The organism is Streptomyces humi (assembly GCF_001005085.2).
In the GTDB taxonomy this organism is placed as follows: Bacteria; Actinomycetota; Actinomycetes; order Streptomycetales; family Streptomycetaceae; genus Streptomyces; species Streptomyces humi.
The window spans coordinates 1-49,120 of record NZ_LBMU02000051.1; the positions used below are offsets into that span (position 1 = coordinate 1).

General features: G+C 73.0%; 27 protein-coding genes and 1 pseudogene. 13 read left to right on the plus strand and 15 right to left on the minus strand.

Annotated elements, in window-relative coordinates; translation table 11 throughout:
* Positions 1-12: 12 nt before the first annotated feature.
* The 8 genes and pseudogenes from AAW13_RS23550 to AAW13_RS23585 all read left to right on the plus strand — a co-directional run bounded on the left by AAW13_RS23550 (position 13) and on the right by AAW13_RS23585 (position 23,230).
* A complete protein-coding gene (locus tag AAW13_RS23550; protein WP_276207599.1) occupies positions 13-3,270 on the plus strand; it encodes a type I polyketide synthase in 3,258 nt (1,085 codons plus the stop codon).
* A gap of 65 nt (positions 3,271-3,335) precedes the next feature.
* Positions 3,336-12,764: a type I polyketide synthase gene (locus AAW13_RS46005; RefSeq protein ID WP_167391730.1), complete on the plus strand. Its 9,429-nt coding sequence runs from the start codon at positions 3,336-3,338 to the stop codon at positions 12,762-12,764.
* Positions 12,761-17,011 (plus strand): annotated as a pseudogene (locus AAW13_RS23560) (type I polyketide synthase); the annotation flags it as partial. The gene AAW13_RS46005 and the pseudogene AAW13_RS23560, both read left to right, overlap by 4 nt.
* 35 nt (positions 17,012-17,046) lie before the next feature.
* Positions 17,047-17,808 carry a thioesterase II family protein gene (locus AAW13_RS23565; protein WP_046727500.1) on the plus strand — a complete coding sequence of 254 codons (762 nt, stop codon included), beginning with the start codon at positions 17,047-17,049 and terminating at the stop codon, positions 17,806-17,808.
* Positions 17,809-17,869: 61 nt separating this feature from the next.
* A complete protein-coding gene (locus AAW13_RS23570; RefSeq protein WP_046727499.1) occupies positions 17,870-19,303 on the plus strand; it encodes an MFS transporter in 1,434 nt (477 codons plus the stop codon).
* Positions 19,304-19,330: 27 nt separating this feature from the next.
* Entirely contained in the window at positions 19,331-20,524 is a 1,194-nt protein-coding gene (locus tag AAW13_RS23575; RefSeq protein WP_063777042.1) for a cytochrome P450 family protein, read from the plus strand.
* A gap of 148 nt (positions 20,525-20,672) precedes the next feature.
* Positions 20,673-21,950, plus strand: coding sequence for a crotonyl-CoA carboxylase/reductase (gene ccrA / locus AAW13_RS23580; protein ID WP_046727507.1), 1,278 nt, complete (start codon positions 20,673-20,675; stop codon positions 21,948-21,950).
* Between the two features lie 68 nt (positions 21,951-22,018).
* Positions 22,019-23,230, plus strand: a complete 1,212-nt coding sequence (locus AAW13_RS23585; RefSeq protein WP_046727498.1) for a cytochrome P450 — start codon at positions 22,019-22,021, stop codon at positions 23,228-23,230.
* 87 nt (positions 23,231-23,317) lie between these two features.
* On the opposite strand, the gene AAW13_RS23590 is transcribed toward AAW13_RS23585, so the two are convergent.
* The 4 genes from AAW13_RS23590 to AAW13_RS23610 form a co-directional block, all read right to left on the minus strand.
* A complete protein-coding gene (locus AAW13_RS23590; RefSeq protein ID WP_052768467.1) occupies positions 23,318-25,768 on the minus strand; it encodes a DUF7779 domain-containing protein in 2,451 nt (816 codons plus the stop codon).
* A 150-nt stretch (positions 25,769-25,918) separates the two neighbouring features.
* Positions 25,919-27,076 (minus strand): hypothetical protein, encoded by a 1,158-nt coding sequence (locus AAW13_RS23595; protein ID WP_046727497.1) that lies wholly within the window; start codon positions 27,074-27,076, stop codon positions 25,919-25,921.
* A gap of 796 nt (positions 27,077-27,872) precedes the next feature.
* Positions 27,873-30,686 carry a tetratricopeptide repeat protein gene (locus AAW13_RS23605; RefSeq protein ID WP_052768466.1) on the minus strand — a complete coding sequence of 938 codons (2,814 nt, stop codon included), beginning with the start codon at positions 30,684-30,686 and terminating at the stop codon, positions 27,873-27,875.
* Entirely contained in the window at positions 30,683-31,135 is a 453-nt protein-coding gene (locus AAW13_RS23610; RefSeq protein ID WP_046727496.1) for a hypothetical protein, read from the minus strand. Before AAW13_RS23610 ends, AAW13_RS23605 begins: the two co-directional genes overlap by 4 nt.
* A 142-nt stretch (positions 31,136-31,277) precedes the next feature.
* Between AAW13_RS23610 and AAW13_RS23615 the strand changes: the two genes are divergently transcribed.
* A complete protein-coding gene (locus AAW13_RS23615; RefSeq protein WP_046727495.1) occupies positions 31,278-32,174 on the plus strand; it encodes an arginase family protein in 897 nt (298 codons plus the stop codon).
* A gap of 66 nt (positions 32,175-32,240) precedes the next feature.
* On the opposite strand, the gene AAW13_RS23620 is transcribed toward AAW13_RS23615, so the two are convergent.
* Positions 32,241-32,765, minus strand: coding sequence for a MarR family winged helix-turn-helix transcriptional regulator (locus AAW13_RS23620; protein WP_046727494.1), 525 nt, complete (start codon positions 32,763-32,765; stop codon positions 32,241-32,243).
* A 40-nt stretch (positions 32,766-32,805) separates the two neighbouring features.
* On the opposite strand from AAW13_RS23620, the gene AAW13_RS23625 reads away from it, so the two are divergent.
* Positions 32,806-33,738, plus strand: a complete 933-nt coding sequence (locus AAW13_RS23625) for a DMT family transporter (RefSeq protein WP_240528707.1) — start codon at positions 32,806-32,808, stop codon at positions 33,736-33,738.
* Positions 33,739-33,979: 241 nt separating this feature from the next.
* A complete protein-coding gene (locus AAW13_RS23630) occupies positions 33,980-36,457 on the plus strand; it encodes an Orn/Lys/Arg family decarboxylase (protein WP_046727493.1) in 2,478 nt (825 codons plus the stop codon).
* 77 nt (positions 36,458-36,534) lie between these two features.
* On the opposite strand, the gene AAW13_RS23635 is transcribed toward AAW13_RS23630, so the two are convergent.
* The 10 genes from AAW13_RS23635 to epsC form a co-directional block, all read right to left on the minus strand.
* The gene (locus AAW13_RS23635) at positions 36,535-37,062 is read right to left on the minus strand and encodes a flavin reductase family protein (RefSeq protein WP_240528708.1); all 528 of its coding nucleotides are present in this window, start codon (positions 37,060-37,062) and stop codon (positions 36,535-36,537) included.
* On the minus strand, positions 37,059-38,462 hold the full coding sequence (locus tag AAW13_RS23640) for a dihydroorotase (protein WP_046727492.1): 1,404 nt from the start codon (positions 38,460-38,462) through the stop codon (positions 37,059-37,061). The genes AAW13_RS23635 and AAW13_RS23640 overlap by 4 nt, the downstream gene beginning before the upstream one ends.
* Complete coding sequence (locus AAW13_RS23645) at positions 38,450-39,625, minus strand: acyl-CoA dehydrogenase family protein (protein WP_079178932.1); 1,176 nt, start codon at positions 39,623-39,625, stop codon at positions 38,450-38,452. Before AAW13_RS23645 ends, AAW13_RS23640 begins: the two co-directional genes overlap by 13 nt.
* Entirely contained in the window at positions 39,604-40,638 is a 1,035-nt protein-coding gene (locus AAW13_RS23650; RefSeq protein ID WP_046727491.1) for a PrpF domain-containing protein, read from the minus strand. The genes AAW13_RS23645 and AAW13_RS23650 overlap by 22 nt, the downstream gene beginning before the upstream one ends.
* Positions 40,635-42,503, minus strand: coding sequence for an asparagine synthase (glutamine-hydrolyzing) (gene asnB / locus AAW13_RS23655; RefSeq protein ID WP_046727490.1), 1,869 nt, complete (start codon positions 42,501-42,503; stop codon positions 40,635-40,637). Before asnB ends, AAW13_RS23650 begins: the two co-directional genes overlap by 4 nt.
* Positions 42,504-42,510: 7 nt before the next feature.
* Positions 42,511-43,329, minus strand: a complete 819-nt coding sequence (locus AAW13_RS23660; protein WP_046727489.1) for a cupin domain-containing protein — start codon at positions 43,327-43,329, stop codon at positions 42,511-42,513.
* A 433-nt stretch (positions 43,330-43,762) separates the two neighbouring features.
* The gene (locus AAW13_RS23665; RefSeq protein WP_046727488.1) at positions 43,763-44,731 is read right to left on the minus strand and encodes a DMT family transporter; all 969 of its coding nucleotides are present in this window, start codon (positions 44,729-44,731) and stop codon (positions 43,763-43,765) included.
* A gap of 91 nt (positions 44,732-44,822) precedes the next feature.
* The gene (locus AAW13_RS23670) at positions 44,823-45,290 is read right to left on the minus strand and encodes a cupin domain-containing protein (RefSeq protein WP_046727487.1); all 468 of its coding nucleotides are present in this window, start codon (positions 45,288-45,290) and stop codon (positions 44,823-44,825) included.
* Positions 45,287-46,273 (minus strand): PLP-dependent cysteine synthase family protein, encoded by a 987-nt coding sequence (locus AAW13_RS23675; RefSeq protein ID WP_046727486.1) that lies wholly within the window; start codon positions 46,271-46,273, stop codon positions 45,287-45,289. Before AAW13_RS23675 ends, AAW13_RS23670 begins: the two co-directional genes overlap by 4 nt.
* 152 nt (positions 46,274-46,425) lie before the next feature.
* Positions 46,426-46,995 (minus strand): serine O-acetyltransferase EpsC, encoded by a 570-nt coding sequence (gene epsC, locus AAW13_RS23680; protein WP_046727501.1) that lies wholly within the window; start codon positions 46,993-46,995, stop codon positions 46,426-46,428.
* Between the two features lie 568 nt (positions 46,996-47,563).
* Between epsC and AAW13_RS23685 the strand changes: the two genes are divergently transcribed.
* Entirely contained in the window at positions 47,564-48,754 is a 1,191-nt protein-coding gene (locus AAW13_RS23685) for a hypothetical protein (RefSeq protein WP_046727485.1), read from the plus strand.
* 164 nt (positions 48,755-48,918) lie between these two features.
* Positions 48,919-49,120 (plus strand): hypothetical protein (locus tag AAW13_RS23690; RefSeq protein ID WP_143145038.1); only part of this gene is annotated, 202 nt, incomplete at its 3' end.

Genomic DNA, 49,120 nt, shown 5'->3' on the forward strand with positions numbered 1-49,120 from the left:
GTGTCGGGTGATGTGGGGGCGTTGGAGGAACTGCTTGCGGCTTGTGAGGCGGAGGGGGTGCGGGCGCGGCGGATTCCGGTGGACTATGCGTCGCATTCGGCGCATGTGGAGGAGATCCGGGGTGAGTTGCTGGGGTTGCTGGAGCCGGTGCGTCCCCGCTCTGGTGGGGTGCCGTTCTATTCGGCGGTGACCGGCACCGTGGTGGACGGTGCTGTTCTGGACGCGGAGTACTGGTTCAGGAATCTGCGGCAGACTGTCGATTTCCGTGGTGCGACGAGGGCGTTGCTTGAGGACGGCTTCGACGCTTTTGTCGAGGCCAGTGCGCATCCGGTGCTGACCGCGGCTGTCGAGGAGACGGTCGAGGAGATGGACGCGGACGCGGTGGCGCTGGGCACCCTGCGCCGTAACGAAGACGAACAGCGGCGCATGCTGCTCTCCCTCGGCGAGGCCTTCACGGCCGGACTCCCCGTCCAGTGGACCGTGCTCGCGGAGAGTTCGGGCCGTCGGGTGGAGCTGCCGACGTATGCGTTCCAGCGCGAGCGCTACTGGCTGGAGCCGGTGCGGACAGAGGTGACCGATGCGGCGGGCCTGGGCCTGGAGGGGCTTGGGCACGGGCTGCTCGGCGCCATGGTGCCGGTGCCGGACTCCGACGGCGTGGTGCTGACAGGGTCGCTGTCGTTGCGGTCGCATCCCTGGCTCGCCGAACACGCGGTCTTCGGCACCGCACTCCTGCCCGGGACGGCGTTCGTGGAGATGGCGCTGCGGGCCGGGGCCGAAGCCGGTGCGGGCGAACTGGAAGAACTGGTGTTGGAGACACCTCTGTTGCTGCCGGGTGAGGACGACGTACAGCTGCACGTGAGTGTGGGCGGTGCGGACGAGTCCGGGCACCGCGCGGTGGTGGTGCGCTCCCGTGCTGGTGAGGACTGGACCGTCCATGCGCGCGGAGTGGTGACGCCGCCCGTCGGTGACCGGCCCGTCGCGGCCGTGGACGTCTGGCCGCCGACGGGTGCGAAGCAGCTGGATGTCTCGGCGCTGTACGACGAGTTCGCCGCGGCCGGCTACGACTACGGGCCACTGTTCCAGGGCGTCCGGGCCGTCTGGCGCGGGGACCGGGAGGTCTTCGCGGAGGTCGAGTTGCCGCAGGACGCCGGTCACGGATTCGCCGTGCATCCCGCGCTGCTGGACGCCGCACTGCACGCACTGGTGCTGATCGATCCGGACGCGGACGGGGTCGGTGAACCCCGGCTGCCGTTCTCCTGGACCGGCGTGTCCCTCGCATACACCGGCGTCACCTCACTGCGCGTGCGGCTGACCGCCACCGATGACGGAGGCGTGTCGGTGTCGGCCGTCGACACCTCGGGGCGCCCCGCTGTATCGGTGGAGTCGCTGGTGCTGCGCGAGGTGAGCGCGGACCAGTTGCGGGTCGACCGGCAGGAGGGCCTCTACCGTCTGGAATGGCAGCCGGTGCCCGGTGAACCGGTGCGGGCGACCAGCGAACGCTCCGTGATCCTGGGCGCCGACGGCGACCTCGCAGTCCTCGGAGAACGCGTCCCTGATGTCGTCGTTGCCCCCTTCGCACCTGGTGGCACGGCTCCGGAGGGGGTGGCGGAGCAGGCGCGGTCGGCGACTCAGCGGGCCCTGACGCTGATACAGGGTTTCCTCGCCGAGGAGCGTCTGGCCTCGACTCGGCTGGTGTTCCTCACGCACGGCGCGGTGGCGACGCGGCCGGGTGATGACGTCGGCGATCTGGTCAACGCACCCGTGTGGGGCCTGGTCCGCTCGGCGCAGCGCGAGCATCCCGATCGTCTGTGGCTGGTGGACGGCGCCGACGAGGCACTGGCCGCACACCTGGCCATGGGCGAGGAACCGCAGTCGGCGGTGCGCGACGGCGCGGTTCTCGTCCCGCGGCTCGTACGGCACGCCGCACCTTCCGCCGGCACAGCTGTGGGCTTCGGCGGGGATGTCGGCACCGTCCTGGTGACCGGTGGCACCGGCACGGTGGGTGCTCTGGTGGCCCGGCATCTGGTCACCGAACACGGCGTACGCCACCTGCTCCTGACCAGTCGGCGTGGACAAGAAGCACCGGGCGCAGCGCAGTTGGCGGCCGAGTTGGAAGCCGTCGGGGCCCAGGTCACCGTGGCCGCATGCGACGCGGCCGACCGCGAGGCGCTGGCCGCCGTGCTCGCCGCCGTCCCGGCGGAGCGGCCGCTGACCGGCGTCATCCACGCGGCCGGCGTCCTCGACGACGCCACGGTCACCGGGCTGACGCCGGACCGACTCGACCGTGTCCTGCGGCCGAAGATCGACGCCGCGCTCAACCTGCACCACCTCACCAGGCACCACCACCTCGACGCCTTCGTCCTCTTCTCCTCGGCGGCCGGCGTGCTCGGCAGCCCCGGACAGGGCAACTACGCGGCCGCCAACGTGTTCCTTGACGCTCTCGCGGCGCACCGGGCCGCGGGCGGGCTGCCGGCGCAGTCGCTGCCGTGGGGGCTGTGGAGCGAGCGGAGCGAGCTGACGGCGTCGCTCTCGGACGTGGAGCGCGAGGGCACGGGACGCTCCGGTGTGCTCGGCCTGTCGTCCGGAGAGGCACTGGCCCTCTTCGACGCCGCACGGAGTTCCGGCGAGCCCGTCCTCGTGCCGATCCGTCTCGACCACGCGGCGCTCACCCGGCAGGACGTACCGCCGGTGCTGTGGCACGAGGTGCGCCGTCCGGGGCGCCGCGGTCCGGGGTCCGCGCGGCCGGTGGCCGTATCCGCTCGGGAGCGTCTGCTGCGGCTGCCCGAGGAGGAGCGCAGGGCAGGTCTGCTGGACCTCGTCCGCACCCATGTCGCCGCGGTGCTGGGCCACTCCGACACCGGTTCGGTGACGGCGGAGCGCGCGTTCAAGGATCTGGGCTTCGACTCGCTCACCGCCGTCCAGCTGCGCAACCAGCTGGCCTCGGCGACCGGGGTCAAGCTCCCGCCGACCGTGGTGTTCGACCACCCCACGCCGGCGGCGCTGGCCGAACGCCTCGGCGGTGAACTCTTCGACGCGGGACCGGACGCGGACTCGGCCGTCGTACTCCAGGAACTCGACCGCCTGGAGTCGGCCCTGCTCTCCTCCCTGTCCCGGCTCCCGGACCCGGAGCACGTGTCGTCCCGGCTGCGCGCCCTCGCCGCGAAGATCGCGGTGACCGACGGCGGCGGCAATGACATCGACCAGGAAATCGCCTCGGCCACAGCTGACGAGCTGCTCGGCCTCATCGACAAGGAATTCGGCTCCGTGTGACGCGGACGGGCTCCGAACGATGAGTGGCACTTCCCACGTGATCTTGAAAGGCGATGGACAACGCGATGGCAGAGCAGGAAAAACTCCTCGAGTACCTGAAGCGGATGACGGCCGATCTGCGGCAGGCGAACCAGCGGCTCAGCGACGTCGACGCGAAGGCGCACGAGCCGGTGGCCATCGTGGGCATGGGCTGCCGCTTTCCCGGTGGGGTGGGTTCGCCGGAGGAGTTGTGGCGGTTGGTGGCCACGGGTTCGGACGCGGTGTCGGGTTTCCCGGAGGACCGGGGCTGGGATCTGGAGGGTCTGTACGACGCGGATCCGGGTGTGCGGGGGAAGGTGTACACCCGCGAGGGCGGGTTTCTGCACGACGCGGCGGAGTTCGACGCGGGGTTCTTCGGGATCTCGCCGCGTGAGGCGTTGGCGATGGATCCGCAGCAGCGGTTGCTGTTGGAGACGTCGTGGGAGGCGATGGAGCGTGCGGGGATCGATCCGGCGTCCCTGCGCGGCAGTCGCACCGGCGTCTACATGGGCCTGATGTACCACGACTACGCCGTGCACACCTCCGGAGTCCCCGAGGACCTCGAGGGGCACCTCGGCACCGGCACGGCGGGCAGCATCGCGGCCGGGCGCATCGCCTACACGTTCGGCCTGGAGGGGCCCACGCTGACGGTCGACACGGCGTGTTCGTCGTCGTTGGTGACGCTGCACCTGGCGGTGCAGGCGCTGCGGCGCGGCGAGTGCTCGATGGCGCTGGCCGGCGGTGTGACGGTGATGTCCTCCCCGGCCGCCTTCCTCGACTTCAGCCGACAGCGCGGACTCTCCTCCGACGGCCGGTGCAAGGCGTTCGACGAGCAGGCGGACGGCACCGGCTTCGGCGAGGGTGTGGGTGTGCTGGTCGTGGAGCGTCTGTCGGACGCGCTGCGGCTGGGGCATCCGGTGCTGGCGGTGGTGCGGGGGAGTGCGGTCAACCAGGACGGTGCGAGCAATGGTCTGACGGCGCCGAACGGTCCGTCGCAGCAGCGGGTGATCCGGCAGGCGCTGGCGGATGCTCGGCTGGGTGCGGCTGATGTGGATGTGGTGGAGGCGCACGGGACGGGTACGCGGCTGGGTGACCCGATCGAGGCGCAGGCACTGATCGCGACCTACGGCCAGGAGCGCACGGGTGAACTACCGCTGTTCCTAGGTTCGTTGAAGTCGAACATCGGGCATGCGCAGGCGGCTGCCGGTGTGGGTGGGGTCATCAAGATGGTGATGGCTCTGAGGCACGGCGTGCTCCCCAAGACCTTGCATGTGGATGCGCCAACCTCGCATGTGGACTGGTCGGCGGGTGCGGTGGAGTTGCTGACCGAGCAGCGGGTGTGGCCGGAGCTGGAGCGACCGCGGCGGGCCGCCGTCTCCTCCTTCGGGCTGAGCGGCACCAACGCCCACGTCATTCTGGAAGAGGTCACCGCACCGGAGCCGGAAGCCGTGCCCCGCAAGCCGCACGGCCTGCTCCCCTGGGTGCTGTCGGCCAGGACGGAGACCGCCTTGCGGGCGCAGGCCGGGCGCCTGCACGCCTTCGTCACCGAGCGCCCCGACCTCGACCCGGTCGACGCCGCGTACTCCCTTCTGCGCCGCCGCACGGGGTTCGAGCGCCGGGCCGTCGTACTGGCCCAGGACCGCGCCGAACTGCTGGCCGGTCTCGCCGCGTTGGCGACCGGAGAACCCGCGGCATCGGTGGTGCGAGGCGCGCACGACGACGGTGGGCTGGCCTACCTGTTCACCTTCCAGGGCAGCCAGCGGCTGGGCATGGGACGGGAGTTGCACGACACGTTCCCGGTGTTCGCGGCGGCCTTCGACGAGGTCTGCGCCGAACTGGACCGGCACCTCGGCCGACCGCTCAAGGAGATCGTCCTCGCGCCCGAGGACAGCCCCGAGGCCGCGTTGCTGGCCCAGGCCGAATACGGCCACCCGGCGGTGTTCGCCCTGGAGGTCGCCCTCTACCGGCTGATCGAGCACTGGGGGATCCGCCCCGACGTGGTCTTCGGCGGCTCCAACGGCGACTCCGCCGTCCTCCACGTGACCGGCATGCTCTCCCTGGCGGACGCGGCCGCCTTCGTCACCACGCGGGGTCGACTGCTCCAGCAGACGCCTCAGGGCGGCACCATGGTCGCGATCGAGGCGTCCGAGGACGAGGTCCGCGCCTCCCTGCGGGGCCGTACCGGCACCGTCGACGTCGCGCTGGTCAACGGCCCCCGGCAGGTCGTCATCTCCGGCGACGAGGACCTTGTCGCACGGATCGGCGACGAGTGGCAGGCCGCCGGCCGGCGTACCCACCGGATGTCCTTCGGCCGGGCGTTCCACTCCGCGCACATGGAGCCGATCGTGGACCGGTTCGTGACGGCGGTCCGGGAGCTGGATTTCCACCCGCCGCGCATCCCGGTGATCAACTGCCTGGACGGCCGGCCCGCCGATCCCGCCGAACTCCGCTCACCGGAGTACTGGGGACGGCACGTCCGCGGCGCCGTCCGCTTCCTGGACGGCATGCGCACCCTGGAGGCCGACGGCGTCCGTACCTACCTGGAACTCGGCCCGGTCGCCATGCAGTCCCTGATGGGCCGCGAGTGTCTGGCCGAGGACAGCGACGCGGCGCTGCTCCCCACCCTGCGCGAAGGGCGCCCGGAGCCCGTCAGCCTGCTGACCGCCCTCGCCCACCTGTACGTCCGCGGCAGGGACTTCGACGCCGACGCCTTCTTCGGCCACCTCGGTCCGCGCCGCATCGAGCTGCCGACCTACGCCTTCGAGCGCGCGCACTACTGGCTCGCCGACTCCCCTTCCGCCGCCGGGGCCGCCCGGCCGGCCGACCTGGGTCTCGGGGCGGCCGACCACCGGTTGCTGGGTGCGGCGGTGTCGGTGGCCGGTGCCGACGAACTGCTGCTCACCGGCCGCCTGTCGCTGCGCACCCACCCATGGCTCGCGGACCACGCGGTCGCGGGCACGGTGCTGCTGCCCGGCACCGCCTTCGTCGACCTGGCGCTTCACGCGGCCGACCTGTCCGGCTGCCGGCTGATCGAGGAGCTGACCCTTCAGACTCCGCTCGTCCTGCCCGAACAGGGCGGTGTTCAGGTTCAGTTGGCGATCGGCGCCGCGGACGCGGCGGGCCGGCGCGGCCTGACGGTCTTCGCCCGGCCCGACGGATCCGCCGACCGGCCGTGGACCCGGCACGCCACCGGCACCCTGGCCGCCGATGCCGATGCCGATGCCGATGCCGATGCCGATGCCGATGCCGGTGCCGGTGCCGACGCCCACGCCGCCGGACCCGACTTCGAGCTGGCCCAGTGGCCTCCGCAGGGCGCCCGCCCGGTCCCGGTGGACACGCTCTACGACGGCCTCGCCGCCGCCGGACTCGACTACGGGCCGGTCTTCCGGGGCGTACGCGCGGCCTGGCGGCGCGGGACCGAGGTCTTCGCGGAGGTCACCCTGGCCGAGGAGACGGCCGACGGGTACGGCGTGCACCCCGCGCTCCTCGACAGCGCCCTGCACGCCTGGAGCCTGGCCGGGCCGGAGGCGTCCGACGGGCCGCGGCTGCCGTTCCACTGGTCGGGTGTGCGGCTCTTCGCGACCGGCGCGGACACCCTGCGGGTACGGCTGAGCCCGGCCGGCAAGGACGGGATGACGCTGGCGGTGGCCGATCCGACAGGGCTTCCGGTGGCGTCCGTGGAGTCGCTGACCGTACGGCCGGTCACCGCCGAGGCGCTGCGCGCGTCGTCCACGGCGGACGCGCTGTACCGCCTCGACTGGATCCCGGCGGACACCGCGGAGCCGCTGGCACCGGGCAGCTGGGCCCACGTCGGCTCCGCCGAGGACGACCATCACCCCTCCCTGGCGGCCCTGGCCGCCGCCGTCGACGCCGGTGCGGCCGTACCGGACGTGGTGGTCGTACGCGAACAGCCGGCGCTCGACGCCTCGCGCGACGCCGTCCACCGCACGCTGCACCTGCTGCGGGCGTGGCTGGCCGACGAACGGTTCGCCGCCGCCCGGCTGGTCCTCGTCACCACCGGTGCGACCGGCGAGCGGGTCAGCAGCCCGTCCGGTGCCGCGCTGCACGGCCTGGTGCGCTCCGCGCAGACCGAGCACCCGGGGCGGTTCGTCCTGGTCGACACCGACCGGCCGGGGGAGCCGCTCACGGCCGCGGTGCTCGGCACCGAGCCGCAGTTCCTCGTCCGCGACGGCGTCTGGTCGGTGGCGCGGCTGGCGCACGCCCAGCCGAACGCCGACGCGGCCGCCTTCCGGCCCGAGGGGACCGTGCTGGTCACCGGCGGCACCGGCACCCTCGGCGCGGCCGTCGCCCGGCACCTCGTGGTGGCCCACGGCGTCCGCCACCTGCTGCTGACCAGCCGTAGCGGACCGGCCGCCGAGGGCGCCGGGGCGCTGGCGGCCGAACTCGGCGAGCTGGGCGCCACCGTCTCGGTCGTCGCCTGCGACGCGGCCGACCGGTCGGCCCTCGCCGACCTGCTGTCCCGGATCCCGGCCGAGCACCCCCTGACCGGCGTGGTGCACGCGGCCGGGGTCGTGGCCGACGGACTCGTGGAGTCCCTCACCCCGGAGCAGACCGACGCGGTGCTGCGGCCCAAGGCCGACGCCGCGCTCCACCTCCACGAACTCACCCGGGAACTGGACCTGGCGCACTTCGTCCTGTTCTCCTCCGCCGCCGGGGTGTTCGGCGGCGCGGGCCAGGGCGCCTACGCGGCGGCCAACGCCTTCCTGGACGGCCTGGCCGCCCACCGCCGGGCGACCGGGCGGCCGGCGCTCTCGCTCGCCTGGGGCCTGTGGGCCGAACGCAGCGGCATCACCGGCCACCTGGCCGAGACGGACCTCGCCCGCATCGAGCGGGCCGGCTTCGCCCCGCTCACCGTCGAGGAGGGGCTGGCGCTCTTCGACGCCTGCCTCGCCGCCGACCGCGCGGTCCTGCTGCCGATGCGCCTCGACACCGCGCCCCGGTCCGGGAGGGAGGTGCCGCCGCTGCTCAGCGGTCTGGTGCGCACACCCCGCCCGGCCGCCCGTACGACCGCCGCGCTCGCCGCGACGCTTCGCGACCGGCTGCTCGCGCTGCCCGCCGCCGACCGCGACGGGATGCTGCTCGACGTCGTCCGCTCGCACGCCGCCACTGTCCTCGGCCACGCGTCGGCCGACGCCGTCGGGGCCCAGCACACCTTCCGCGACCTCGGCGTGGACTCGCTGAGCGCCGTCGAACTGCGCAACGCGCTCGGCCCCCTCACCGGCCTGGCGCTGCCTCCGACCCTGGTCTTCGACTACCCGACACCGGCAGCGCTGGCCGCCCATCTGCGCCGTGAACTCCTCGCGGAGGGCACGGACACCGCCGAGACCGTAGCCGCCACGGTCGACGAGCCGGTGGCCATCGTGGGCATGGGCTGTCGTTTCCCCGGTGGGGTGGGTTCGCCGGAGGAGTTGTGGCGGTTGGTGGCCACGGGTTCGGACGCGGTGTCGGGTTTCCCGGAGGACCGGGGCTGGGATCTGGAGGGTCTCTACGACGCGGATCCGGGTGTGCGGGGGAAGGTGTACACCCGCGAGGGCGGGTTCCTGTACGACGCGGCGGAGTTCGACGCGGGGTTCTTCGGGATCTCGCCGCGTGAGGCGTTGGCGATGGATCCGCAGCAGCGGTTGTTGTTGGAGACGTCGTGGGAGGCGATGGAGCGGGCGGGGATCGATCCGGCGTCCCTGCGCGGCAGCCGCACCGGCGTCTACATGGGCCTGATGAACCGCGACTACCTGACCAGGCTGCGCGCCATCCCCGAGGAACTGGAGGCGTTCCGTGGCACCGGCACGGCGGGCAGCGTGGCGGCCGGGCGGCTGTCGTACACCTACGGCCTGGAGGGTCCTGCCGTCACCGTCGACACGGCGTGTTCGTCGTCGTTGGTGACGCTGCACCTGGCGGTGCAGGCGCTGCGGCGCGGCGAGTGCTCGATGGCGCTGGCCGGCGGTGTGACGGTGATGTCCTCCCCGGCCGCCTTCCTCGACTTCAGCCGACAGCGCGGACTGTCCCCGGACGGCCGGTGCAAGGCGTTCGCGGAGGGTGCGGACGGTACGGGGTGGGCTGAGGGTGTGGGTGTGCTGGTGGTGGAGCGTCTGTCGGACGCGCTGCGGCTGGGGCATCCGGTGCTGGCGGTGGTGCGGGGGAGTGCGGTCAACCAGGACGGTGCGAGCAATGGTCTGACGGCGCCGAACGGTCCGTCGCAGCAGCGGGTGATCCGGCAGGCGCTGGCGGACGCTCGGCTGGGTGCGGCTGACGTGGACGTGGTGGAGGCGCACGGGACGGGTACGCGGCTGGGTGACCCGATCGAGGCGCAGGCGCTGATCGCGACCTACGGCCAGGAGCGCACGGGTGAAATCCCTCTGTTCCTGGGTTCGTTGAAGTCGAACATCGGGCATGCGCAGGCGGCTGCCGGTGTGGGTGGGGTCATCAAGATGGTGATGGCGCTGCGTCACGGCGTGCTCCCCAAGACCCTGCATGTGGATGCGCCAACCTCGCATGTGGACTGGTCGGCGGGTGCGGTGGAGTTGCTGACCGAGCAGCGGGTGTGGCCGGAGCTGGAGCGACCGCGGCGGGCCGCCGTCTCCTCCTTCGGGCTGAGCGGCACCAACGCCCACATCATCCTCGAACAGGCTCCCGAAACCGAGGACGTCCCCGGCACCGAGTCCGGGCCGATCCCCTGGGTGGTCTCGGGCAGGACGGAGACGGCTCTGCGAGCGCAGGCCGAGCGGCTGCACGCCTTCGTCACCGAGCGCCCCGACCTCGATCTCGACGCGGCCGCGTACGCCCTCTCGACCACGCGCACCACGTTCGACCACCGGGCCGTGGTGGTGGCCGGGGAACGCGAGGCGCTCCTCGGCGGACTGGCCGCGGTGGCCGCCGGCGAACCCGCCGCCGGAGTCGCACAGGGCCGGCAGCACACGGGTCGGCTCGCCGTCCTCTTCACCGGACAGGGCAGCCAGCGCCCGGGCATGGGACGGGAGTTGTACGACACCTTCCCGGTGTTCGCGGCGGCCTTCGACGAGGTCTGCGCCGAACTGGACCGGCATCTCGACCGGCCGCTCAAGGAGATCGTCTTCGCGCCCGAGGACAGTCCCGAGGCGGCCCTGATCCACCAGACCCGATTCACCCAGCCCGCGGTGTTCGCTCTGGAGGTCGCCCTCCACCGGCTGATCGAGCACTGGGGTGTCCGCCCCGACGTCGTGGCCGGCCACTCGATCGGCGAGCTGGCGGCCGCCCACGTCATCGGCCTGTTCCCGCTGCCGGACGCGGCGGCCCTGGTGGCGGCCCGCGGGCGGCTGATGCAGGAGCTGCCGGCGGGCGGGGCCATGGTCGCCGTCCAGGCCACCGAGCCGGAAGTGCTGGAGCTCATCGGGGACATGGCGGACCGGGTCGGTGTCGCCGCCGTCAACGGGCCCTCCGCCGTGGTCCTGAGCGGTGCCGCCGAAGCCGTGCTCGACCTCGCCGGGCAGCTGCGCGCCATGGGCCGCAAGACCAAGCGCCTGGAGGTCAGCCACGCCTTCCACTCACCGCTGATGGAACCGATGCTGGACGGGTTCGCCGAGGTGGCGCGTGGTCTTCGGTTCGCCCCGGTCACCACCGCGTTCTTCTCCACCCTGACCGGCGGCCCGGTCACGGCGGAGGAACTCGGCACTCCCGAATACTGGGTTCGGCACGTCCGGGGGGCCGTGCGGTTCCACGACGTGGTGGGTGCCCTCGCGGCCGACGGAGTGACCACCTTCCTGGAACTCGGCCCCGACGGCGTACTGTCCGCGATGGGCCCCAACTGCCTGTCCGCGGACGCGGAAGCCGTCTCCTTCATCCCCTCCCTGCGCGACGGCACCGCCGAGCCACAGAGCCTCACCAAAGCGGTGGTCCAACTGCACGTGCACGGCGTCCCGGTCGACTGGCCGGCCTTCTGCGGCACCCCGGTGGACTGGTCGGCCGCGTTCGACGGACCCCGCCCGCCCCGCACGGAGCTGCCCACCTACGCCTTCCAGCGGCAGCGTTACTGGCTCGACGCGCCACCGGCGCAGCCGGAGGACCTGGGTGCCGCCGGGCTCGCACCCGCGGACCACCCACTCCTGGGCGCCGCGATCGAACTGCCGGACTCCGACGGCCTGTTGTTCTCCGGACGTCTCGCGGCCCACACCCAGCCCTGGCTCGCCCAGCACACCCTCGCCGGGACGCCGGTGCTGCCCGCCTCGGCCGTGGTCGACATGGTCCTGCGGGCCGGCGACGAGACCGGCTGCGCCCTCGTCGAGGAACTGGTCCTGGAGGCCCCGCTGGTCCTGCCCGAACAGGGTGGCACGCAGCTCCGGCTGACGGTCACCCCGTCCGGCGAGGGACGCACCGTCCAGCTGCACTCCCGGCCGGAAGGGGCGTCCGGTTCCGGCGGATGGGTCCGCAACGCCCACGGCACGCTGCGCCCCGCCGGTCCGGCCCCGGACACCGGCCTGGCCGTGTGGCCGCCGGACGGCGCCGTACCGGCCGCGGCCGAGGACCTGTACGAGCGCCTGGCGCGGGCCGGGCTCGACCACGGGCCGGCGTTCCAGGCCGTCCGGGCCGTGTGGCGCCGCGACGCGGAGCTGTACGCCGAGCTCGCCCTCGACCCGGCCGAGGCGCAGGAAGCCGGCCGGTACCGGGTGCACCCCGTGCTGCTGGACGGCGCGCTGCACGCGCTCGGCCTGACGGACACGGCCGGCGAACTGCCCATGTCCTGGTCGGGCGTGTCCGTGCACGCCACCGGCGCCACCGCCGCCCGCGTCCGTGTCACCCCCGCCGCACCGGGCGAGGTCTCCCTCCTGCTGACCGACCCGGCCGGACTGCCGGTCGCGTCGGCGGACTCGGTGGGCCTGCGTCCCGCACCGGCCGACCTGCCCCGTCCGGCGGCCGAGCGCCCCGCCCCGGCTGCCCGCCCGGCCCGGCGCACGGTCACCGCCGAACCCGTCGCGGCCCCCGGGGCCAGGGACCGGCTGCTGGCGCAGACACCGGACGAGCGGGCCCGCACGCTGCTCGACATCGTCCGCCGCGGCACCGCGCTGGTCTTCGGGCACTCCGGAGCCGACGACGTCGACCCGGAAGAGTCGTTCAAGGACATCGGCATCGACTCGCTCACCGCGGTCGAACTGCGCAACCACGTGACGGCGGCCACCGGCCTGCGGGTGCCCCCGACCGTGCTGTTCGACTGCCCCACCCCGGCCGCGCTCGCCGCTCGGCTGGACGAGGAGGCGGCCGCCGAGCTGTCCGGGGTGCCCGAACTCCACCGCGAACTGGACCGGTTGGAGGCACTGCTCGCCGCGCTGCCCGACGCGGGGACGGAACACGAGGAGATCTACGCCCGGTTGCGTGCCCTCACCGGTACCCGTGACCGGCCGGGGGACCGCACGGCGGACGCCGACCTCGAGTCCGCCACCGCCGAGGAGATCTTCGACCTGCTGGATGCCGAACTGGAGTCGTCGTGAGCACGCAACCCGTGACCAACGAGGCGAAGTACCTCGACTACCTCAAACGCGCGACGGCCGACCTGCGCGAGGCCCGCAGACAGGTGCGCGAACTGACCGACCGGCAGCACGAACCGGTGGCGATCATCGGCATGAGCTGCCGGTACCCCGGCGGTGTCGCCGACCCCGACGGGCTGTGGGAGCTGGTGGCGGAAGGACGCGACGCCATCTCCGGGTTCCCGGACAACCGAGGCTGGCCCGGCGACAGCGCGGGCCACGGCGGATTCCTGCACCAGGCCGACGAGTTCGACGCCGACTTCTTCGGCATCTCACCGCGCGAGGCCCTGGCCATGGACCCCCAGCAGCGGCTGCTGCTGGAAGCGGCCTGGGAGGCGTTCGAGGCGGCCGGCCTCGACCCGTCCGCGGCCCGCGGCGAGCAGGTGGGCGTCTTCACCGGCCTCAACCTGCACGACTACGCGACCCGGGCCGCGGCCATACCCGCCGAGGCCATGGGCTACCTCAGCACCGGCAACGCCGGCAGCGTCGCCTCCGGGCGGATCGCCTACTTCCTCGGCCTGGAGGGCCCGGCCGTCACGGTGGACACGGCCTGCTCCTCCTCCCTGGTGGCACTGCACCTGGCGGCACAGGCGCTGCGCCGTGGGGAGTGCGGCATGGCCCTGGCCGGCGGTGCGACGATCATGAGCTCCCCGGGCGCCTTCGCGGACTTCGGCGCCCAGGGCGGCCTGGCCGCCGACGGCCGGTGCAAGTCCTTCGCGGCCTCGGCCGACGGCACGGCCTGGGGCGAGGGCGTGGGACTGCTCCTGGTGGAGCGGCTGTCCGACGCACGGCGACTGGGGCACCCGGTACTGGCCGTGCTGCGCGGCTCGGCCGTCAACCAGGACGGCGCCAGCAACGGCCTGACCGCGCCCAGCGGCCGCGCCCAGCGCCAGGTGATCCGGCAGGCGCTCGCGGACGCCGGACTGAACCCGGCGGACGTCGACGCCGTCGAGGCGCACGGCACCGGTACCCGGCTCGGCGACCCCATCGAGGCCCAGGCCCTGCTCGCCACGTACGGCCAGCACCGCCCGGCGGGCAGTCCGCTCTGGCTCGGCTCGCTCAAGTCGAACATCGGGCACACCATGGCGGCGGCCGGCGTGGGCGGCGTGATCAAGATGGTGCAGTCCATGCGCCGGGAGACGCTGCCGAGGACGCTGCACGTGGACGCGCCGTCGGCCCAGATCGACTGGTCGGCGGGGTCCGTCGCGCTGCTGACCGAGGCACGCCCCTGGCCCCGGACGGACCGGCCCCGCCGCGCGGCCGTCTCCTCCTTCGGCATGAGCGGCACCAACGCCCACGTCATCCTCGAAGAGCCGGATCAACAGCCGACGGAAGGGCCGACGAATCAGCCCGTGGGACGGCCAGCGGAACGTGCGGCGGATCAGCCCGCGGAACGGCCTGCGGAACGGTCGGCGAAGCAGCCCGCGGAACGGCCGGAGGAACAGCCCGCGGAACGGCCCGTGGGCCAACCGGTGGTACGGCCTGGGGGTGGGCCTGCGGAACGGCCCGTGGGCCAGCCGGTGGTACGGCCTGTGGGTGGGCCTGTGGGTGGGCCTGTGGGTGGGCCTGCGGAACGGCCCGTGGGTCAGCCGGCGGGACGGCCCGGGGAGCCCGCGGAACAGGACGCGCATCCGCCCGCGAACCAGGCCGCCGGACCGGTCCCGGAGCAGTCGGCCGCGGCACGGTCCGAGGCGCGGTCCGAGGCGTGGGACGAGCGAAGGGGTGGCCCCGCGCCGTTCGGGGATTCCCGGGGCCCCCTGCCCTGGGTGCTCTCCGCCCGCACGCCGCAGGCGCTGCGCGCCCAGGCGGCCCGGCTGCACACGCACCTGCTGACCCGTCCGGAGCAAAGCGGCGCCGACGTGGCGTGGTCCCTGGCGACCGGCCGGGCCGCACTGGAGTACCGCGCGGTCGTCGTCGCCGACGGCCGCGAGGCCCTGCTGGACCGGCTCGGAGCCCTGGCGGACGGCCGGGACGCCCCGCACACGGTCCGTGGCACGGCGGCCGCCCGGACGGCCGGCCGCACCGCCTTCGTCTTCCCCGGCCAGGGCTCCCAGTGGCGCGGCATGGCCATCGAACTGGCCGCCTCCTCCGCCGTGTTCCGGGACCGCCTCACGGCCTGTGAGGAGGCGCTCGCACCCCACGTCGACTGGTCGCTGGCCCGGGTACTGCGGGGCGAGCCGGACGCGCCCTCCCTCGACCGCGTCGACGTGGTCCAGCCGGCCCTGTTCGCCGTCATGGTGTCGCTCGCCGCCTTGTGGCGGTCGTACGGCATCGAGCCCGACGCCGTCGCCGGCCACTCGCAGGGCGAGATCGCGGCCGCCTGCGTGTCCGGCGCCCTCTCGCTGGAGGACGCCGCACTCGTGGTGGCCCTGCGCAGCCAGGTGCTGACGCGACTGGCCGGCCGCGGCGGCATGGTGTCCGTCGCGCTGCCGGCCGACCAGCTGGCGCCCCGGCTCGCCCCCTGGACGGACCGGATCGCGGTCGCCGCCGTCAACGGACCGAACGCGACGGTGGTGGCCGGTGACGCCGACGCCCTGGACGAGTTCCTGGCGCGGAGCGAGGCGGACGGCCTGCGGGTGCGCCGTGTCCCCGTGGACTACGCCTCCCACTCACCGCACGTCGAGGCCGTCCGGGAGGACGTACTGGCCCGGCTGTCGGCCGTCACGCCGAAACCCGCCGAGGTGCCGTTCTACTCGGCGGTCACCGGGACGCAGCTCGCCGGGACGGAGCTGGACGCCGACTACTGGTACCGCAACCTGCGCCGGCCGGTGCGCTTCGACGAGACCGTCCGCCTGCTGATCCAGGACGGCATCCGGTACTTCGTCGAGGCGAGCCCGCACCCCGTGCTCGTCGGCGCCGTCGAGGAGACCGCGGAGACCACCGAGGCCGGCCGCGCCGTCACGGTGACCGGCACACTGCTGCGCGAAGAGGGCCACCCCGCCCGGTTCCTGGAGTCGGCCGGTGAACTGTACGTCCGGGGCGCCGCCGTGGACTGGACCGCCGCGCTGCCGCCCGCCCGCCGTGTGGAACTGCCGCGCTACGCCTTCCAGCGGCGGTCGTTCTGGCTGGCGTCCACGCCCGCCGCGACGCTCCCCGCCGCCCCCGTGGCCGCGTCGGCCGCCGAGGAGGAGACCGGCGCACTCCAGCGGAGCCTGGCCGGCCTGGCCGACGACGGGCAGCGGGCCGCCGCGGTCACCGACCATGTGCGCGCGACCGCCGCCACCGTCCTGGGCCACGCCGCGCCCCAGGACGTCGATCCCGACCGGTCCTTCGTCGAGCTCGGATTCGAGTCCCTGACGGCCCTGCAACTGCGCAACCGGCTGCGGGACGCCACCGGTCTCTCCCTGCCCGCGACCCTCGTCTTCGACCACCCGACGGTGAACGCGCTGGCCGCACACCTGTCGGAGCGCCTGGGACAGCCCGCGGAACCGGCGGGCGACCCGCTCACCGGCCTGTTCCGGCAGGCGTACCGCACCGGTCGGCTCACGGAGGGGTTCCGGCTGCTGACCGCGGCCGCCGCGCTGCGACCGGACTTCGCCACCCGGGCAGAGGCCGACCGCTGGCCCACGCCGCTGCGCATCACCGAGGGCGCCGGCGACCTCGCCGTGATCTGCCTCCCCTCGCTCAGTGCCGTCTCGGGACCGCAGGAGTATCTGCGGCTCGGTGCGGCGCTCGGCACCGCAGGTGAGGTCTGGGCTCTGCCGCACCCCGGCTTCGCCGCCGGTGAGCCGCTGCCACGCTCGGCGGAGGCGTTGATCGGCGCCCAGGCCGAGACCGCCGTGGAACTCGCCGCCGGCCGCCGGACCGTACTGCTCGGCCGCTCCTCCGGCGGCTGGATCGCGCACGCCGTGGCCGAACACCTGGCCGCGCTCGGCACTCCGGCCGCCGCCGTCGTCCTGGCCGACACCTTCTCCCGGACCGCGGACGGATCCAGCACCCGGCTGATGGTCTCGCAGTTGCTGGAGAACGAGGAGGCCGCCGAACTCCTCGACGACCAGCGCCTGGTGGCGATGGGCGGCTACTTCCGGGTCTTCGCGGACTGGACCCCGCAGGCCCTGGAGACCCCGGTGCTGCTGCTGCGCGCCACCGACGACGTCCCCGGAGCGGACCCCGGCGAACGGGGGGCCGGCTGGGAGCACTCCCACCACGTGATCGACGTACCCGGAGACCACTTCTCGATGCTCGACGAACACCATCGGACCACCGCCGACGCCATCGCGTCCTGGCTGCGCACGGAGGTACGGGGATGACCAACGCCCTGGCTGCACAGGAACTCTGGATCCGCCGCTACCACCCGGCACCCCAGGACACCGACCTGACACTGGTCTGCTTCCCCCACGCGGGCGGCTCCGCCAGCTACTTCCGCCCGCTCGCGGGCGCCCTCGCCACGGTCGCGGAGGTGCTGCCGGTGCAGTACCCGGGCCGACAGGACCGCCGGGCCGAGCCGCCGATCACCTCGATTCCCCGGCTGGCGGACGAGATCCTCGACGTGCTGGAGTCGCTGCCCCGGCGCCGGCTGGTGCTGTTCGGGCACAGCATGGGCGCCTGCCTGGCCTTCGAGGTGGCCCGCCGCTGCGAGCAGCGATCCTCGCTGGAGCTGCTGGGGCTGGTCGCCTCGGGCCGCACCGCCCCGCCCAAGCTGCGCGACCGAGGCGTCCGATCGATGGACGACGACGGCGTCATCGCGGAGATCCGCCGGCTGAACGGCACCGACGACCGGCTGCTCCTCGACGACGACGTCATCCGGATGATCATGCCGGCCATCCGGGGCGACTACGAGGCGGTGGAGTCGTACCGGTACGAGCCGGGTCCACCCCTGCGCTGCCCCATCAGCGTGCTGGTGGGCGACGACGACCCGCAGGTCACCCTGGCCGAGGCGGAGGAGTGGCGCGACCACACCGAGAGCGGCTTCACCCTGCGCGGCTTTCCGGGAGGCCACTTCTACCTGGCGGAGCAGAACACCCAGGTGGCCCGCGCGCTCACCGAGGACCTGGCACGTTTCCGCTGACCGATTTCCCCCGCCGGCGCCAGCGTCGCCGGCGATTCCCCCCGAAGAAGAAAGAACTGGTATGGCAAACGAACCGGCCACCCCGGCACGACCGTCGTTCGGACTGACCGTCCTGGCCGTGTCCCTGCCGATGTTCATGGTGGCCCTGGACAACCTGGTGGTCACCAACGCCCTGGCGTCCATCAGACGCGACCTCGGCGCCTCGGTCCAGGGCCTTCAGTGGGTCACCAACAGCTACATCCTGGGCTTCGCCAGCCTGTTGCTGGTCGCGGCCGGTCTCGGCGACCGGTACGGACGGCGCAAGGTCTTCGTCTCCGGGCTCACGCTGTTCGTGCTGTTCTCGGTCGGCTGCGCGCTGTCCACGTCGACCGCGGCACTCATCACCCTGCGCGCCCTCCAGGGCATGAGCGCGGCCGCGGTACTGCCGCTCTCCCTGACGATGCTGACCCTGGCCGTGCCGCCGGAGAAGCGGGGCGTGGCGATCGGTGTCTGGTCCAGCATCAGCAGCCTGGCGGTCGGCGTCGCCCCCCTGATCGGCGGCGCCATCACCACCGGCATCGGCTGGCACTGGCTGTTCTGGCTGAACGTCCCCATCGGCCTGATCGCCGTGCCGCTGGTGCTGCGCGTCCACGCCGAGAGCCGTGGCCAGGCAGCCGGACTCGACGTCCTCGGGCTGCTGCTCGGTGCCGCCGGGGTGCTCGCCCTGGTCTGGGCGATCGTGGACAGCAGCGAGTACGGCTGGACCTCCGCCCGCGTGCTCGGGATGTACGCCTCGGCAGCCGTGCTGCTGGTGCTCTTCGTCCTGTGGGAGCGGCGCACCGCCCAGCCCCTGCTGCCCCTGCGCATCTACCGCAGCCGGGCCTTCACCCTGGCCAACGTCTCCTCCCTGGCCGTGTACTTCGGCCTGTTCGGTTCGATCTTCTTCCTCGCCCAGTACCTCCAGGTGGTCCGCCACCACTCGCCGTTCGTGGCCGGTCTGTGGACGCTGCCCTGGGCGGTCATGCCGACGATCTGCGCGCCGTACGCCGGCAAGCTCATCCCCAAGGTCGGCCCCAGCAAGCTGATCGCCGCCGGGCTGGGACTCGCCGCCCTGGGCCTGGCCTGGTGCGCGCTGATCTCCGACCCGGGCACCGCCGACTGGCAGATGGTGGCGCCGTACATGCTGTGCGGCATCGGCACCGGTCTGATCTTCGCACCGAGCGCGACGGTGGTGGTGAGCTCCGTCCAGCCGCTGGACATCGGCAAGGCGTCCGGCACCAACGCGACCGTCCGCGAGATCGGCAGTGCCCTGGGCATCGCCGTCCTCACCACCGTGTTCACCAGCCGGGGCGGCGACTACCTCTCCCCGGCGGCCTTCAACGACGCGATGATCCCCGGCCTGTGGATCTGCGTCGCGGTCCTGCTGGCCGGCGGCGCCGTGGCGCTCGGCATCCCGGCGCTCACACCACCCGCCCCCGCCCCTGCCCCCGCGGCCAAGCAGCCGGCTCTCGACTGACTCCCACTTCACAAGGAGCACACGCACATGGTCACCTTCACCGACCTCTACGCCCAGTACGGTGTGAAGTCCCCGCACGACCTGTTCGAACAGCTGCGTGAGGAACGCCCGCTGTTCCAGGTCGAGTTGCCCAACGGGGTGCCGCTGTGGCTGGTCACCCGGTACGCCGACGCCAGGGCCGGCCTCGGCGACGCGCGGCTGTCCAACCGGATCGGCACCCGGATCGTCGCCAAGGACGTCCTGCCCGCCGAGATCCGCGCCAGCATGGGCACCCACATGCTGCGGGTCGACGGCACCGACCACACCCGGCTGCGCCGGCTGGTCTCCTCCGTGTTCACGGCCAAGCGCATCGAACGGCTCCGGCCCATGATCGAGCAGATGACCAGCGACCTGCTCGACAAGATGGCCGTCCAGGAACACCCGGACGCCATCCGCGACCTGGCCTACCCGCTGCCCATGCAGGTGATCTGCGAACTGCTCGGCGTGCCCGTCACCGACCACGAGCGCTTCCGCACCTGGTCGAACGCCTACCTCGCCGGAGTGGGCACCCAGAACTTCCCCGTCGACGTGGTCACCGAGTTCGTCCACTACGTCCGCGACCTCGTCGAGCAGAAGCGGGCCGAGCCGGACGACAAGCTGCTGTCCGCGATGATCTCCGCACGGGACAACGAGGACCGGCTCGCCGAGAACGAGCTGACCTCGATGTGCTTCCTGCTCATCATCGCCGGCTACGAGACCACCGTGAACCTGCTCGGCAACGGCACCGCCCTGCTGCTCGCCGACCCCGAACTCGCCGACGGCCTGCGGGCCGACCACGAGGCGATCCCGGGGGCCGTCGAGGAGTTCCTGCGCTACGAGAGCCCGGTGCCCGGCGCGAGCTTCCGGGTCGCCACCGAGACCCTGGAACTCGGCGGCCAGACCATCGAGGAGGGCGAACTCGTCCTCATCTCACTGCTGTCGGCCAACCGCGACGAGCGGATCTTCGACGACTCGATGACCTTCGACGCCGAGCGCAGCCCCAACCAGCACATGGCCTTCGGCTACGGCATGCACTACTGCCTGGGCGCCCCGCTGGCCCGCCTGGAGGCACACATCGCCTTCCGTCAACTCCTGGAACGCTTCCCCAAGATGGAGCGCCTGGACGCCTCGGCCGACCTCAAGTGGCGGCCCGGACTGGTGATGCGCGGCCTGACCGAGCTCCCGGTGAAGCTCAACCAGTAGACCCGACCGGGGTGGTGGCCGGGGGCGCCCCGGCCACCACCCGCGGACCCGAGCCCTTCCGAAACGACACCGACAGGAGTCTGTGGTGACAGCCGACCTGGTCGCCGCGATCGAGTCGCCGGACGCGACGTCACGCGATTTCGCGAACATGCCGATACCGGAGTCCTATCGAGCCGCCGTGCTCTTCAAGGACGAACAGCACATGTTCGACGGAGTGCCGGTCTCCGACCGGGAGCCCGCGAAGGCCCTGCACCTTCACGACGTACCGACCCCGGAACCCGGCCCCGGCGAGGCCCTGATCGCCGTCATGGCGAGCTCGGTCAACTACAACACGGTGTGGAGCGCGCTGTTCTCGCCCGTGCCGACCTTCGCCTTCCTCGAACGCTACGCCCGCACCGGAGGCCCGGCCGCGCGGCACGACCAGCCCTACCACGTCATCGGCTCCGACCTGGCCGGAGTGGTGCTGCGCACCGGGCCCGGCGTACGCCGCTGGAAGTCCGGCGACCGGGTCGTCGCGCACTGCCTGTCCGTCGAACTCGAGGACGCGGCGGGCCATGACGACACGATGCTGGACCCCGAGCAGCGGATCTGGGGCTTCGAGACCAACTTCGGCGGCCTGGCCCACCTCGCGCTGGTGAAGGCCAACCAGCTGATGCCCAAGGCGGCCCACCTCACCTGGGAAGAGGCGGCCGCACCCGGCCTGGTCAACTCCACGGCGTACCGCCAGCTGGTCTCGCGCAACGGTGCGGGCATGAAGGTCGGCGACAACGTCCTGATCTGGGGCGCGGGCGGCGGCCTGGGCTCGTACGCCACCCAGTACGCGCTGGCGGGCGGCGCGACGCCGATCTGCGTGGTCTCCAGCGACCAGAAAGCGGAGATCTGCCGCACGATGGGTGTCGAGGCCATCATCGACCGCAGCGCGGAGAACTACAGCTTCTGGAAGGACGAGCGCACCCAGGACCCCAGGGAGTGGAAGCGTCTCGGCAGCAGGATCCGCGAGCTGACGGGCGGTGAGGACGTGGACATCGTCTTCGAGCACCCGGGCCGCGAGACCTTCGGCGCCTCCGTCTACGTCGCCCGCAGGGGCGGCACCGTGGTCACCTGCGCGTCCACCTCCGGATACCGGCACGAGTTCGACAACCGCTACCTCTGGATGCACCTCAAGCGGATCATCGGCTCCCACTTCGCCAACTACCGCGAGGCCTGGGAGGCCAACCGGCTCGTCGCCAAGGGCCGTATCCACCCCACGCTCTCCCGCACCTACCCGCTCGCCGAGATCGGGCAGGCCGTGGCCGACGTGCACGGCAACCGCCACCACGGCAAGGTCGGCGTGCTGTGCCTGGCCGCCCAGGAGGGCCTGGGCGTCACCGACCCCGAGCTGCGGGCCCGGCACGAGCCGGCCATCAACCGGTTCCGGACCGGCTGAACCCGGCGGCACGGCCGCCGTACCGGACCCCCCACACATCCGCGTTCACACAGATTGGCAGTGCGCACATGACCGACACCCCGGTCGGAAGCAGCCCCCTCACCTACCCGTTCGAGCGGCCCTCGGCGCTCGAACCGTGCCCTCACTACAAGAGGCTGCGGGAGGAGAAACCGGTCGCGGACGTCCGGTTGCCCAGCGGCGACCACGCCCTCCTCGTCACCGACTACGAGTCGGTGCGGACGGTGCTGTCCGACGCCCGCTTCAGCCGGGCCGCCACCGCCCGGCCCGGTGCCCCCCGGATCGGGACCGAGCCGCAGAACGCCAAGAACCTGCTCAGCATGGACCCGCCGCACCACACCCGGGTACGCCGGCTGGTCTCCCGGGAGTTCACCGCCCGGCGGGTCGCCGCCCTGCGGCCGCGCATCCAGAGCCGCACCGACGAACTCCTCGACGCGATGCGGCAGGCCGGTTCCCCGGTCGACCTGGTCCCCGCCCTCGCCTTCCCGCTGCCCGTGACCGTCATCTGCGAACTGCTCGGGGTCCCGCTCGACGAACGGGAGCAGATCGCCGAATGGTCCGGCACCGTCCTGTCGACCGTCTCCCTGCCGGTCGAGCGGATCGTCGCCGCCCACACGGGGCTGGCCACCTATCTGGGCGGGCTCATCGCCGCCAAGCGGAAGCAGGCGGGCGACGACCTCCTCTCCGCCCTCGTGTCGATCCATGAGGCGGACGCCGAACGACTCGACGAGGAGGAACTGCTCCACCTCGCGATCACCCTCCTCATCGCCGGGCACGAGACCACGACCAATCAGATCGCCAACGGAGTCCTGGCGCTGCTGACGCACCCCGAGCAGTTCGAGGCGGTGCGCCGCGACCCCGGAGGGATCCCCGCCGCCGTCGAGGAACTGCTGCGCTTCGTGCCCCCGGGTGACGAGGCGACCCTGCGCGTCGCCCTGGAGGACGTGAAGCTGGGCGACACCGTCGTGCCAGCGGGCACCGCGGTGCTCGCGTCCCTCGCTTCCGCCAACCGTGACGCCGGGTACTTCACCGAGCCCGACACCCTCGACGTCACGGGCACCGCCACATCCCAGCACCTGACCTTCGGCTACGGCATCCACTACTGCCTCGGCGCGGGGCTGGCCCGCCTGGAGCTGGAGATCGCGATCGGCACGCTGCTGCGCAGGTTCCCGACCCTCCGACTGGCCGTACCGGCCGCGGAGGTGCCCCGTTCCACGGGCCGCCTGATCCACGGAGTCACCTCGCTGCCTGTCACCTGGTAGGAGCGGCGGGTCCTCGCGGAGGGCCGAGGAGCCCACTCCCACCTTCCGCGAGGACATCACCGGGCCCCGCTCGGGACAGGAGTGCGTTCACTCCGCCTCGGGGTACGGACGGCGAAGGCAGGCCAGGAGTGTGCGGGCGGTCTCGACGAGAGGGGCGTCCGGGGGCAGCACGCCCTCCATGTCGGAGAGCAGCTGAACCAGCTCGGCCACAGCCCGGGCCGCCTCTCCCGTCTGCGCGAGCCTGCGGGCGCGGTTGTACCGGGCGGTGAACAGGTCGGGATCGTCTGCCGGCAGCGCACGCCTCATGTCGTCGAGCAGTTCGGTGAGTTCCACCACCGCCCGGCCGTGGTCGCCGGTCTCCGCCTGCCAGTACGCGAGGTCCTGCCGGACCGCGAAGATCCGGCGATCGTCCTCGTGCAGCGCTTCGAGCATGTCCGGCAGCAAGGCCTCCAGGGCTTCGCCTGCCGCCCGCGGGTCTCCCGCCCTGCCTCGCCAGTGGGCGAGCCTGTGCCGGGTGACGAGGGTGTCCGGATGGAGCTCGCCCAGCACCCTTTCCCTCCTGGGAGCCAGCTCGGCCAGCGCGGCGACCGCCCCCGACGCGTCGCCCGCCACCCCGAGCCAGCGGGCGTGGTCGTTGCGGGCACTGAGGGTGTCGGGATGGTCGGCGCCCATCACCCGCGCGAGGTCCGGGAGGAGTTCGGCGAATGCCGCGGCGGCCCCGGGCGCGTCCCCGGTCTCTCCCCGCCAGCGGGCACAGCTGTGACGGATGGCGAGAGTGATGCGATGATCCGCGCCCAGTACGGCCGTCGCGTCGGGCAGGAGCTCGGCGAAGTCGCTCACGGCTCGTTCCGGTCCCCCCGCCTCTCCCCGCCATCGGGCGCAATCGTGCCGGACGCCCAGTGTGCCGATGTGGTGATCGCCCAGGACGCGCCGGTGGTCCCTCAGCAGTTCGGCGAAGGCGTCGGCGGCGCCCGCGGCGTCCCCTGCCCGTCCCCGCCAGTAGGCCAGACTGTGCCTGATGCCAAAGGTCTCGGGGTGGTCCGCGCCCAGTGTCCGCTCCGTACGGGGCAGCAGCGCCGCCAGCTCGGCCACGGCTCCGGTGGCGTCTCCCACCTCTCCCTGCCAGTAGGCCAGATGACCGTGTGCGATCAGGAAGTCCGGGTGCTCGGCACCCAGGCGCCGCTCCACGGACCGAGCCAGACTGTGGAAGTGGTCGCGTGCCTCACCGGCCCTGCCGACCCCTCCGAGGCTCGTGCCCACCCGGAACAGCACGGCGTGTGCGTCCGGACTGTACAAGGCGTCCTCGGCACAACTGTGGAGGGCGGCGGTGTTGGAGCGCAGCGCGGCGGCCAGGTCCTGGTCGTGCTCGCCGCTCGGCCACACGTCCAGCAGCGCGTCCGCCGCGCTTCGGGCGCACAGGGCGCCGGCCTCGGCGGAAAGCCGCTCCGTGACGGCCCGCTGGATCAGTTGGTGGACACGGGCTGTCCGGCCGCCGCTTCGGGGCTCGTGTTCGACGAGACTGAACTGACGCAGGTTCGCCAGGGCGTCGGCGGCGTCCTCGGCGTCGGCTGTGTCACGGCCATGACCGGCTCGGGACGGGGGAGTGGCATGGCGGGTGAGATAACGCCGGGCAGGTGGGCTCAGCAGCACCGGCTCCGGAATGCCGTTGGGGTCGAGCATGCCGAGCAGGTGGAGCAGGGGCCGGGCCAGCCCCCGGGGCGGCTGCTGGTCGGCGAGGTCGATGGACAGGTCCCATGCCGCCGCCACGGTGAGGGCCTGGTTGTCGGGCAGCCCGGTCCCGGTGGGCAGCACGTCCTCGAGCGACCTGCTCCGGTTCGCCAGACGCGCGCGGTAGGCGGCGCAGTCGAGGCCTCGGTTGACCAGGTAGGGAACGGCCTGCGACAGAGCCAGCGGCAGTCGGCCGAGATCCTCGGCCAGTGCCGCCACCTCGTCCGCCGTCGCCTGCGTCTCGTGGCGGCCGAGCGCGGCGGTGAGATACCCGACGGCCTCCTCCGGGGTGAACCGGCCGACGTCGATCCGGGTCCGTCCACCGCTCAGGAAGACGGCGTCACGGTTCCGGGTGGTGATCAGGGTCCGCCCGTGCGGGACCTCGGGGGGCCACAGGTCCCGCAGGGCACCGACATGGGGCACATCGTCGAGCACCACCAGCCAGCGCGCGCCCGGCCGTGACCGGCCGGTCCCCGGTGGCTGCTTCAGCCAGTCATGGAACAGCCTGCCCGCCGCCGCGGGGTCGTCGCGTCCCGCACCCAGCAGTCCGGCCGCCGCGGCCGCGAAGGCGTCCACGACCGCGGAGCGGGACGTCGCGTTCACCCACACCAGTACGTCCACCTGGCCGTGGTCGAAGAGATCGCGGGCGTACCGGGCGGCCAGCTGGGTCTTGCCGACGCCGCCCGTCCCGCACACGACACGCCGCTGCGACTCCCCGGCGCGCGCCGGCCGTCGCAGCCAGGCCGTCAGCTCCGGCCGAGCCTGGTAGTGGTCCGCCCGAGCGGGCACCACACCGAACTCTCCGCGCACGGCACCTCCCCGGCCGGGCGCTGCGGGACCACGCCCATCCCCGATGTCACCGGTGTCCTGTCCGGACCGGATGACAACCGGACGCTATCGCAACGTGCCTGAGCCGCGTAGACGGCGAACAGGCCGTTGCGGCCGCTGTCCCGTACGGTCTCAGCCGGTCGCCGTGGGCAGGGTCCGGCCGGTGGCTGACCGACCGCTGCCGGACGTGGGGCGTCGGCGGCGGTCGCGTACCGGCCAGAGCAGGACGTACGCGGTGGAGACGACGACGAAACCCAGGCGGATCAGGCCGCGCGCCGCGTCACCGGGGACGACGAAGACCGCGCCGTACAGGGTGATCAGACCGATCCAGCTCCACCAGGGCACCAGCTGCCGCTGTCCGATCACGTCCCACAGCAGTGTGCCCAGCAGGACGGAGGCGGTGTAGTACGTGTAGACGCTGGGGTCCAGGGCGATCCGGGCGTTGGCACCGAGCAGGACGACGGCGGGCCAGCGGCCCCGCCAGACCGCGACGCACCCCAGCACGAGCCCTGCCATGGCCTGTGCGGGCCGGTCCCAGGGCGGGGTCCGCGGATCGTCGACCCCGAGCCAGTGCAGCGCGGACGCAGGCTGGTTGGGAATGGTGAACCGGGCCGCGGTCAACGACTGCGGCGCGTTGAGCAGGAACGGGAGCCAGGCGAGCGCGACCAGTGCCGCGCACCACAGCCCCGCGCGCAGCCACTGCCCCCTCGGCAGCGCGAGCAGGAGCGGCAGGAAGGCCAGCGCGGTCGGTTTGGAGTCCACGGCCAGGGCCAGGAAGACGCCCGTCGCGGCCGGGTTGCCTCGGGTGACGGCGCGAACGGCGAGGGCGGTGAAGAAGAGCGCCAGGACGTCGTCGAGATGGCCGAAGCGGACGGCCACCTCGATCCACATCGGGATGAAGGCCAGACCCGCGATCAACACCCGCTGCCGCAGCCGCTGGTGGTTGGTGCCCGTGCCCAGGAGATGCCAGGCGGCACTGCGTCCGGCCACCACCAGGATCAGCAGACCGAGCAGGGACATCACACCGGCGGCCAGTAACTGCCCGACGGGCTCGGGGAAAGGGTTGAACACGCCCGCCGCCAGGAAGCTGACGGGACCCATCTGGAGTTCGGGGTGGTGGGCGTACAGGTTCAGGCCGCCGTCCGGCCGGTCCGTCCCGGCGTAGAGCAACTCCCCACCCGTACGCAGGTAGTGCCAGGAGAAACCCCCGTGCGGCTGGACCACGGCGAACCAGAGGACTGTCCAGGCGGTGAGCAGCACCAGGTGCGCCCGCTGGCTGATGGCCGACACGCTCTCTCACTTTCGCTCCTCGTCGCCCCGCTCGGTTCCCACGCGTCAGGCGCCCCTCCTAGAGATGACGGGAAGGCGGGGCGGGTTGTCGTCGTGAGGTAAGAAGCGGCCGTCCGGTCCGCCGGGCGGAGCGGACGGCGGGTTGCGAGGACGTGGCGGGGAGGGCGGTTGCTCAGCGTGTGTAGGTGTCGCACAGGGACCGGACGGACGGCGCGACCACCCCGTCCGACCAGCCGCAGACAGTGCGCATGTCGTAGGTCGGACCAGGCTGTGCCTGCGAACGGGCACGGCGGTGAGGCGCGCGTCGGGTGACGGCGGGGCGCGGCCGTGCGCGGTGCCCGGGAGCGGCCAAATGCCAGGGCTGCCCTGGCCGGCGGACGATGTGCCGCGGCCCGCGGACGGTTGGCCGCGGTACCGGTCGACGGGGCGCCGGTACCGCCTCGTTGCCGTGCGGCGAGCTCGCCGTCCGACGCTTCGCCGGGCGCCGGGTCGGTGCCGCGTCCTGAGCGGTCTCCACGAACGCCGTGCGCCCCGAGGCCTGGGTGGGCTTCACGAGGTCGGGGGAGGCCGCGAGCACCGCGACCGGGGCCGGGTGGACGGGTGGTCTCCCGTCCGTGGCATCGACGGAGACGCATCCGCCGGCGAGGAGCACGGCGGCCAGCGCGGCGGCAAGTGTGATCGGAGAGCGCATGGGCCCAGGTTGGCGGAGCGCCGGAGCGAGTGGGTCGCGGCGCGCGCGTCCGGCCACCGGTACGGGTGACGCAACGGGGGTTCGGGCGGCGGGAGTCGAGCGGTGCTACTCCCGCCGCCGGCGCGGCGGGTGGGGACGGAGCGGGAACACCATGCCGGTCAACTCCGCCGGGTCGCCCGTGCGGAGGAGCCGGTGAAGCGCGTCGGCCTCGACGGTTCTGCCCGTCGCGCGGAGCAGGTCGGCGTGCACGCCGAGGACGGCCGCGACGAACGGCTCGTAGGCGCGGGCGTCCTGGGCGCGCAGTTCGAGGTAGATCTTCAGCGCCTCGTCGGACGCGGAGAGGGCGGGGGCCAGGGCGTGGCCGCCGTCGAGGCTGACCTTGGCGAAGGTGGCCAGGGCGCGCGCCAGGCGTTCCCGGTGGACGGCGGGCTCGGTCCCGGAGAGGCCGCGCAGGCGGCGGACGGCCTCGGTGGCCGAGGCCAGCGCCTCCTCGTGCCGCCCCACCTCGGCGAGCGCGGAGCCGAACCCGGCCAGTGATTCCGCGAGTTCGAGGCCGTGGGCGTTCGGCGCGGCCTCGGCCAGGCGGCGCCGGATCACCAGGGCCTGCTCGGCACGGGCCAGGGATTCCACGTGCCGGCCGCAGTGGGCGAGATGGGTGGCCAGGTTGGCCACGGACCGCGCGAAGGCCGTCTCGTAGGCGGCGGGGTTGGCCCTGACGAGCCGTTCGAAGATCTCGACGGCCTCCTGTTCGGCGCCCAGACCCTCTTCCCAGCGCCCCAGATCCCGTAGCCGCTGCCCCAGGTTGGACAACGAGCGGGCCAGCCCGGGCAGTTCCTGTCCGGGATCGTCCCGGGCCAGCCGTCGGCGGACGGCCACCGACCGCTCGGCGGCGGGCAGCGCGTCCTGCCGGCTACCCGCTTCGGAAAGGCGGGTGCCGAGGTTGGACAGCGACGCCGCGAGTTCCGACTCGTACCTGCCCGGCTCGGCCGCCGCGAACCGTTCGAGGATCTCCACCGCCTCCAGCTCCGCGGCGAGGGCTTCCTGGTGCCGGCCGAGATGGGAGAGCCCGACGCCGACATGGGACAGCGCCACGGCCAGCGACGGCTCGTACTTCCGGGGATCGGTCAGAGCAAGCAGCCGGTACAGGTCCGCCGCCCGTCGCTCGTCGGCCACGGCGGCCTTCCAGCGTCTCAGTGCCAGCAGGGTGACGCCGCGGTCGTTCAGCGTCACCGCCAGCAACGACCGGGCCGACTGCGGTTCGTGTGCGACGAGTTCTTCGAGGAGCGCCACGGCCTGGTCCTGGGCGGCGAGGGCGTCCTCGTGGAGGCCGGCGTGCGACTGCCGGCCGGCCAGCGTCATGTTGACATGGATCCGCTCGACGGGGTTCGTGGCGTCGGCCAGACGGTGCCGGGCCAGGCGCGCGGCGACGGCCGCGACGCCGGGGTCCAGGTCCGCGTCCCGGCCGCGCGGGAAGTGCGCCTCGACTGCTTCCAGGACGGCGGGGTCCAGCCCGGTGACGTTCGCGACCGCGGTGAGCGCCGCACTGCCCGCCGCGACCACGAGAGCCGGATCGGCCCGGACGAGCGCACCGAGGTGCGGCGCCAGGTGAGGCCAGCGGCCCGGCCCGGCGGCGGACGCGAGGAAGGTGATCAGGCGGCCGATGTGCGCGGGCGGTTCGCCCTGCGCCGTGCGCGCGGCGAGCGCCTGTGCGGTGAACGGGGCCCAGGGGACCGGAGGATGCTCGCCCGCGACGGAATGGCCGGGGAAGGCGAGGGCCAGGTAGTCCTCGGCGAGCCGGTCGGGATACAGGGGTTCCAGGGCCGCGCCGGGGTCGGTGGGCGGGTAGCAGACGGCGTGGTCGGCCAGCCTCCGGTACGGGTCGGAGCGCAGGTCGAGCCCCCGCAGCAGCGCGGCACCACGCTCGTAGGTCCTCGCGCCGGTCAGGGCGGCGACGAAGACGGTGTGAGCCATCTCGGCCGGACGCGTGGCGTAGTCCTTGCCCTCTTCCGCGGCCTCGTACAGGACCTGCCAGTGGTCCTGTTCCCGGGCCAGCAGATACGAGGACAGGCCGGCCAGGTCCTCGGGCGGCCGTACGCCGTGCACGTGGGCGTCGACCGCGGCCAGCGCTGCCATGTGCACGGCGAGTACGAGGCCGAACTCGGGCAGGGAGAGCGAACCGGGCACCCGCACCTCCGTGGGTGCGGCGAGACCGTAACGGGCGGCGAAGCAGTCCCGGGCCGCGGTGAACATCCGCTCGCGCTCACCGATCCCGTCGGACAGCGGCGCCAGCGCCTGGGCCCGGCCGTCGGCCCCCACCTTCGTCAGGGCGGCGCGCAGCACCGGCCACGGCTGGGCGGACCGGGCGAGCAGAAGCACGCGGGTGGGGACGGGCTGGTGCAACAGGGCGTTGCCGAACAGCCACTTGAGGTGCGAGGCGGGCCAGCGGTCGGCGTAGTCGATCACCAATAGCAGCCCGCGCTCATGACGCAACCGCAGATCCTGGCTGCCCGGCGACGGCACGATCTGCGCCGTCGGTCCGTGCAGGGCGTCGACCGCCTTCCACCCGGCGGCCTGGCTGCGGGCCGCGAACTCGTCGGCGAGCCGTGTCTTGCCCTGCCCGCCCGGGGCGTGCAGCCAGCGCACCGACAGCCGCTGAGCCGCGGAGTCCCGCCACCCGGCCAGGTCGTCGAGCTCCGTTCGGCGGCCCGCGAACTCCACCACCTGATGACGGGCGTTGAGCATCCGGCTCGGCTGGGCCGGCAGCCAGTCGGTCCCGGCGGGCAGCGGCGGCCGGTGTTCGGTCAGCAGGTACACCGGCCCCCGGTCCTGGAAGACGTGCACGGAGGCGCCGACCGCGCCGTACCCGTAGCCGCTCTCCACCTGTACGACCTGGCGGGCGCCCGCCGGTTCGCCGGTCACCCGTCGCTCCCTGGCGACGGGGGCTCCGTACGCCGGGGCGGGGTGTGGTGGACGACGACATCGCCGCCCTGCGCCGCGAAGACACGACCGCCGTCCCGGGCGACGTTCGTCTGCACCCAAGCCCGCTCGGACCCCGCGGACGCGGCGGCTGCCGACTCCGCGAAATCCCGCAGCTCGTCCCGCACTTCCGGGTGCCGGCGGACCAGGTCGGCAAGACGCAGCTCCCAGGCGGCGGCCAGCGCCTGCCGCGCACGGGCGGCGTCCTCCGACCGCGACACCAGTGCGGCGTCCTCGTCCAACTGCGTGAGCGCGGCGCGCCGGTGGTCGTCGCCGCCCCGCCGGAAGAGGCGTACGGCGGCGTCGCGTACGGACTGCCAGGCGCTGGTGGCCATGGCGGCCACGACCGTCGTAGCCGCCGTCATCACCAGAGCGGCTTCCGGATCAGCCATGTCATCCCCCTCGTTCGGGCAGCGGGCACCGCCCCTGCCGACACCAGAACCATAGGAAACGAGGCGGCGGACCGGGGCGCAGCGACGTCCGGACTGCCGAAATGCTGTGGCCCTCGCGGTCCCGCGCGGTGAAAATGGCCGGATGCGCCGTCTCGTCGTCATCGACGCTCCGTCCAATCTCGGCCTGCGGCCGCCCACCGAAGGCAGTGTGCCCGGGTGTTACAAGCTGGCGGGCGCGCTGCGCGAGCAGCGGCTCGTGCAGCGGCTCGGAGCGCAGGAGGGCGGGGTGGTCGTACCGCCCCGCTACGACCGCGGCGACTGGCGGGAGGGCGACGGTGTGTTCAACGCCGGGGCGATCGCCACGTACACCCGCAAGCTCGCCGACCGCATCGAACACCATGTCAGGGCCGGGGACTTCCCGGTCGTCCTGGGCGGCGACTGTTCCATCCAGCTCGGCGCCTCCCTCGCCCTCCGCCGCATCGGGCGGTACGGGCTCGCCGTCATCGACGGGTCCGCGGACTTCCGGCACCCGGGCAACTCCGGCCGCGTCGGTGCCGCGGGCGGCGAAGAACTGGCCATCGCGACCGGCCGTGGCCAGCGGGACCTGACAGACCTCGAAGGGCTGCGGCCGTACATCAGGGACGAGGACGTACGGATCTTCGGCATCCGGGACTACGACGCGGAGCGCGCCGAGCTCACCGAGTTGAAGATCATGAACGTGACGGTCGGGGAGATCCGGGAACGGGGTGCCGAGGAACTGGCCGGAGCGGTCGTACGGAGTCTCGAGGTGCCCGTGACCGAGGGCTTCTGGGTGCATCTGGACGCGGACGTGCTGGACCCGTCCGTCATGCCCGCCGTCGACAGCCCGGACCCCGGCGGCCTCCTGCCCGACGAACTGGTCCCGCTGCTGCGGACTTTGGTGCGGTCGCAACGGTGTGTCGGCCTCAACCTCACCATCTACGACCCCGACCTCGACCCCGACGGCTCCTGCGCGGCCCTCCTCGCCGGCATCCTCCAGACGGCCTTCACGCGCCCCTGACCGAACCGGTCCGCCCTCGGCGCGCAGGCCCGGTCGCCGGGCCGGCCGGGCATCGAGACGGACTGGTCACGCGCGGTCCGGGACACGCGGATGCTCCATGCCCGCCAGCCAGGTGGTGAGGAGGGTTTCGAGTGCCCCGGCCTCGGTGGGCGTCAGCAGGTCCAGCAGGCGGCGCTCGTTGCGCATGTGGTCGTCGAACGCCCGGTCGATCAGCTCGCGTCCGGGTCTGGTGAGGGCGACGATCCGGCCGCGCTGGTCGTCCTCCGAACGGCGGCGGGTCACGAGCCCGGCCCGTTCCAGGCGGTCGATCCGCTTCGTCATCGCGCCGGTGGTGACCATGGTGTGCGCGGCCAGCTCACCAGGTGCCCGCTCATAGGGATCTCCCGCGCGGCGCAGTGCGCACAGGACGTCGAACTCGCCCTCGCTCAGCCCGTACCGGGCGTAGACGAGGCAGAGTTCCTCGGTCAGCCGGTCGGCCAGACGATGCAGCCGGCCGATCACGCCCTGAGGGCTGATGTCGAGGTCGGGGCGCTCGCGGCGCCAGTCGGCCTGGATGCGGGCCACGCGGTCCATCGGTTCACCGTGCTCCATGCGTCCCATGATAGCTTCCCGGGAAGCTATATTGGCTTCCATGGAAGCTAATCTGCGCTGGGTGGCCGTGACCGCCGTCGCACCGGTCGCCTGGGGGGCCAACTACTACGTCACCCACGCGTTCCTGCCCACCGACCGGCCGCTCACCGGCGCCGCCCTGCGGGCCCTGCCCGCCGGCCTCCTCCTGCTCGCCCTGCGCAGGCAACGGCCGCGCGGCGCCTGGTGGTGGCGGTCGGCGGTGCTGGGACTGCTCAACATGAGCGTGTTCTTCGTCCTCGTGTACATCGCCTCCCAACTGCTCCCGACCAGCGTCGCCTCGACCGTCATGGCGGTCTCCCCGCTGACGATGATGCTGGTGGCCTGGCCCCTGATGTCCGAGCGGCCCCAGGCCACGCACCTGGCCTGCGCCGCTGTCGGACTCGCCGGGGTCTGCCTCATGCTGCTCACCGGGACGCGAGCGGTGAGCGTGCCGGGGGTCCTCGCGTCGGCCGCCGCCATGCTGGTGTCCTCCTTCGGGCACCTCCTGGCCAAGAAGTGGAGCGCCGACGTCGACGTGCTCGCCTCGACCGCCTGGCAGCTCACCGCCGGCGGGTTGTTCCTGCTCCTGGCCGCCGCTGCCGTGGAGGGCCCGCCGCCCGCACTCACGACGCCGACGGTGCTCGCGTTCGGCTACGTCGCCCTGATCGCCACCGCGCTGGCCTTCGTCGCCTGGTTCACCGGGCTGCGGCACCTGCCGGCCGGGACCGTCGGCCTCACAGGACTGCTGAACCCCGTCACCGGCGTCCTGCTCGGCACGACCGTCGCCGGAGAGACGCTGGACGCGCGGCAACTGTGCGGACTGGCCCTGGTCCTGACCGCGGTCGTCATGGGCCGGCCCAGACGCGCGGTACCGCACGACAGCGGTCGGACACCTCGCCGTCCGAAAGCAGGCGGGTGTCCCGCGCGGCCATCCCCGGCGCGCCCTTCTCCATGACGATCACAGCCACGGGCGCGGCTCAGGAGCAGCCTGTTCACGGGCACCCCGTCGGGTGACGTCAAGTTCCCGCGTCGGCATGCCTTCGTGCGGGTGAACCCGCCCGTGCGGACCGCCGGCGCCTTCCGCGGTCGGGTCAGACTGGATCCGCCCCGCATATGCCGGTCCGACCGGGTGCGGGGCGGTTCTCGTGCCCCGGCCTGGCGGGGGCGCTCCTGTGCACGGGAAGGCGGGCGGATCCATGGCGAGTGGCACGGTGCTGTTGGCACTGCGTGAGGACCTTGTCGGCGGCGGGGTCAGTGCCGAGCATCTGCGCCGGATCGGCAAGGAACTCGAGAACCGGGGACTGGAGCCGCGGTGGGCGGCGGACGCGCGGGACGCGCGGGCCGTGTTGCAGACGGAGGCGGGTATCGCGGCGGCGGTGGTGGCCTGGGACCTGCCCGCACCGACGGTCCGTCTCCGCGACCGGGCCGAGGCGACCTCCGGCGAGGCGGCCGCGGCCACGGGCGGGACCTCCACGGCTGGGGCGTTCACGGGCGGGACCTCCACGGCTGGGGCGTTCACGGGCGGGACCTCCACGGATGGGGCGATCACCGGCCGGGCCTCCACGGGCGGGGCCGAAGTCCTGGACCGGATCCGGCACCGCTTCAAGGACCTGCCCGTCTTCCTCCTGATGACCGCCGGCTCCGACCACGACCTCGAACACCTCCCCCTGTGGGTCTCGGAGACCGTCGTCGGCTACATCTGGCCGCTGGAGGACACCCCCGCGTTCATCGCCGGCCGCGTCGCGTCCGCCGCCCGCACCTACCTCAAGGACGTGCTGCCGCCCTTCTTCCGTGCCCTCAAGAAGTTCGAGGACGCCCACGAATACTCCTGGCACACCCCCGCCCACTCCGGTGGGGTGGCCTTCCTGAAGTCACCGGCCGGACGGGCGTTCTTCGACTACTACGGCGAGCACCTGTTCCGCACCGACCTGTCGATCTCCGTCGGCGAACTCGGCTCCCTCTACGAGCACAGTGGACCGATCGGTGAGGCCGAACGCAACGCCGCGCGCGTCTTCGGCTCCGACCGCACCTACTTCGTCCTGCACGGCGACTCCACCTGCAACCGCATGGTGGGCCATTACAGCGTGACCACCGACGAGATCGCCCTGGTCGACCGGAACTGCCACAAGTCCGTCCTGCACGGCCTCGTCGTCTCCGGCGCCCGCCCCGTCTACCTCGTACCCACCCGCAACGGCTACGGCCTCGCGGGCCCGCTTCCGCCGACCGCCATCGCACCGGACGCGGTCTCCGCCCGTATCGCCGGCAACCCGCTCACCGCCGACGCCGTCTCACCGGAGGCGCGGTACGCGGTCGTCACCAACTCCACCTACGACGGCCTGTGCTACGACACGGTGGCAACCGCCCGCGCCCTGGCACCGAGCACCCCCCGCCTGCACTTCGACGAGGCCTGGTTCGCCTACGCCCGCTTCCACCCCCTCTACCAGGGCCGCTACGGCATGGCGGTAGGACCGGACACCCTGGACGACACCGACCGGCCGACCGTGTTCGCCACCCACTCCACGCACAAACTCCTCGCCGCGCTCTCCCAGTGCGCCATGGTCCACGTCCGTCCCGCCCCCCGGGCACCCGTCGAACACGAGCGGTTCAACGAGGCGTTCATGATGCACGGGACCACCTCGGCCTTCTACCCGGCCATCGCCTCCCTCGACGTGGCGACCGCGATGATGGACGGTCCGCAGGGCAAATGGCTGGTCGACGAGGCCGTCACCGAAGCGATCCGCTTCCGTCAGGCCGTCGTCCGCACGGGCCGCCGCATCTCCGCAGCGGGGGACCGGCCGGACTGGTTCTTCGGCGTGTGGCAGCCCCAGGAGGTCACGGACCCCGCCACCGGCGCACGGATCTCCTTCGCCGACGCGCCCGCCGCGCTCCTCGCCACGGACCCGTCCTGCTGGCACCTCGAACCCGGCGCGTCCTGGCACGGCTTCGACGGTCTCACCGAAGGCTACTGCCTCCTCGACCCCGTCAAGGTCACCGTCACCTGCCCCGGTGTCACCGCCACCGGCGAGACCCAGCCGTGGGGCGTCCCCGCCCGCGTCCTGACGGAGTACCTGGCCACCCGCGGGATCGTCGTCGAGAAGACCGACAGCTACAGCACCCTCGTCCTGTTCTCCATGGGCATCACCAAGGGCAAGTGGGGCACGCTCATGGACGCCCTCATGGACTTCAAAGCCCTCTACGACAGCGACGCCCCCCTCGACCGCGTCCTGAGCTCCCTCACCGAACGCCACCCCGCCCGCTACCGGAACACCACCCTGCCCGAGCTGTGCGGACAGATGCACCAGCACCTGACCCGCGGCGCCTTCGTCACCGCACTCGACGACGCCTTCCACCATCCGCCCACCCCCGTCCACCCGCCCCGTCACTGCTACCAGCAGCTCGTCCGGGGCGGCACCGAACGAGTCCGACTGGCCGACGCGGCCGGCCGGATCGCGGCCGCCATGGTCACCGTCACCCCGCCCGGCATCCCTGTCCTCATGCCGGGCGAATCCCTCGGCGCCCCTGACGGCCCCCTCCTGCGCTACCTCACCGCACTCCAGGACTTCGACCGGACCTTCCCCGGCTTCGGCAGCGAAGCCCACGGCGTCACCACGGACCCGGACACCGGCGACTACCTGGTGGAATGCCTCAACGCACCGCAGCACCCCGGCCGGTGACCCACGCAGGCCGGCACGGCGGGGCACCACGTCACGGGGGGCTGCCGTCGCGACAGCGCCGGCAGCCCCCACCGCGGTCACGGTCGGCGCGCGTGCGCGAAACCGCGTCGGTGCCAGAGCAGACCGCCGGCGTGCGCGGGCTCGCCGCTCACCTCGGTGACCCGGCCCACCAGGATCGTGTGGTCGCCTCCTTCCAGGAGCCGGTGGCGGGCGCAGCGCAGCACCAGGGAGACGCCGGCGATCACGGGGGCCCGGTCGGGTCCCGCACCGAGAGGGAGGCCGGCGAAGCGCTGTTCGGCCGGCTGCATGAAGCGGTCGACGAGGTGCTCCTCGCCGGGGCCGAGCAGATGGACGGCGAAGTCCTCGGCCCCGGTCAGCACGTCGTGCGTGCGTGAGGCCCGGTCGAGACAGACCAGGAACAACGGCGGGGTCAGCGACAGCGAACTGACGGCGCTCGCCGTCAGGCCACGCGGTCTGCCCCGGTCGTCGTAGCAGGTGACGATGGTGACGGGGGCGGCCAGGGCGGACATGGCGGCCCGGAAGGAATCGGCGAGGTCCGGAGCGATCGCGGCCGAGGTCTGGTCGGCCAGCAGGGCCGGGCTCACCGGGCCACCTCCAGCGGCCGTGCGGAGCCCCGCAGCCAGCGGCCCTCAGGACGGCCGGTGAAGCCGGTACGGATGTCCCAGCGGACGCGGCCGGCCAGCACCGTGGTGGTGAAGCGGCCGGTGAAGGTCCAGCCCTCGTACGCGGACCAGCCGCACAGCGACCGCACGTCATGAGCCGAGAACTGCCACCGCGCCGACGGGTCGAGCAGTGCCAGATCGGCGTCCGCCCCGGGTTCGAGGCGTCCCTTGCCCGGCAGGTCGAAGAGCCGGGCAGGCCCCTCGCCCATCAGCCGGGCCAGGTGCGCGGCGGCCTCGTCCGGGTGCGTACGGCGAGTGAGCAGACCGGTCCAGACGCCCGTGGCCAGCTCCTGGACCCCGGGCAGGCCCGGCGGTGCCTCGGCCGGAGGGCGGTTCTTCTCCTCGACCGTGTGCGGCGCGTGATCGCTGCCGAGCGTGGCGGCCTCGCCGTTCAGCACGGCCCGCCACAGCCGCTTCTGGTCCCGGCACTCGCGGATGGCGGGGGAGAGCCGGGTACGCGGGCCGCGCCGAGTGGTGTCGTCGTGGGTGAACGACAGGTGGTGGCCGGTCACTTCGAACGTGAGGGGCAGCCCCTCGGCGGCCGCCGCCGTCAGCAGATCGGCCTCCTCCGCCGACGACACGTGCAGGATGTGGGCCTTCGTGCCGTACTCGCGGACCAGCCTGATGACCTGGGCCACGGCGACGATGCCACCCGAGCGGGGGCGGTGCGGCTCGTACTGACCGTACGAGTCGGGGATCCCCGCGTCCGCGTCGAGGAGGTCGAAGACGTGCTGGTCCTCCGCGTGCAGGACGAGGCGGACACCGCCACGGGCGGCCGCGGCGAAGGCCCGCCGCAGCTGCTCGTCGTCGCGGAACACCACCGGGGCCGTGTGGTGGCCGGCCATGAAGATCTTCGCCGAGGTCGCGATCCGCGGATCGAGCTCGGCCAGGAGCTCGGGACGGTCCGGGTCGGCGCCCATGTGGAAGCGGTAGTCGGTCCACGAAGTGCCCTGGACCAGCTCGGCCTTGGCGAGCAGCGCGGCCTCGTCCAGCGACGGCGGCCGGGTGTTGGGCATGTCGACCACGGTCGTCACACCGCCGACGAGGGCGGCCCGGCTGCCGTGGTCCCAGTTCTCCTTGTACTCCAGGCCCGGGGTGCGGAAGTGGACATGGGAGTCGATCAGTCCCGGCAGCACGTAGTGACCGCGGGCGTCGATCCGCGGACCCGGGGGCAACGGCGCCCCGGGCGCGGGCAGTTCGGCTATCCGGCCGTCGCGGACGAGTACCGTCGCGTCGCGGACGCCGTCGGGGGTCACGAGGCGGCCGCCCTCGACGATCAGATCGGCGGGCCGGCCGGCGGACCCGGGCTTCACCTGTTCCACGTCAGACTCACCAGTTCCTTGCAGAGGTCGTTGGTCGGTCCCATCAGCGCGACCGCGCGCGCGTCGCGGCCGTAGCGGTTGATCTCGTGCGAGGCGACATAGCCGGCCGAACCCAGCAACCGCTCCACGGCGTTGACGACACGCTCGGCGGCCGAGGCGGCGAAGAGCTTGGAGTGCAGCGTCGCGATCCCGGGATCGGGAGCCGTACGCCGGCCGGTCCGTTCGACGATCGCCCGGGCCGCCTCCACCTCGCAGGCGATGTCGACCAGACGGTGCCGGACGGCCTGCTGGGCCGTCAGCCCCCGCCGCTCGGCGTGCTCGTGGGCGAGGTCGAGGGCCGCCTGAGCGAGCCCCACGGAGACGGCGCCGAGCGTGGCGCCGCTGTCCCGGACCCCGGCGATGATCGAGGCGGCCGTACCGACCGGTCCCAGCCGTGCGGTGTCCGGGACACGGCAGTCGTGCACGGAGACGAAGCCGGTCGCCGACCCCCGCATGCCGGTCAGCTGGAGCGAGGTGTCCGGCTCCAGCCCGGGGGTGTCGGCCGGGATCAGGAAGAAGGTCTGGCCGGCGGCGCCGTAACCGGTGTCGGGAGCGGCGTCCGCGGCGGCCTGTTCGGTCTGGGCGAGCACCAGGTAGATGTCGGCGAGGCCGGCGCTGGTGGTGAAGGACTTGGCGCCGTCGACGACCCAGCCGCCGTCGGACGTGCGGCGGGCGGTGGTGGACAGGTGCTTCTTGTTCGCCCCCGCGCCCGTCTCGCTCCAGGCGGAGGCGGCGAGCCAGTCACCCCGGGCGAGCCGGGGCAGCAGCCTGCGGCGCAGCGCCGGACTGCCGTGTTCGAGGATGCGCCTGCTGACCGCGTAGTGCTGGAACAGCATGATCGACGCGGAGGCGTTGACCTGCGCCACCTGTTCGACGGCCGTGTTCAGGCCGTGGGCGTCGGCACCGGAGCCGCCGTACTCGTACGGCAGCGCCAGACCGAGCAGCCCGGACTCGCGCAGCAGGGCCAGTGCCGGCCGGTCGGGTTCGCCGGTGGCGTCCGCGGCCCGCGCGCAGGCGGCGAGACGCTCCCGCAGCGAGACGGGCAGCGTGGTGCCGGGCCGGGTGACGGGCGCCTCGGTGAGCGTGGGCACGTCGGGCACGGTCAGGCTGTCAGCGGAAGCCATGACAACTCCTCGGAGGTGGAGGCGGGAAGGAACGGGCCGCGGTAGTCGACCTGCTTCTCCGCGACGGAGATCCAGGCGAGCCTGCGGTCGCCGGGACCGCCCGTCGTACGCGCCGAGGCGCGGACGGTGGCGCCGGGCGTGCGCAGGGCGAGCATGCCGTCCTCCGGCTGGTCCGCGGCACCGGACAGCAGGTACGGGATCGTGCCCGCCACGGCGGCGCCCGCGGCGAGGCAGGTCGCACCGGTGAGGGCCACGGTCGGATGCCAGGACGGTACGGAGATGGCGCGCACGGCGAGGGCGCCGAGGCCGTCGGGAAGCAGCGCGGCCACCTTCGGGAAGGCGCCGGCCGTGTCCCAGCCCTGCGCCCCGCACACCGCGAGACGCAGCCGGCTCATCCGGTCGAACAGGACGGGATCGTCGGTGAAGAGCTCCTCGACCGTGCGGACACCGAGTTCCGCGGCGTTCACGAAGAGGTACGGATTGCCCATCGAGACCAGGGAGACGGGGACCGTGCGCCCTTCGAAGCGGATGCCGGTGACCGGTTCACCGGTGATCAGCAGCTCGTTGACCGGCCGCGGCGGCGAGCACAGGAAGTGGGCGGTGAAGCGGGTGCCCTCCGCGGAGGTCTCCTCGGCCTCGCACACCACGTTGTCCCCGTTGTTGAGCACGTTCACGCGGACCCGGCAGCCCGCCACGAGAGGCTGGATCATGCCGGTACGGGCGGCCGCCTCCACGGCGGCCAGGATGGAGTGCCCGCAGGAACCGCGCAGGTCGAAGCTGTCGAGCCGGTCCGGCATCGATTGGACGAACCGGTAGTCCAGGTCGAACAACGGGTGCCGGGACGGCTGGACGAGCGCGTTCTTCAGGACGTCCGCGGCCCCGTGGTCGGCCAGGGCCGTGCGTAACCGGGTGAGCCGGTCGAGGAGTTCGGGTTCCGAGGTGGGCAGGGTGCGCGCGTCGACCACGGCCGTCGGGCAGGGGGTGCCGTGCGCTCGCGCGAGGCTGACGCTCATGCCGCCTCCAGCAGAACCCGGTCCGGCGTGCGCAGCGCGGCGGGGGCCGTGGTCGCCGCCGTCGCGAAGAACTCCTGACGCCACAGCTGGTGCGACATCAGCGACCACAGGGCCAACGAGACGCTGTCGCCGGGCCGGACGGCCTGCTCCTCGAAGAGCGCGTCCACCCGCTCCGGGCGGATCCGGCCGTCGGCGCGGAGCGTCTCGGGGGACAGCACGTCGCGGGCGAGGGCCCACAGCGGCTGGCCGGGCGCGAGCATCGCGGTGACCGGGAGGGTGAAGGGCTGCTTGGGGCGGTCGAGCACACTGCGCGGGATCAGTCCCCCCGCGGCCTGGTACAGGGCCCGCTTCACGCCCAGTCCCGGCACCAGCCGGTGGCTGTCGGTGAGCGTGGCGGCGAAGCGTACGACGGAGGGCTGGCAGAACGGCAGCCGTACCTCGATGGAGCTGGCCATCGACAGGTGGTCGACGCGCCGCAGGTGGTAGGCGGGCAGCCGGTAGCGCTGCTCCACGGCCGCGATGCGCTGGAGCCGGGTGCCGGGGCTGCTCCGCAGGATCTGCCGGATGTCCGCCGGCAGGGCCGGTCCGGCCGCGCGCACCGCGAAGGCGTACTCGTCGGTGTACAGGCTCTCGCGCAGCGCCCGGGGGACGGCGGCCAGGTGGTCGAGGTAGTCCTCGACCCAGTCCGAGCCGTGGTGCGCGGCGACGGCCTGCGTCATACGGGCGTAGCCGCCGAAGAGTTCGTCCGCCGCGTCGCCGGTGAGGGCGACCTTGAAGCCGGCGTCGCGCACCGCGCGGAAGAGGGAGAACGTGGACAGGGTGATCGGGTCGGCGTTGGGCTGCCCGAGGTGGCGCACCACGTCGCCCATCAGGTCCGGGAAGGTCGCCGGGTCGATCTCGACCTGGTGGTGGCGGGTGCCCGCGGCGCGTGCGACCTCGGCGGCGTAGGCGCGTTCGTCGCTGGGCCAGGTACCGGTGTAGGCGATGTTGAAGGTGTGCAGGCCGCCGTGTCCGCCGCCGGCCCGCAGCGCCCGGGCCGCGAGTGCCGTGACCAGGCTGGAGTCGAGCCCGCCCGAGGTGACGGCCGCGACCGGGGCGTCCGCCACCAGGAGCCGGGCCACCTCGTCGGACAGCAGGGCGCGCAACTGCTCGCCGGCCTGTTCCAGGGAGCGGCCCTCGTCGGGGCGCAGGCCCTGCTCGTGGGCCATCGGACGGTGCCTGATGCGCAGTCCGTCGCGGTGGCTGACCACGGCGGTCGCGGCGGGCGGCAGCACCCGCACGCCCCGGAACATGGTGCGGTCCCCGAACGGGGTCTTGGACGTCAGGTACGCGTCCAGACCCGTCTCGTCCTCCTCGGCCCGAACTCCGGTGAAGCCGAGCAGGGCCGGCAGTTCCGAGGCGAACCGGAGGCGGCCGGTGGCGCGCTCCCAGTGGTAGTAGAGCGGTTTCATGCCCGAGTCGTCGGTGGCCAGCACCATCCGGGGCGTGGACCGCAGGTCCATGACAGCGACGGAGTACATGCCGTCCAGCTGTTCTGCGAACCGGTCACCGTAGGTCAGGTACAGCGCGGGCAGGATCGACCCGTCGCACTGGTCGTCGAAGTGGAAGCCCAGCCCGGTCAGCCGCTCCCGCAGCTCGCGGTGGTTGTAGATCTCGCCGTTGAAGACCACCGTGATCCGGCCGAGGTGGTAGGGCTGGGCGCCGCCCTCGGGGTCCATGATGGACAGCCGGTTGTTGCCGAGCGCCCAGTCGGCCCGGTGGGTGACTCCCTGGGCGTCGGGACCGCCGTGGTGCATCAGGTCGGCGACGCGGCGCAGTTCGGCCTCGTCGGAGTGGACGTTGAAGGTTCCGTATATGCGGCACACGCTGCTTTCACCTGACCTGTGAGGAGTGGCCGGCGGCGGAGTAGAGCGCCGGGTCGTACGGGCTGGGACCGCCGCAGGTGACGAACCGGCGGGCGGCGGGGCCGGTGTGCGGGTTGCGGGCCCCGTGCAGGACGCCGGGCGCCGCGTACAGGACGTCTCCGGCGCCGACGTCGATCCAGCGGTCGCGCAGGTACATCTGGCCGACGCCCTCGAAGGCGATGAACGCCTCGTCGCTGTCGGGGTGGATGTGCACGTTGAAGGTCTCGCCCGGCTGCTGGATGCCGCAGTGCAGGCACAGCCGGCTGCTGCCGGTGCCGGGCCAGAAGACGAAGTTCATGGTGGCCCGGCGTTCGGCGGCCTCGACCTGGCCGGTCCCGTCGAAACCGCGCAGCTGCGTGGTGTCGTCCCAGAGCGAGGAGTGCAGGACCGGGTCGCTGCCGACGGGGGCGCCGGCGAGCGGTGTGCGCCACACGTACGCGGTCATTCCCGGGCCGTCGGCGCTGAGGGTGAGGACGTGGCCGGTCGGGGCGTAGGCGGCCGAACCACGTTCGACGGGACGGGCGTGCTCGCCGACCGCGGCGGTGCCGGCGCCCGCGAAGACCACGACGGTGTTCTCCTCGGAGACGCTGTGCTCGGGCGTGTACGACTCGCCGGCCGCGATCCGGACGACGTGCAGGGTGACATGGGTGGCGCCCGCCGCCGGACTGACGGGTGTCGCCACCGTGGTGCGGCCACCGGGAACGGGATGGAACGCGAACTCGGCCGCGGTGATGATGCGGGCGTCACCCAGTGCGGTGACGGCGGGGGCTGCGGAGGATGCGGGCATGCTGGGCTGCTTCCTGTGTTCGAAGGCCTGCTGGGGAGATGCCGGCCGGCGGGTGCGGTGGGGGAGCGGGAAGCCCGGCGGTGGCCGGTCAGGGACCGAAAGTGGCCGGTCCGGGACCGGCGGGGGCGGCTGACAGGGGAAGGCGCTCACGTCGGCAGGTGCGGGGCCGTCGCGGCGTTTCCCTTGCTCTGTCGTGGCGTTTCCCTTGCTCTATGGAAGGTTCGCGCGACGGGTTCCCGGTTGTCTCCCGGGCCGCTCCCGGCCCCGGTGGCCCCTCGGGGAACGGCCGGGGCGGCGGCCGGGACCGTGCGGTGGCCGTCGGCGTCCCGGGTGGTGGCCGCGCACACGTGAACGCCGTACGGCGCACCCCCGGGCAGGGGCGCGCCGTACGGCGTTCACGCGGAGGCCGTGACCGGCCGGTGGGAAAGACCCGTCAGCAGGCCTCGCGGGCGGCCGCGGTCTGGGAACGGTCGGCCACCGGTGTCACCTTCTGCGCCACCGGAGAGCCGGCGGCACGGCGCGCCGGCAGTGGCAGCCGTCCCTCCGCCAGGGCCAGCGCGGCGATGACCACGGCGCCGCCCACCGGTACGTTCCAGGTGATGCTCTCGCCGAGGGCGGCCGAGCCGACGATCACGGAGAACACCGGGACCAGGTAGTTGACGCCGGACGCGGTGGTGGGGCCGGCGTCCGCGATGAGCCGGTTCATCAGGGCGAAGGCGATGCCCGTGGAGGCGCCGCCGAGGACCAGCAGCGAGAGCAGCGGGCCCGCCGTCAGCTCGCCCGGCAGGTCCCAGCCGACGGTGAACGCGGTGATCAGACCGGTGATGACCATGGCGGAGGTGAGCTGCCCCGCGGTCACGGCGAGCGCCGGGATCTTGTACGGGGCGATGAAGCGGCGGACGTAGACGAAGCTGATCGCGTAGCTGACCGCCGCGCCGACACAGGCGAGTTGGCCGCCGACGGAACCGAATCCGTCGGTGTGCCAGGGTCCGACGACCACGATCAGCCCGGCGAAGCCGATCACGAGCCCGGCCACCTTGCGGGCCGTGGGCTTCTCCGTGCGGATGGCCATGGCGGCGAGCCCCAGGGTGACCAGCGGAGTGGCGCCCTGGATGACGCCGGCCACGCTCGCGGTGGTGTGCTGCTCCCCGACGGCGAAGAGGGTGAACGGCACGACGTTGCCGAAGACCGACGCGACGACGATGTGCCCCCAGACCTGGCGGCCCGGGAAGGAGCCCTTGGTCACGGTCAGGATCACCGAGACCACGACGGCGCCCACGAGGAGCCGTCCGAAGGCGAGTTGGAGAGGCGCGAAGGCGTGCAGCGACACCTTGATGAAGGCGAAGCTGCACCCCCACAGCGCGGCGAGCAGCCCGAAGCGGGCCCAGTTGACGGGATGCATCCGATGACTCCTGGAGGTTGCGAACGGGGACGGGGGAGTGGAACAGGGAACGGGGGAGTGGAACAGGGAGTGGGACGGAGGGAACGCGGGATCAGGTCTCGTCGATCTCGAACTGGTCGTACTTCTCCATCAGCGCCACCATCTCGGCCCGCGTCGGCACGTTGCCGTCGGCGAGGAGCTCCGCCAGGCCCGTGAAGTAGGCCTCGCGGTTCTCCGCGGGCGTGAAGATGATCAGCATCTCCGCGGGCGCGTCACTGTCGTTGCGGAAGCCGTGCACGGCGTGCTCGGGCACGTGCAGGAAGTCGCCGGCGTGGGCCTTGTGCCAGCCCGTGCCGTCGTGGACGGTGACCTCGCCCGAGATGACGTAGAAGGACTCCGAGATACGGGTGTGGTAGTGCGGGGCCGCTCCGGCGGCGCCCGGCAGCATGTGGTGGTGGAAGAGGCCGAGACGGCCGTCGGTGGTCTCGGCGAGGGCGATGTACCGGGTGGTCGTCGTCTGCCCGATCCGGACCGTGACGGCGTCACCGAACCTCTTCAGGGTCGACACCAGAAGAGTCATGAGCTCTCTTCCCACATACTCAGATAGCGCTCGCCGGTGTCCGGCAGAACGGTCACGACACACCGGTCGCGGTACTCGGGACGGGCGGCCACCAGGCGCGCCGCGTACACCGCGGCCCCGGCGGACACGCCCACGAACAGGCCCTGTCCGGCGGCGAGTTCGCGGGCGGTACGCAGCGCGTCCGCGTCACTGACGGCGATCGCCTCGTCGATCAGGGAGACATCGGTGGTCGGAGCGACGAAACCGCCGTTGAGACCGGGGATGCGGTGACGTCCGGCGCGCCCGGCCGACAGCAGCGGGGAACCCTCCGGCTCGACGGCGACGATCCGCACGTCGGGGTCCTGCTCGCGCAGGTGACGGCCGATGCCGGTGAGGGTCCCCCCGGTGCCGACCGCGCAGACGAGGGTGTCGGCGCGGCGCCCGGTCGCGGCGAGGGCGGCGGTGATCTCGGGACCCGTCGTGGCGTAGTGGGCCTCGACGTTGTCCGCGTTCTCGTGCTGGCAGGGGAACCAGGAACCGGCGGTGGCCGCGTGGATCTCCTCGGCCTTCTCGATCGCGCCCGGGTAGCCCAACTCGGCCGGGGTCTGCACGACTTCGGCGCCCAGCGCCGACAGCAGGCGGACCCGCTCGGTCGTCGCGTTGTCCGGCAGCACGATGACACAGCGGTAGCCGCGCGCCGCGGCCAGCGCGGCGAGTGAGATACCGGTGTTGCCGGAGGTGGCCTCGACGATCGTGCCGCCCGGCGCCAGATCGCCGCGCGCCTCGGCGGCCTTCAGCATGTACAGCGCCGCTCGGTCCTTGCTGCTGGACATCGGGTTGGCCGCCTCCAGCTTGGCCAGCACCTCGGCGCCCGGCGCCAGGCCCTGGAGTCTGAGGCGGATCAGCGGGGTGGCCCCCACCAGGTCGTCGATCCCGTCGGCGACGGCCGGGCGGACCAAGGGCGGCAGGGGTGAACGGGGCGGGCGGGGTGCCAGGGTGGGCATGATGTGATCCCTCGTCAGATGAAGCGGATGAGTCATGCGTCATGCGTTGGATGAGTTGGATGAGCTGGATGGGGCCTAATCAAGTCGGGCCAGGGCCATGCAGGTTGGGTCGGCCGGAGGGGAGGGGGGAGGAGACGGACCGTGGCCCCGGGCTACCAGGAACCGGCCGACGCGATGCTCGCGACGACATCCTCGGCCGGGCGGCTCGGCTTCCGTCCGGTGGCGGTGGCCGCCAGCATCCGCATCCCCGGCGGCACGTCCTTGTTGACCAGGGCCTGCGCGCCGATCACCGCGTCGTCGCCGACCGTCACCGGGCCGAGCACGGTGGCGTTGGTCCCGAGGATGACGTTGCGGCCCACCACCGGATGCCGGCGGTCGCCCTCCGGCCGGGCGTTGTCGCTCCACCAGCCGACCGCGCCCAGCGTCACCTGGTGGTAGATCGTCACGTCGTCGCCGACGGTGCAGGTCTCGCCGATCACCACCGCCGCTCCGTGGTCGATGAAGACCCGGCGGCCGAGCACCGCACCGGGGTGGATCTCGACGGCGGTCAGCCGGCGTGCCCAGCGGGCCAGCAGGCGCGCCGTCATCCGGTGCCCCCGGGTGTGCAGCCGGTGCGCCACCCGGTGCGTCCACAGCGCGGTCAGCGCGGGGTGCAGCGCCGCCTCCAGGCGGCCACGGACGGAGGGGTCCCGCTCCACGACGACACGCAGGTCCTCGCGCATCAGGCGGAGGAGACCGGTGCCGGTCAGGTCGGGAGGGGTGGCGGACGGCACGGCGCGGGCGGCGTCCGAGCCGGCCCGCCGGAACGGCAGGACGGACGCGGGCTCCTTGGAAGTGGCGCTCACGGAGTCTCCAGTCATCGGGGGGCGGTCGCAGAAGGGGCCGGGACCCGTGTCCCGGGGAAGAGCGGGGAACCCGGAACCCGGCGGTCACGGTGGGGTCCGGGCCTCGGGGAGAGCATCGCCGCCGCCGTTCCCGTTCTCTTCCCGCCCGGATCCCCGGCCGCGACCATCCGCCCCGGCCGGGACCGGACAGCCGCCGACGAACCTCCGGGCCCCGACCGGGAGCGGCGGGGGAGCGATCCGGGAACGCCCGGCGGGACACTCCCCCCGAGCGCCGCTCCGCGCCCGTATGCGCGGGGGGCACGGCCAGGACGGCCGGCCGCGCGACTCACCCTGCGAGAGAGCAATCACCCATGTACGAACGATCAGTTGTCCGGGGTACCCGGAACGCGAGCGACCACGGCGTCCGGCGGATCCCGGCCGCCGCCGAGGAGACGAGGACCCAGCCATGAGTGCGACGGCCGACCACGAACAAGACCCATGTCCGGCAAGCGACGCCGCGCAGCGGCTGCTGCTGATCTGCCCGTCGCCGCGCCTCGTACGCGCGGCAGTCGCCGCCGGTTTCGCCGTACGGATACTCACCGACACACCGCTGCCCACGGACGGCACCATCCCGCCGGGGGTGCCCGTGGACCTTGTCGACCTCACCGACGAGGCCGCGCTGACCGAAGCCATCACGGTGTCGGTCCACGCGCACGGCACGCAACGGCTGCTGGCTCTCGCCGGCACGGCCGAACTGCCCGCGGTCGCCGGGACCGCGGCCCGCCTGGGCGTGACACCCAACCCGGCCGACGCGGCCCGTCTGCTAGGTGAGCCCGCCGCGATGCGGGCCCTGCTCAACGGCAGCCGGCACTCCTACGTCCCGGCCGCGCGGGCCCGCACCGCACAGGAACTGCCCGCCGCGGTCGAGGAGATCGGCGGCCCGGTCACCGTTCGCTCTCTGGCCTCCGGCACCGGTCGGGCGACCGCGGGGGAGCCGGCGGGAGAGCGGGCCTACCTGGTCGAGCAGTACCTGGAAGGCCCCGAGTACGGCGTGGTGACCCTGACGGCCGACGGAATGCACCGGGTCCTGGGCGTGGTGGCCCTGCACGGCGCCTGGCACCCGGGCTGCCACCTCTTCCCGGCGCCCCTGGCGGAACGGGACGAGGCGGAGGCACGCGCGATCGTGACCGAACTGCTCGACCTCGCCGGATACGAGTTCGGGTACGCCTACACCGTGGTCGTGCTGACGGCCGACGGACCGCGGGTGGTCCGGTCCCGGTCCGGGTTCCCCGACGAACCGCTGGCCTCCCTGATCGAGGTCGCGACGGGCTTCAGCGCGGACGAGGAACTGGTGCAGGCGCTCGCCGGGAAGCCGGTGAGCGCGCCGACGGCCGACCGGTACGCGGCGGTGGCGACCTACCGGTTGCCGACGGGACGGCTGTTGTCGGTGTCCGGACTGGAAGCGGTGACCGAGCTGCCGGGTGTCCACCGGGTGCACTTCCCGTACGAGTCCGGGGACGACATCCCCGGCGACGGCCACAGCTCCGAGGGCTACGTGATGCTGAGCGCGGACTCGCCGCAGGACGCCGCGGGAACCGTCGCGGCGGTGGGCAGGCTGCTGCGCGCCGAGATAAGCCGCCGCCCCGACCGCGCCTGAGCCGGCACACCGCCGGGGGCGGATCCCGGTGTCCCGAACCCCTTCCCGAGTCCTTCCCTTCCGGGGCCGACGTCCCGGTAACGGATGCGGAATGTCCCGGGAGCGGCCGACGAGACCTTTCTTTCTGTCAGCACCGCAGACCGCGACGACAGAAGGCGGACCTCATGACCAGCAAGGGTTTCGGAACCTCGGCGGGCCTCTTCGCCACCGCGGCGATCACCGTGGCTCTCGGCCTCGGTGTCGCCGTGGGCGCGACGGCCACGGGCCCCGCCTCGGACGAAGGCCCGAACCTCGTGCCCCGCGTCTCCCTCGTCCACGCCCTCACGCCCACGTCCGACGAGGGTCCGAACGTGGTCGCGGTCGGTG

What these genes read in the sequence shown, in the direction of transcription:
- AAW13_RS46005 (WP_167391730.1), top strand. Translation starts at nt 3,336, where the DNA reads ATGGCAGAGCAGGAAAAACTCCTCGAGTACCTGAAGCGGATGACGGCC.
- AAW13_RS23565 (WP_046727500.1), top strand. Translation starts at nt 17,047, where the DNA reads ATGACCAACGCCCTGGCTGCACAGGAACTCTGGATCCGCCGCTACCAC.
- AAW13_RS23570 (WP_046727499.1), top strand. Translation starts at nt 17,870, where the DNA reads ATGGCAAACGAACCGGCCACCCCGGCACGACCGTCGTTCGGACTGACC.
- AAW13_RS23575 (WP_063777042.1), top strand. Translation starts at nt 19,331, where the DNA reads ATGGTCACCTTCACCGACCTCTACGCCCAGTACGGTGTGAAGTCCCCG.
- ccrA (WP_046727507.1), top strand. Translation starts at nt 20,673, where the DNA reads ATGCCGATACCGGAGTCCTATCGAGCCGCCGTGCTCTTCAAGGACGAA.
- AAW13_RS23585 (WP_046727498.1), top strand. Translation starts at nt 22,019, where the DNA reads ATGACCGACACCCCGGTCGGAAGCAGCCCCCTCACCTACCCGTTCGAG.
- AAW13_RS23610 (WP_046727496.1), bottom strand. Translation starts at nt 31,135, where the DNA reads ATGGCTGATCCGGAAGCCGCTCTGGTGATGACGGCGGCTACGACGGTC.
- AAW13_RS23615 (WP_046727495.1), top strand. Translation starts at nt 31,278, where the DNA reads ATGCGCCGTCTCGTCGTCATCGACGCTCCGTCCAATCTCGGCCTGCGG.
- AAW13_RS23620 (WP_046727494.1), bottom strand. Translation starts at nt 32,765, where the DNA reads ATGGAGCACGGTGAACCGATGGACCGCGTGGCCCGCATCCAGGCCGAC.
- AAW13_RS23625 (WP_240528707.1), top strand. Translation starts at nt 32,806, where the DNA reads ATGGAAGCTAATCTGCGCTGGGTGGCCGTGACCGCCGTCGCACCGGTC.
- AAW13_RS23630 (WP_046727493.1), top strand. Translation starts at nt 33,980, where the DNA reads ATGGCGAGTGGCACGGTGCTGTTGGCACTGCGTGAGGACCTTGTCGGC.
- AAW13_RS23645 (WP_079178932.1), bottom strand. Translation starts at nt 39,625, where the DNA reads ATGGCTTCCGCTGACAGCCTGACCGTGCCCGACGTGCCCACGCTCACC.
- AAW13_RS23650 (WP_046727491.1), bottom strand. Translation starts at nt 40,638, where the DNA reads ATGAGCGTCAGCCTCGCGCGAGCGCACGGCACCCCCTGCCCGACGGCC.
- AAW13_RS23660 (WP_046727489.1), bottom strand. Translation starts at nt 43,329, where the DNA reads ATGCCCGCATCCTCCGCAGCCCCCGCCGTCACCGCACTGGGTGACGCC.
- AAW13_RS23665 (WP_046727488.1), bottom strand. Translation starts at nt 44,731, where the DNA reads ATGCATCCCGTCAACTGGGCCCGCTTCGGGCTGCTCGCCGCGCTGTGG.
- AAW13_RS23670 (WP_046727487.1), bottom strand. Translation starts at nt 45,290, where the DNA reads ATGACTCTTCTGGTGTCGACCCTGAAGAGGTTCGGTGACGCCGTCACG.
- AAW13_RS23675 (WP_046727486.1), bottom strand. Translation starts at nt 46,273, where the DNA reads ATGCCCACCCTGGCACCCCGCCCGCCCCGTTCACCCCTGCCGCCCTTG.
- epsC (WP_046727501.1), bottom strand. Translation starts at nt 46,995, where the DNA reads ATGCGCGAGGACCTGCGTGTCGTCGTGGAGCGGGACCCCTCCGTCCGT.
- AAW13_RS23685 (WP_046727485.1), top strand. Translation starts at nt 47,564, where the DNA reads ATGAGTGCGACGGCCGACCACGAACAAGACCCATGTCCGGCAAGCGAC.